Origin of the sequence: Shewanella sp. ISTPL2 (genome assembly GCF_013283205.1) — a bacterium.
Taxonomy (GTDB): Bacteria; Pseudomonadota; Gammaproteobacteria; order Enterobacterales; family Shewanellaceae; genus Shewanella; species Shewanella oncorhynchi.
Genome location: NZ_JAAPAV010000001.1, coordinates 1,441,790 through 1,499,460 on the forward strand (window position 1 = coordinate 1,441,790; position 57,671 = coordinate 1,499,460).

Annotated in this window: 53 protein-coding genes and 1 tRNA gene (2 of these 54 running past the window's edge); 29 read left to right on the forward strand and 25 right to left on the reverse strand. The window is 44.5% G+C overall.

Features of this window, described 5'->3' with window-relative positions:
* Positions 1–12 carry the final stretch of a BrxE family protein gene (locus tag HUB64_RS06490; RefSeq protein WP_173496632.1) on the forward strand. Its footprint begins 504 nt before the window's first position, so the window shows 12 of its 516 coding nt (coding positions 505–516); its start codon lies off the left edge, out of view; it ends in the stop codon at positions 10–12.
* Positions 1–790 carry the 3' portion of a DUF1819 family protein gene (locus HUB64_RS06495; protein ID WP_173496633.1) on the forward strand. Its footprint begins 2 nt before the window's first position, so the window shows 790 of its 792 coding nt (coding positions 3–792); only part of the start codon is in view: it crosses the left edge, with 1 base visible at position 1; its stop codon occupies positions 788–790. Before HUB64_RS06490 ends, HUB64_RS06495 begins: the two co-directional genes overlap by 14 nt.
* Entirely contained in the window at positions 771–1,352 is a 582-nt protein-coding gene (locus HUB64_RS06500) for a BREX protein BrxB domain-containing protein (RefSeq protein WP_173496634.1), read from the forward strand. Before HUB64_RS06495 ends, HUB64_RS06500 begins: the two co-directional genes overlap by 20 nt.
* Before the next feature lie 29 nt (positions 1,353–1,381).
* The gene (gene brxC / locus HUB64_RS06505; RefSeq protein ID WP_173496635.1) at positions 1,382–5,017 is read left to right on the forward strand and encodes a BREX system P-loop protein BrxC; all 3,636 of its coding nucleotides are present in this window, start codon (positions 1,382–1,384) and stop codon (positions 5,015–5,017) included.
* Between the two features lie 49 nt (positions 5,018–5,066).
* Positions 5,067–9,245: a BREX-1 system adenine-specific DNA-methyltransferase PglX gene (pglX, locus tag HUB64_RS06510; protein ID WP_173496636.1), complete on the forward strand. Its 4,179-nt coding sequence runs from the start codon at positions 5,067–5,069 to the stop codon at positions 9,243–9,245.
* Positions 9,242–11,764, forward strand: coding sequence for a PglZ domain-containing protein (locus HUB64_RS06515; protein ID WP_173496637.1), 2,523 nt, complete (start codon positions 9,242–9,244; stop codon positions 11,762–11,764). Before pglX ends, HUB64_RS06515 begins: the two co-directional genes overlap by 4 nt.
* A gap of 3 nt (positions 11,765–11,767) precedes the next feature.
* Positions 11,768–13,858 (forward strand): BREX system Lon protease-like protein BrxL, encoded by a 2,091-nt coding sequence (brxL, locus tag HUB64_RS06520; protein ID WP_173496638.1) that lies wholly within the window; start codon positions 11,768–11,770, stop codon positions 13,856–13,858.
* Between the two features lie 19 nt (positions 13,859–13,877).
* Here brxL and HUB64_RS06525 read toward each other — a convergent pair whose 3' ends face one another.
* A complete protein-coding gene (locus HUB64_RS06525) occupies positions 13,878–14,180 on the reverse strand; it encodes a hypothetical protein (RefSeq protein ID WP_173496639.1) in 303 nt (100 codons plus the stop codon).
* Between the two features lies 1 nt (position 14,181).
* On the opposite strand from HUB64_RS06525, the gene HUB64_RS06530 reads away from it, so the two are divergent.
* The 3 genes from HUB64_RS06530 to HUB64_RS06540 all read left to right on the forward strand — a co-directional run bounded on the left by HUB64_RS06530 (position 14,182) and on the right by HUB64_RS06540 (position 17,535).
* Entirely contained in the window at positions 14,182–14,481 is a 300-nt protein-coding gene (locus tag HUB64_RS06530) for a hypothetical protein (RefSeq protein ID WP_173496640.1), read from the forward strand.
* Between the two features lie 105 nt (positions 14,482–14,586).
* Entirely contained in the window at positions 14,587–17,310 is a 2,724-nt protein-coding gene (locus HUB64_RS06535; RefSeq protein ID WP_173496641.1) for an ankyrin repeat domain-containing protein, read from the forward strand.
* Between the two features lie 84 nt (positions 17,311–17,394).
* Positions 17,395–17,535: a hypothetical protein gene (locus tag HUB64_RS06540; RefSeq protein ID WP_173496642.1), complete on the forward strand. Its 141-nt coding sequence runs from the start codon at positions 17,395–17,397 to the stop codon at positions 17,533–17,535.
* Between the two features lie 368 nt (positions 17,536–17,903).
* Here HUB64_RS06540 and HUB64_RS06545 read toward each other — a convergent pair whose 3' ends face one another.
* Entirely contained in the window at positions 17,904–18,227 is a 324-nt protein-coding gene (locus HUB64_RS06545) for a hypothetical protein (RefSeq protein WP_173496643.1), read from the reverse strand.
* Positions 18,228–18,386: 159 nt separating this feature from the next.
* Positions 18,387–18,578 carry a hypothetical protein gene (locus HUB64_RS06550; RefSeq protein ID WP_173496644.1) on the reverse strand — a complete coding sequence of 64 codons (192 nt, stop codon included), beginning with the start codon at positions 18,576–18,578 and terminating at the stop codon, positions 18,387–18,389.
* Positions 18,579–18,701: 123 nt separating this feature from the next.
* On the opposite strand from HUB64_RS06550, the gene HUB64_RS06555 reads away from it, so the two are divergent.
* From HUB64_RS06555 to HUB64_RS06565, 3 genes are all read left to right on the forward strand, one after another.
* Positions 18,702–19,022: a helix-turn-helix domain-containing protein gene (locus tag HUB64_RS06555; protein WP_173496645.1), complete on the forward strand. Its 321-nt coding sequence runs from the start codon at positions 18,702–18,704 to the stop codon at positions 19,020–19,022.
* Between the two features lie 242 nt (positions 19,023–19,264).
* Positions 19,265–19,423, forward strand: coding sequence for a hypothetical protein (locus HUB64_RS06560; RefSeq protein WP_173496646.1), 159 nt, complete (start codon positions 19,265–19,267; stop codon positions 19,421–19,423).
* Between the two features lie 222 nt (positions 19,424–19,645).
* Positions 19,646–19,816 (forward strand): acetyltransferase, encoded by a 171-nt coding sequence (locus HUB64_RS06565; RefSeq protein WP_173497893.1) that lies wholly within the window; start codon positions 19,646–19,648, stop codon positions 19,814–19,816.
* A 555-nt stretch (positions 19,817–20,371) separates the two neighbouring features.
* On the opposite strand, the gene HUB64_RS06570 is transcribed toward HUB64_RS06565, so the two are convergent.
* The 3 genes from HUB64_RS06570 to HUB64_RS06580 all read right to left on the reverse strand — a co-directional run bounded on the left by HUB64_RS06570 (position 20,372) and on the right by HUB64_RS06580 (position 23,900).
* Positions 20,372–21,262, reverse strand: coding sequence for a DMT family transporter (locus HUB64_RS06570; RefSeq protein ID WP_254451399.1), 891 nt, complete (start codon positions 21,260–21,262; stop codon positions 20,372–20,374).
* Between the two features lie 672 nt (positions 21,263–21,934).
* Positions 21,935–22,435: a peptidylprolyl isomerase gene (locus HUB64_RS06575; RefSeq protein ID WP_105252328.1), complete on the reverse strand. Its 501-nt coding sequence runs from the start codon at positions 22,433–22,435 to the stop codon at positions 21,935–21,937.
* A gap of 61 nt (positions 22,436–22,496) precedes the next feature.
* Complete coding sequence (locus tag HUB64_RS06580; RefSeq protein WP_173245168.1) at positions 22,497–23,900, reverse strand: DEAD/DEAH box helicase; 1,404 nt, start codon at positions 23,898–23,900, stop codon at positions 22,497–22,499.
* A gap of 312 nt (positions 23,901–24,212) precedes the next feature.
* On the opposite strand from HUB64_RS06580, the gene HUB64_RS06585 reads away from it, so the two are divergent.
* Positions 24,213–25,985, forward strand: a complete 1,773-nt coding sequence (locus tag HUB64_RS06585) for a DUF885 domain-containing protein (RefSeq protein ID WP_173245165.1) — start codon at positions 24,213–24,215, stop codon at positions 25,983–25,985.
* 251 nt (positions 25,986–26,236) lie between these two features.
* Here HUB64_RS06585 and HUB64_RS06590 read toward each other — a convergent pair whose 3' ends face one another.
* A complete protein-coding gene (locus HUB64_RS06590; protein ID WP_028760093.1) occupies positions 26,237–26,557 on the reverse strand; it encodes a hypothetical protein in 321 nt (106 codons plus the stop codon).
* Between the two features lie 220 nt (positions 26,558–26,777).
* Between HUB64_RS06590 and HUB64_RS06595 the strand changes: the two genes are divergently transcribed.
* Genes HUB64_RS06595 through HUB64_RS06605 form a run of 3 tightly spaced genes read left to right on the forward strand, consistent with a single transcriptional unit; the run spans position 26,778 to position 29,776 of the window.
* A complete protein-coding gene (locus HUB64_RS06595; protein WP_028760092.1) occupies positions 26,778–27,272 on the forward strand; it encodes a putative 4-hydroxy-4-methyl-2-oxoglutarate aldolase in 495 nt (164 codons plus the stop codon).
* 57 nt (positions 27,273–27,329) lie between these two features.
* Positions 27,330–29,156, forward strand: coding sequence for an AsmA family protein (locus HUB64_RS06600; RefSeq protein WP_173496647.1), 1,827 nt, complete (start codon positions 27,330–27,332; stop codon positions 29,154–29,156).
* Entirely contained in the window at positions 29,156–29,776 is a 621-nt protein-coding gene (locus tag HUB64_RS06605; protein ID WP_173245159.1) for a BsuPI-related putative proteinase inhibitor, read from the forward strand. The genes HUB64_RS06600 and HUB64_RS06605 overlap by 1 nt, the downstream gene beginning before the upstream one ends.
* 140 nt (positions 29,777–29,916) lie before the next feature.
* On the opposite strand, the gene HUB64_RS06610 is transcribed toward HUB64_RS06605, so the two are convergent.
* Positions 29,917–31,464, reverse strand: coding sequence for a LysM peptidoglycan-binding domain-containing protein (locus HUB64_RS06610; protein WP_168827800.1), 1,548 nt, complete (start codon positions 31,462–31,464; stop codon positions 29,917–29,919).
* Between the two features lie 232 nt (positions 31,465–31,696).
* On the reverse strand, positions 31,697–32,488 hold the full coding sequence (gene gloB / locus HUB64_RS06615; protein WP_168827799.1) for a hydroxyacylglutathione hydrolase: 792 nt from the start codon (positions 32,486–32,488) through the stop codon (positions 31,697–31,699).
* A gap of 154 nt (positions 32,489–32,642) precedes the next feature.
* Between gloB and HUB64_RS06620 the strand changes: the two genes are divergently transcribed.
* Both HUB64_RS06620 and HUB64_RS06625 read left to right on the forward strand, forming a co-directional pair.
* Positions 32,643–33,380 (forward strand): class I SAM-dependent methyltransferase, encoded by a 738-nt coding sequence (locus tag HUB64_RS06620; RefSeq protein WP_028760087.1) that lies wholly within the window; start codon positions 32,643–32,645, stop codon positions 33,378–33,380.
* Between the two features lie 33 nt (positions 33,381–33,413).
* Positions 33,414–34,322 carry a LysR substrate-binding domain-containing protein gene (locus HUB64_RS06625; RefSeq protein ID WP_105252337.1) on the forward strand — a complete coding sequence of 303 codons (909 nt, stop codon included), beginning with the start codon at positions 33,414–33,416 and terminating at the stop codon, positions 34,320–34,322.
* Positions 34,323–34,512: 190 nt separating this feature from the next.
* Here the strand turns inward: HUB64_RS06625 and rnhA are convergent, their stop codons facing one another.
* Complete coding sequence (gene rnhA / locus HUB64_RS06630) at positions 34,513–34,983, reverse strand: ribonuclease HI (protein WP_006081489.1); 471 nt, start codon at positions 34,981–34,983, stop codon at positions 34,513–34,515.
* A 70-nt stretch (positions 34,984–35,053) separates the two neighbouring features.
* Between rnhA and dnaQ the strand changes: the two genes are divergently transcribed.
* The 3 genes from dnaQ to HUB64_RS06645 all read left to right on the forward strand — a co-directional run bounded on the left by dnaQ (position 35,054) and on the right by HUB64_RS06645 (position 37,633).
* Complete coding sequence (dnaQ, locus tag HUB64_RS06635) at positions 35,054–35,782, forward strand: DNA polymerase III subunit epsilon (protein ID WP_173496648.1); 729 nt, start codon at positions 35,054–35,056, stop codon at positions 35,780–35,782.
* A gap of 10 nt (positions 35,783–35,792) precedes the next feature.
* Positions 35,793–37,166: a TIGR03503 family protein gene (locus HUB64_RS06640; RefSeq protein ID WP_173496649.1), complete on the forward strand. Its 1,374-nt coding sequence runs from the start codon at positions 35,793–35,795 to the stop codon at positions 37,164–37,166.
* Positions 37,167–37,556: 390 nt separating this feature from the next.
* Positions 37,557–37,633: transfer RNA gene (locus HUB64_RS06645), tRNA-Asp, on the forward strand.
* A gap of 145 nt (positions 37,634–37,778) precedes the next feature.
* On the opposite strand, the gene HUB64_RS06650 is transcribed toward HUB64_RS06645, so the two are convergent.
* From HUB64_RS06650 to HUB64_RS06680, 7 genes are all read right to left on the reverse strand, one after another.
* Complete coding sequence (locus tag HUB64_RS06650; RefSeq protein WP_028760081.1) at positions 37,779–38,642, reverse strand: OmpA family protein; 864 nt, start codon at positions 38,640–38,642, stop codon at positions 37,779–37,781.
* Positions 38,642–39,064, reverse strand: coding sequence for a DUF4398 domain-containing protein (locus tag HUB64_RS06655; protein WP_028760080.1), 423 nt, complete (start codon positions 39,062–39,064; stop codon positions 38,642–38,644). The genes HUB64_RS06650 and HUB64_RS06655 overlap by 1 nt, the downstream gene beginning before the upstream one ends.
* Positions 39,065–39,408: 344 nt before the next feature.
* Positions 39,409–39,585, reverse strand: coding sequence for a hypothetical protein (locus tag HUB64_RS06660; protein WP_254451400.1), 177 nt, complete (start codon positions 39,583–39,585; stop codon positions 39,409–39,411).
* A 503-nt stretch (positions 39,586–40,088) separates the two neighbouring features.
* On the reverse strand, positions 40,089–40,856 hold the full coding sequence (locus tag HUB64_RS06665) for a Crp/Fnr family transcriptional regulator (protein ID WP_173496650.1): 768 nt from the start codon (positions 40,854–40,856) through the stop codon (positions 40,089–40,091).
* 122 nt (positions 40,857–40,978) lie between these two features.
* On the reverse strand, positions 40,979–41,677 hold the full coding sequence (locus HUB64_RS06670; RefSeq protein WP_173496651.1) for a Crp/Fnr family transcriptional regulator: 699 nt from the start codon (positions 41,675–41,677) through the stop codon (positions 40,979–40,981).
* 106 nt (positions 41,678–41,783) lie between these two features.
* Entirely contained in the window at positions 41,784–42,125 is a 342-nt protein-coding gene (locus HUB64_RS06675) for a BON domain-containing protein (protein ID WP_173496652.1), read from the reverse strand.
* Positions 42,126–42,163: 38 nt separating this feature from the next.
* A complete protein-coding gene (locus HUB64_RS06680) occupies positions 42,164–42,319 on the reverse strand; it encodes a DUF3309 family protein (RefSeq protein ID WP_197018079.1) in 156 nt (51 codons plus the stop codon).
* Between the two features lie 291 nt (positions 42,320–42,610).
* Here HUB64_RS06680 and HUB64_RS06685 point away from each other — a divergent pair, with 291 nt between their 5' ends.
* Both HUB64_RS06685 and HUB64_RS06690 read left to right on the forward strand, forming a co-directional pair.
* A complete protein-coding gene (locus HUB64_RS06685) occupies positions 42,611–43,030 on the forward strand; it encodes a PRC-barrel domain-containing protein (protein WP_028760076.1) in 420 nt (139 codons plus the stop codon).
* Positions 43,031–43,537: 507 nt separating this feature from the next.
* On the forward strand, positions 43,538–45,445 hold the full coding sequence (locus tag HUB64_RS06690) for a sodium:proton antiporter (RefSeq protein WP_173496653.1): 1,908 nt from the start codon (positions 43,538–43,540) through the stop codon (positions 45,443–45,445).
* A 208-nt stretch (positions 45,446–45,653) separates the two neighbouring features.
* On the opposite strand, the gene HUB64_RS06695 is transcribed toward HUB64_RS06690, so the two are convergent.
* Entirely contained in the window at positions 45,654–47,012 is a 1,359-nt protein-coding gene (locus HUB64_RS06695; protein ID WP_173496654.1) for a PLP-dependent aminotransferase family protein, read from the reverse strand.
* A 92-nt stretch (positions 47,013–47,104) separates the two neighbouring features.
* On the opposite strand from HUB64_RS06695, the gene HUB64_RS06700 reads away from it, so the two are divergent.
* Positions 47,105–47,731: a LysE family translocator gene (locus tag HUB64_RS06700; RefSeq protein WP_028760074.1), complete on the forward strand. Its 627-nt coding sequence runs from the start codon at positions 47,105–47,107 to the stop codon at positions 47,729–47,731.
* A 184-nt stretch (positions 47,732–47,915) separates the two neighbouring features.
* Entirely contained in the window at positions 47,916–49,673 is a 1,758-nt protein-coding gene (locus HUB64_RS06705; RefSeq protein WP_028760073.1) for a SulP family inorganic anion transporter, read from the forward strand.
* A gap of 131 nt (positions 49,674–49,804) precedes the next feature.
* Here the strand turns inward: HUB64_RS06705 and HUB64_RS23145 are convergent, their stop codons facing one another.
* Both HUB64_RS23145 and HUB64_RS06710 read right to left on the reverse strand, forming a co-directional pair.
* Positions 49,805–50,002, reverse strand: coding sequence for a hypothetical protein (locus tag HUB64_RS23145; protein WP_028760072.1), 198 nt, complete (start codon positions 50,000–50,002; stop codon positions 49,805–49,807).
* 187 nt (positions 50,003–50,189) lie between these two features.
* A complete protein-coding gene (locus HUB64_RS06710) occupies positions 50,190–50,846 on the reverse strand; it encodes a glutathione S-transferase (RefSeq protein WP_173496655.1) in 657 nt (218 codons plus the stop codon).
* 144 nt (positions 50,847–50,990) lie between these two features.
* On the opposite strand from HUB64_RS06710, the gene HUB64_RS06715 reads away from it, so the two are divergent.
* The 3 genes from HUB64_RS06715 (at position 50,991) to HUB64_RS06725 (ending at position 53,023) form a co-directional block, all read left to right on the forward strand.
* Complete coding sequence (locus HUB64_RS06715; protein WP_173496656.1) at positions 50,991–51,164, forward strand: hypothetical protein; 174 nt, start codon at positions 50,991–50,993, stop codon at positions 51,162–51,164.
* Positions 51,165–51,211: 47 nt separating this feature from the next.
* The gene (locus HUB64_RS06720) at positions 51,212–52,216 is read left to right on the forward strand and encodes a rhodanese-related sulfurtransferase (RefSeq protein ID WP_028760070.1); all 1,005 of its coding nucleotides are present in this window, start codon (positions 51,212–51,214) and stop codon (positions 52,214–52,216) included.
* A gap of 339 nt (positions 52,217–52,555) precedes the next feature.
* On the forward strand, positions 52,556–53,023 hold the full coding sequence (locus HUB64_RS06725) for a hypothetical protein (protein ID WP_131524476.1): 468 nt from the start codon (positions 52,556–52,558) through the stop codon (positions 53,021–53,023).
* 166 nt (positions 53,024–53,189) lie between these two features.
* Here the strand turns inward: HUB64_RS06725 and HUB64_RS06730 are convergent, their stop codons facing one another.
* The 5 genes from HUB64_RS06730 to can form a co-directional block, all read right to left on the reverse strand.
* Entirely contained in the window at positions 53,190–53,447 is a 258-nt protein-coding gene (locus HUB64_RS06730; RefSeq protein WP_173496657.1) for a DUF2897 family protein, read from the reverse strand.
* Between the two features lie 45 nt (positions 53,448–53,492).
* A complete protein-coding gene (kdsB, locus tag HUB64_RS06735; RefSeq protein ID WP_012197229.1) occupies positions 53,493–54,230 on the reverse strand; it encodes an 8-amino-3,8-dideoxy-manno-octulosonate cytidylyltransferase KdsB in 738 nt (245 codons plus the stop codon).
* Between the two features lie 97 nt (positions 54,231–54,327).
* Positions 54,328–55,398 (reverse strand): 3-deoxy-alpha-D-manno-octulosonate 8-oxidase KdnB, encoded by a 1,071-nt coding sequence (gene kdnB / locus HUB64_RS06740; RefSeq protein ID WP_113939602.1) that lies wholly within the window; start codon positions 55,396–55,398, stop codon positions 54,328–54,330.
* Positions 55,399–55,418: 20 nt separating this feature from the next.
* A complete protein-coding gene (gene kdnA, locus HUB64_RS06745) occupies positions 55,419–56,606 on the reverse strand; it encodes an 8-amino-3,8-dideoxy-alpha-D-manno-octulosonate transaminase KdnA (RefSeq protein ID WP_028760065.1) in 1,188 nt (395 codons plus the stop codon).
* A gap of 193 nt (positions 56,607–56,799) precedes the next feature.
* Positions 56,800–57,417, reverse strand: a complete 618-nt coding sequence (can, locus tag HUB64_RS06750) for a carbonate dehydratase (protein ID WP_028760064.1) — start codon at positions 57,415–57,417, stop codon at positions 56,800–56,802.
* Between the last annotated feature and the right edge of the window lie 254 nt (positions 57,418–57,671).

Here is a 57,671-nt window from a genome sequence, read left to right on the forward strand (position 1 = left end):
GTTGATAGTTAATCACGAACAATTTTACACAACGCAGTTAGGTGCAGGATTAGGATTGGTTGATGAGACCAAATTATTGCTCTGCCTATATGAATCAGGCATGACGACGAATGAACTTTATACAATAGCGTTAAATTCAGGGCTGTTCCCGATGGTTTCTGCGAGACGACTCAGAAATATCATCGCTGAATGTTTTTCACCTAGATATATTAAATCAGGTGTAGCAGATACCCTAAAAAAGCTAGAGCCATCAATAGTATCTAGCTCATTTAATCAACTGTTATTGATTCATACGGCTATTGCAAACAGAGTGTTGTTTGACTTCATTGTTGAAATATTCTGGTCAAAGTATTCAGGAGGTTACGACTCCATAGGCACTGATGATGCGCGAGAATTTGTCGTGAATGCCGTTCGAGAAGGTAAAACACAGAAACCGTGGTCTGATTCAGTCATAAAGCGAGTTTCTTCCTATGTCATAGGCTGTTGTGCTGATTATGGTCTTTTATCATCTGGTCGTGTATCCAAACGAATCATTCAGCCAATACGTATGCAACAAAGTACATCGTTATATCTTTCTCACTGGCTTCATTTTTCTGGTCTTGGAGATAACGCGGTAATTCACAATGAATGTTGGAAATTATTTGGTTTAGAGCCTTTGGATGTCAGAGATGAATTCAAACGGCTAGCAAAAAATGGCTGGATGATTGTGCAATCAGCGGGTGATGTCACCCGGATAAGCTGGCAGTTTAAAACAATGGAGGAGGTGGTTGATGTCATCGCTCAAAGCTGATTTCAATGAACTTATGGAAAGAGTTAAAGCCGGTCGTGAGTTTGCCCACGCCAGTTTTGAACCCATTTTCTACTTGGTATTTCGGACGGATCAAATTCTTGAAGTTAAGCGCCAAATGCCTGCCTGGGAAGCAAAGCTAAAAAATGATGGCTGGAATGTTCATCGTTTCTCAATTGCAACTGCGATTCAGGAAGTGTTTGATGAGATGCCGCCAATCATCAAAAATATCTGGGAAAAACAAGATGCAGCAGCTCCACTTCAGTGGCATAAGACCAATAACTCGCTTGCTGAAGCGTTAACCAAGAAAGGCGCTCTGCAAAACAAGTTGGAAGCAGTGCTGAGTGAGTTGGAAGGTAAACCTAACAACATTCTGTTGGTGACCGATATTGAAGCGCTACATCCATACCTTCGTATTGGTTCTGTTGAAAGCCAGCTGCAAGGGAAATTTCATGTACCAACAATTTTCTTTTACCCTGGGGAGCGTACAGGGAAGACCAGACTGAAGTTTCTTGGGTTTTATCCGGAAGATGGCAATTACCGCTCTGTGCACGTTGGCGGTTAATCAATAGCAAGGATATTTAGGACATAGTAATGGAAATCAAATCACTTTTTGACAACAACAAAGATATCTACCGCGCTATTGAGAAAGTCATTACCTACGGCGTATCGCAAGAAGCCAGGCTAAAAGCGGAAATTTCTGAGTATGTGGTAACCGAAAGCATTGAAGAGCAGTTCGAAAAGCTACTCTCCAAGATGCAAGCAGCAATGGAGGCTGGCGGGCAAAATGAAGTCGGCGTATGGGTTTCAGGCTTTTATGGCTCAGGTAAGAGCTCCTTTACCAAGTATCTGGGTCTTGCCTTTGATGACAACATCAAAATCGACGGCACACCCTTTATTCAGCATCTGCAAGACCGCTTAAAAAAATCAACGACAAAGGCACTGCTAACTTCTGTTGCCAAGCGTTTTCCTGCTGCTGTGTTGATGCTAGACCTTGCCAGTGAACAGGTTGCTGGTGCCACTATGGAAGAGGTGTCTACTGTACTGTACTACAAGGTTCTGCAGTGGGCAGGGTATTCGCGCAATCTTAAAGTGGCAGCGTTTGAGCGAAAACTGAAAAAAGACAATCGTCACGCCGAGTTCTTAACGCTGTTCAGCGATTACACCGAAGGCCTAGATTGGGAAGACTACCGCAATGACGAACTGGTAGTCGACAGCGTGATCCCCGAGCTGGCCCATCAGATGTACCCAACACTGTTTAAAACCTCATCCTCGTTCTCCACTGAAGCTAGTGAAGTCATTCGTTTTGAAAATGACCGAGTAGAAGAGATGATTGAAATTGCCCGTGAAGCATCAGGCAAAGAACACATCATTTTTATCATCGACGAAGTTGGCCAGTATGTTGGTTCTCGCCAGAACCTGATTCTTAACTTAGACGGATTGGCCAAAAACCTGAAGAACATTGGCGATGGTAAAGTCTGGGTGATCGGTACTGCCCAGCAAACCTTGACTGAGGATGATCCTAAAGCCTCGTTAAACTCGCCAGAGCTTTACAAATTGAAAGACCGCTTCCCGATCCAAATCGACCTTGAAGCCAATGACATCAAAGAAATCTGTTACAGCCGTCTGTTAGGTAAATCGCCAACAGGTGAAGCTGAGCTGGTTGGCTTGTTCGATAAACACGGGCAAGCGCTGCGCAACCACACCAAGTTGGTTGACGCCCGCGCCTATGGTGCAGATTTCGACAAGCAAACTTTTGTCAATTTGTATCCTTTTCTGCCTGCGCACTTTGATATTTTACTGCACTTACTTGGTGCCCTAGCCAAATCGACGGGCGGTATCGGTCTTCGATCTGCGATTAAAGTCATTCAAGACGTGTTGGTTGAAGGTGCGGATGGTACCAAGCCAATTGCTAACCAGCCAGTGGGCTGGCTTGCCAATACGGTTACGCTATTCGACGCACTTAAGAAAGACATCGAGAAAGGTTACCTTTCGCTCTATCAGTCTGTTGGTAAAGTCAAAATTCGCTTCCCTGATTCAGCATTACACCAGAACATCGCCAAAACCGTGTGTGTGCTGCAAATTCTGGGCAATTTGCCTATTTCACTGCAAAACGTCACCAGCCTTATGCATGCGGGTATTAGTGATGCCTCTAATGCAGATGCGGTTAAACAAGCGGTCGATGAACTCATTAATGATGCCATAGTCCCCTTCGGTGAGCAGGAGGGTAATCTCTGTTTCTTCAGTGAAAAGCTGAACGACATAGAGCAAGAACGCGCCAGTATTCCATTACGTGGCGTCGAATTACGGCGTATTCAAAATGAAGCCTTGCGTGAAGCATACGCGCCGCTCCCATCTACCCACTTAAATGGTACTTTGTCCGTACAAACAGGTTTGAAAGCACAAAGTGCGGGTGGTGTTCCTGCTTCATTATCGGGTGAACGCAATACTGTTCAAACCTTAGTTGAGCTGGTCGATGCTAAAGATTATGAAACAGCCAAAGCTCGCTTAACCGACGAGAGTCGGCATAAAACAGCGCAATATACCATTTCTATACTTGGGCGAACCTCATCTGGGATTGATGAGCTGGTCGGAGACATTTATCGCTGCAGAGAAATCGCCAATAAATACCGCAACGAACCAGACCAAGAAGTCAAAGAGTACTGCGCTAGCCAAAGTGATATCGCCAACCGCAAAATGGGTGAGCTTGAAGGCTTATTACGCCGTAGTCTGACTCAGGGATCTTTTATATTCCGGGGCGAAGTGACGGCCGTTGAAAGTCTTGATCTTAAATTGTTGGAAGCGGCGAAAAAACACTTAAGCAACGTGGCAGATCAGGTCTTCGAACGCTACAACGAAGCTCCGGTTCGTGCCAACACTAACCTGGCCGAGAAATTCCTCAGCACTAACAGCCTGGCGGGTATTACCAGCGATATTGATCCGCTCAGTTTAGTGCAACGCAGTGGTGGCCGCCCATCCATCAATACTGATCACAAAGCCATTACCAGCATTCGCGACATGATCGAGCGCCAGGGCACCATCGAGGGCAAGCGCCTCAGCGACATCTTTACCGATGCGCCTTACGGCTGGTCGCAAGATACCTTGCGCTATTTACTCGCTGCCATGCTGGTGGCGGGTGAAATTAAACTGAAAGTGGCGGGTCGTGAAGTTACCGTTAATGGCCAACAAGCCATTGATGCACTCAAGACCAATAACAGCTTCAAGTCTGTTGGCGTGGCATTGCGCGAAGAGCGCCCCACTATGGAGGTGATGGCCAGAGCCGCAGAACGTCTGACCGAGCTCAGTGGCGATATGGTAGTACCGCTGGAAGATGAAATCAGCAAAGCCACCACCAAGCTGTTTCCTCAGTTACAACATCAGTACGGTCCATTGGCAGAAAAGCTCAAACGCTTAGGTTTGCTCGGTAGCGATCGCATTAATGCCCTAAGCGGTGACATCAAAGATGTGCTCTTTACCGATGCCTCCGACGCCCCAGCACGTTTAGGGGGTGAGGAATCTGATCTGTACAGCAGCTTAAAATGGGCCGCAGAACTTAAGCGTAACTTGGAGCAAGGGCTGGAAGATACTCTTACCGAGCTCCAAACTTATCGCGCAGCACTGGATACCCTGCCAGCCAGCGGAACCCCAGGCGCACTAAAAACCGAGCTGGCCGATACCTTAAGCGATATTAATACCCGCTTAAGCCAAAGCGATTTCTTTAAATACCACACCGAGTTTGCCAGCCAGCTCACTCTTATCAAAAGCCGTGTGCGCGATACCGTCATCAGCTTGCAGGCCGAACAACGTCAGCGCATTAAAGAGGCCGAGCAAGATCTGCTGCGCATTGCCGAATGGAAAGAGCTCACCCAGCAAGAGCAAAACAATATTCTGGCTGATCTAGAAAAACTGGCGGTCACTGCAAGTGAAGACTTAGCTGGCCTGCGTACCTTGGTCAACCAGGAATACAGTATTCAAACCCAGCTGCAAGATCTGAAAAACCGCATCCAGCGCATTGGCCAGCAACGCTTGCAAGACAAACTGCGTGAAGAACAAGCAGAAGCGGTTAAAGAGGGTAAGAAGAAAATCACCCGCAGCTTACAGCCAAAAAAACGCATCACCAGCATGGCGGAGCTTAACCAGCTCATTAGCCAATTAGAGCAACTACGTGGCGAGCTGCAATACGCCCACGAATTTGAGCTGGAAATCAGCTTCAATGACAGCGCGGAATAAGCAATGGTTATGACGAATCGGGCGAAAAAGAACAACAGGAAGACAGTGAATGGCATTTGATCAAAGCACCCGTAATCGCCTGCAAAAATTTGTGAGTAACGCGCGGGCAATTTTGGGCGAGGAATTTACTCGCCAACTGCAGGCCACCTATGGCCTGGATCCAAAGCAAGGCACGGTGGCGGCTATCGACAGCCTCACCCACCTGGATAACCGCCAGCGCCAAACCGCCCATTTGTTACGGGAAACCCTGGCGCACTATTTGGCCACTACACCCGGCAAGGGTGAAAAAGACCGCACCAAACAAGTGTTGGATCGCATTGTGCGCGAACAGGCCTTCACCGTGCTCAACCGCTTGGCGGCCCTGCGCATGGCCGAAGCCCGTGGATTTTTGTTGGAATCCATTGCCAAAGCTCACAGCTCCAAAGGCTTTCAGCTCTATCGGCAACTTTCGGGCACCGCACATGGTGAAACCGGTGATGCCTACCGTAACTACCTGTTCAGTCTGTTTGATGAATTCAGTCTCGACTTAGCCGTACTGTTCGATCGCCACAGCACCCAAGGCCGTCTGTTCCCGCGTGAAACGGCTTTGTTGGAACTGCTGGACGAAATCAACCACTTTGATATCGTGCACCTGTGGGCGGAAGACGAAACCATCGGTTGGATTTACCAATATTTCAACTCGCAAGAAGAGCGCAAAAAAATGCGCGCCGAATCTCAGGCGCCGCGCAATAGCCGCGAGCTGGCGGTACGCAACCAGTTTTTCACCCCGCGCTATGTGGTGGAGTTTTTAACCGACAACACCCTTGGCCGCATTTGGTTCGAGATGACCCAAGGCAACACCGCCCTGGTGGAAATATGCCGTTACTTGGTGCGCCGCCCAACCGAGATTTTCTTAAAACCCGGTGAAACTGCGCCCGTCGCGGAAGCATCAGACGATGAAGCCCTGAGCCAAGAAGAACTGCTCAAACAACCGGTGTATATCCCTCATCGGCCACTGAAAGACCCCCGCAGCATTCGCATGCTCGACCCAGCCTGTGGCTCCATGCACTTTGGTTTGTACGCCTTTGACCTGTTCGAGCGTATATATCTTGAGGCCTGGCAGTTAGAACAGCAATTGGGTCCAGATGCCTTTACCCGTGAAGTTGGCCAGCAAGCTCTTCAAAGCACTTATGAATCGTTAGAGGCCTTTAAGCAGCAAATTCCCAAGCTGATTATCGAACACAATATCCATGGCGTGGATATTGACCCGCGTGCGGTACAAATCGCCGGTTTAAGTTTATGGCAGCGAGCCCAACGCGCCTGGCACCAGCAAGGCATTAAACCGCAACAGCGCCCAACCATTGTAAAATCCAATATTGTCTGCGCCGAACCGATGCCCGGCGAAAAGGCCCTGTTGCAGGAATTCACCAGTAAGCTTAACCCGCCCGTCTTAGGGCAATTGTTAGAAGTGATCTTCGACAAAATGCAGTTGGCTGGTGAGGCGGGTACCCTGCTAAGAATCGAAGAGGAAATTCAAACCGCCATTCATGAAGCCCGTGAGCAGTGGCTCAAACAATCAGGAAGTAATAGCGTTGGCGATCTATTCCAAGTCGAACTGGATGCTGCTACGCCACAAACCAAGCTTGGGTTTGATTTGCGTGGTATTGATGATGAAACGTTTTGGGATGATGCCGAGCAGCGTATTTTGCAGGCGCTAAGTGATTATGCCGAGCAGGCAGAATCCAATGCCGATCAAAAGCGACTGTTTGCTGATGATGCGGCGAAGGGATTTGCGTTTATAGATCTAAGTAGTAAACATTTTGATATCGCTTTGATGAATCCTCCATTTGGTGAGTTTTCAAAGCAGTGGAAATTGTCAGCAAAAGAAGCGTACCCAAACACTTATAACGATATCTTTGGCGCATTTACAGAACGAATGATTCAAAAAGTTGGAGGATCGGGTTTAGTTGGATCCATAACTTCAAGAACTTGCTTTTTTCTCTCCAGTTTTTCGGGTTGGCGGGAAGAAGTGATCATTTCCAACAGTGGACTAGCCCTGGCTGTTGATCTTGGTGAATCTGTAATGGATGACGCTATGGTTGAATCCGCTGCTTATGTCATTGGGAATAGGCCTATCTCCAATAGACCGATTGTGTTTAGAACTCTCACATCAAAAAATCGAAGTGCAATAATTGATAATGAACTAACTAAATTGTCATCTGGTATGGTAGGTGAGATGACTTTTATATGTAAGTTAGAAGATTTTTCTTTGCTCAATGGTTCTCCGTTTGCTTACTGGGTATTACCTTCGGCATTAAAAAAACTCCATGCCCTTAGTCTATTCAAAGACAAGGGTGGGGACGTCAAAGTCGGTCTTCAAACAGGGGATGACTTCCGTTTTTGTCGTTTAGAATGGGAATTTAAACAGACTTCAAAAAGTGGATATTATTTCCCATTGCACCAAAACTACTGTGAAATTGGTGACAATGTAGAAAAAAGATATCGCGAACACTTTTCAAAATGTGAGAATAAATGGTTTCCGTTTGTTAAGTCTGGCTCATCAAGACCATGGTATTCACCTATTACTTTGTATGTAAACTATAAGAATGACGGATATGAACTGAGAGCATTTAAAACGCCTGACGGAAAACCTAAAGCATTTATCAGGAATGAGAGTAATTATTTTTTTCCTGGTTTTAGTTGGACGCGTCGTGCTAACAGGTTTTATCCATATTACATAGAACCTGGTTGTATTCCCTCTGTAAGCCGTTACATGGCATATCCATTCAATGGAAACGAGTTTAGTTCTGTTGCTTTTGCAGCTAGTAACATTGCTTCCTCTATCATGAGGCTTTATGGCGAAAAGTTCGATAGACCAAATTTCTTGGTAGAAAACTTAAAAAATCTTCGAATACCTAAGCTGTCTCAAGAATTAAATGAACTGCTTGCGAGTCATGCAATTGATGGTTTTACAGAATCAAAATCAACTTTCTGCTCTGTTGAGCCTTTTCGAGATTTTATAGCACCAAATTTAAATGCTAATGAAAATGTAATTTTCGGAGTAAAAGATAAGTTTTCTTTACTGGGGCCAAGTATTGACGAGCGTGTTACTCGGTCATATATGTTAAATGATGATGAGTCTCAATCACTATTGAGAGACCTACTAGAAGCTCTATCTTGTGAATCATCGTCTACCGCAGAAGGTGGAGATGAAGATGAAGACGCACTTGAAAGTCGGTTGACTTTATTTGGTTCGCTATTGTCCTATGCACTAGGTGTCGTCTTTGGTAGATGGAATATTCTTTATTTTAAGCATGAAAATCGCAACCCAAACCAAGTCAATGGAATGCTCTTAGGGCAGGATGGACATCCAATGTCTGATGAGGAATTTGACGATGTTTGCAGTAATGAATATCCAATTACAATTATTTTTTCTGGTGTTTCAGATATTGATTCTCTTGTACGTCTAGTTAAAAGTGTTTTTAAGTGTATAGAAGAAAGTTCTTTGGCTAGTCAAATAGATTTTGACCAATTATTAGATGATGAGCTGATATTTAGAAACCTAGAAAATAAAAGTATTTTTTTTGATGCTCATATGGCCTGCTATTCAAAAAGCCGCCGTATAGCTCCAATCTACTGGCCGCTTCAAACGCCATCCAGCTCTTACACATTATGGGTTTATTACCATCGTCTAAACGAGCAAACCCTCTATACCTGCGTCAACGATTTTGTTGAGCCTAAGCTTGCGCAGGTCGAACAGGACTTGAATGGCTTGCGGAGCAAATCCGCCCGCAGCAACCAGGAAGAAAAAGAGCTGGAAAAACTCAGTGATTTGGTCAGCGAGCTGCGTGACTTCCGCGATGAATTACTGCGTCTGGCCAAATTCTGGAAGCCCAATTTAAACGACGGTGTGCAAATCACCGCTGCGCCTCTGTGGAAGTTATTCCAACACAAAGCCTGGCAGAAAAAACTCAAAGAAACTTGGGAAAGCCTGGAAAAAGGCGACTACGACTGGGCGCACCTCGCCTGTAGTATTTGGCCCGAGCGTGTACTGCGTAAATGCCACCAAGACCGCAGTCTCGCCATCGCCCACGATGTGGAAGAACATTTTTGGCAAGAAGTGGAAGTGCCCGTTAAACGCGGTAAAAAGTTTACCGGCGAAACCAAGCTGGAATGGCAGCCCAAGGCGCTTAATGAGCCGGCATTGCTGGCGTTGATAAAGCAGATTAAGGAGGAGCGCGGTCTATGAACATTCAACAATTCATTCAAGAACAGGTGCTCGCCCCGCGTTTGGCCAAACAGCAGGTATTGGTGGTGTATGATGCCGAGCAGCGCTACCGCGATGCCTGCTTGGCGATGGCCAATGACAAGCTTAAGGTGGTGGATGCCACCGAATCCAGTATTGTGGCGCGAAGCGCAGCCATTAAAGCGTTGAACGAACTGGGTGCTCACAGCATTGAACAGCTTTTGGTTTATGTACCCGCGCCAAAACCGCTGGAAGATGAAGACAAACAAAAAGACCCTTACGCGCTGTACGGTGCATGCGGTAGCGTGTTCCCCAATAGCGATGGCGATAACTATTTAAGTATTTGCCTTAAGGCCAAACCTGACCATGCCACCCAAGTGCGCGCCTTGTTTGAGCAAAACAGCAACCCAAGCTTTGCGGTGATTGACGCTATTGGTGGTGGGCTCAGCTGGCCAAACTTGCGCGCTACCCTAAAAGAGGAATCCACCCGCGACATCCTCTTCAGTTTGTTGGTGCCAAATGGCGTGCAGCAAGATGCCCTGAAAGCCAATGACAGTTGGATTGCAGAAGCGAAAGAGCTGCTCAAGGCAAGTATTGGCCTAACACTGAAAACCCGGGGCAAAACCTGGTCAGCCATGGCTGAAGAGCTTTGGCGCTTCGTACTGTTTAGCGAATTTGTGTTTGATTTACCAGCGGGCTTACCTGCGAAATTATTAGATGTGCCCAAAGCTGATGAAGCTGCTAAGCCATTGGTTGAAGATATGTGTGAGCGTTTGCGCAGTGACCGCCGTACTCAAGCTACCTTTATCGAGCGGGCTGAAACGGTGGAAGCTGAGCTGGATCTTAAAACCTTGTGTAGTGGCATTGTTGATTTAGGCGATAGGGATACTTTCCCGTTTGAAGAGCGTACCTTCTTACACCAAGCCATAGATGCCTTGCTGCGCGACGATACTGATAAGGTCAGGCATATTTTATCGCGCCACGCCCAGTCGGTGTGGACTGGCAAAGGTGAAAGCCAAGCCCAATGGGATTTATTGCGCGCAAGCCTTACCTTGGTAGAAGCCTGCCAAGATAACGAACGAGTACTGGCAGAACATACCCGTTCGATGGAGTCGCTGGTGGCGTTCTATATCGCCCAGTTCCGCGAAGTGGATCGCCTACACCGAGAGTTTGAGCAAGCGGTCAGTGACTATGACTGGCAAGACACCCAGAGCCTGATGCACCCACTACAGCTGCAGGTGCGCAAGCAATATGGGCGTTTAATTGAAAAGCTACAGCTGCTGTTTACTAAACACCTACAAAGCACCGGCTGGCCATTGCCTGGCCACCTGTCGAATACTGAAGTGTTCGATAAATTGGTGGCCCCTAAACTTGCGCAAAGTGGGCATAAGGTGGCTTACTTGATGGTGGATGCCCTGCGATATGAGTTGGGTGTGGCTTTAGAACAGCAATTGACCGAAGACGGTAAAGTTGAGCTCACCTCCGCGCTGGCGCAATTACCCAGCATTACCTTGGTGGGTATGGCAAGTTTATTACCCGATGCTGGCAAAAGCCTTGCTCTAAACAATGTAGACGGCAAGCTGGTGCCCTTTATTAACGGGCAAGAAGTCAAAACCGTGGCCCAGCGTATGGAGCTGATTCGCAAACGCTATGGTGCGCGTTTTCAAGAAGGTCGCTTAGAAGATTATGTGCGCAACCGCTTTAAGGTGGAAGATGGCACCGAGCTGTTGGTGTTGCGCAGCGTGGAAATTGACGGCCATTTTGAGAATCACCCAGACACGGCTCCCACGGAAATCATCAATGCGCTGAAGCGAATTCGTGTGGCTATTCATAAATTGAAAGATTCTGGCTTCCGCGATGTGGTAATTGCTACAGACCACGGCTTCTTTATGAATACCCACGCCCAGGCGGGTGATACGTGCAGCAAGCTATCTGGCGATTGGCTCAATATTCATGAGCGTTGTTTACTCGGAGATGGCGGTGCTGACCAACATCACTATGCAATTGCTGTAGAGAAACTAGGTATCCGTAGCGATATGCCAAAGCTTGCCGGGCCGCTTACTATGGCGTCCTATAAGGCTGGCATGCTCTATTACCATGGCGGAGCCTCGTTGCAGGAGTGCATAGTACCAGTAATTACCTTGCAACTCGATGCGCCAGATCAGGCTCCCATTGAACAAGCCAACGTGGTATTGATCTATAAAAATGGCGCTAAACGCATTACAACACGCTTACCTGTTGTTGATATTGCGGTTGAAACCCAGGACATGTTTTCTGTTGGTAGTGACTTTGAGATCTTGCTAGAAGCACACGATAAGAGTGGCAATGTGGTCGGAGAGGCTAAACATGGCGGGGTGGTTAATCCGGCCACGGGTACTATTATGCTTAAACCTGGCGATAAAATGCAGATCACTTTAAAAATGCAGATGGAGTTTGAAGGTAAATTTAAAGTGAAAGCGCTTAACCCATCTACTATGACTGCATACTGCCAAGTAGATTTAGAAACGGACTATACGGTATAAGCCATGGATATAATAGACCAAAAACTCAATATGTTATTTGATGGCAAGGTCGTTAGAAAAGATCTTGTCCACCGCATCAAGAAAGGCACTAACGTGCCTACCTTTGTGCTGGAATTCTTACTCGCTCGCTATTGCGCCAGCGACGATGAAGCGGAAATCCAAGCGGGAATGGAGGCTGTACTTGATACACTCCAAGATAACTATGTCCGCCCAAATGAGGCGAATAAAGCGCAATCCAAGGTGGCGACTAAAGGTAAGTATCGCTTTATCGACAAGGTGCATGTTAATTATGTTGAAAAAGACCGTCGTCACTGGGCCGCATTGGAAAACTTTGATTCGCGCAAAGTGGCCATTAGCGAAAAGTTTTATCGCGATCATGACCGCTTATTACAAGGCGGTCTGTGGGCTGAAGTTACCATCGCCTACAACGAAATAGAAGACGACGATTATGCGTTCTACATTGAAGATTTGCGTCCCATTCAATTAAGCCGCTTTAACTTTGAACAGTATTGCGAAGGCCGTCATGCCTGTTCACGCGATGAGTGGATGAGCTTTATTTTGCGCTCGGTGGGTTTGGAGCCTGCCAGGTTAACACCGCGCGTGAAGATGCATTTTCTGGCGCGCCTGCTGCCCTTAGTAGAGCCTAATTTTAACTTTATTGAACTTGGCCCACGTGGTACCGGTAAATCGTATTTCTTTAGTGAATTTTCACCTTACTCGACTTTGATCAGTGGCGGCCAAGCAACCAAGGCCACTCTTTTTTATAATAACCAACGTAAGAAAATTGGTTTAGTGGGTTTTTGGGATACGGTCGCTTTCGATGAAGTCGGTGGCATTAAAGTAAAAGATCAAGACACCATACAAATCATGAAAGATTTTATGGCCAACGGACGATTTTCACGCGGTGTAGAAGTTATTGCCGATGCTTCTATGGCTTTTGTCGGAAACCTGGATTTATCGGTTTCGCAGATTGTGAACTCCGAAGTTTATGATTTGTTCCAACCTCTTCCAAAAGAATTCGACCTTGCGGTAATGGACCGTTTCGCCTGCTACTTACCTGGATGGGAAATGCCCAAAAATAGTAGCGAATTTTTAACTAATAATTATGGATTTATTACTGATTACCTTGCAGAAGCGTTCCACTATCAGCTTAAGCAAACCAATCGATATGAAGAAGTCAGTAAACGAATTCGCTTGGGTAAATCTGTTGAAGGGCGGGATGAAAAAGGCATAAAGAAGACAGTAGCGGCCTTCTTAAAAATTTTGCATCCCGGTGGTTCGCCGACTGATGCCGAGTTCGAAGAATATGTGTCCTACGCAGTAGAAGCTCGCCGACGCGTAAAAGAACAGATGAATAAGCGCAAATCAGATGATGAATTTGCCAAGATTAATCTGTCTTATTTCAACTCAGATGGTAAGGAAATCGTTGTTTTCTGTCCTGAATCAAAGTCTGCTCCAGCAACACAAGACCCTGTACGTCGAGATATTCATGATGCGCCTGATGGTTCAGAGAACACTCAAAGTGATGATCTCAAAGCGGTAATACCAAAGCCTGTGGTTACTACCCGTAAGACTTCGGAACCGATGGCTGTGCCAGCAGAAAGTGCGGTTATCGTCGAACCGATGTTGCAAGAGCAGCATTATACCATTCACTACGGAGCGACAGGTTACAGTTACGAGTCTATTATTGGATCCTACCTTGAAGGTGCCAAATCTATTGAAATTGAAGACCCTTACGTTCGCGTGACGCACCAGATTCAAAATTTTGTACGTTTTTGTGAGGCTGTAATCAAGTCGCCGAATATTAAGAAAATTCGATTAATTACGAGTTACGATGGGGATACTGACTTGAAGGAAATGTCCGACCGATTGAGTGAACTTCAACAGAGCTTACTTGAGTTAGATATTGAGCTTGAGCTTAAGATCAATGAACATCTGCATGATAGGCAAATTAAAGTTGATAACGGATGGGTTATAAAGATTGGAAGAGGTTTGGACTTTTTCCAGAAACCAGACAGCTGGTTTACTATTGGGACCAATGATCTGTCGTTAAGAAAATGTCTGGAAACCAATGTTGATATATTTCGGGCCTGATTTGAGGATTGACCGTAAACTACATCCAATGCTCTGGAATCATTAATTCAAAATTTCCGGCAATATACTGAAGCATCGTGATTATCTCCCGGTGCTTTTTTTCATCATAAGCCTGGCCGTTTTGCCTTTGATTAACCAAAGCTTGCAGCTCAGGCAGTTGAAACATCCCTAACCGATAAAAGTTGCCCCAGCTTGGTTCACCAAACAGATTGTAAATGACCTGGGTATCATCCCGTTCACTGGCAAGCCGCTTTGGCCCTTGCACCTTAGTCAAGGCAACTTCGGCTTCGTCTTTGTCTTCGTAAGTGTTGAGGAGTTTCATAATGAGTTCGGTACTGGATTTTTGGGAAGCGGACATTGAACTTGATATGGCGAGTAATTGCAAATTCTGGTTTCGATTTTGCCTGATAGACTTGGCAGATATATATAGATGTATTTCTCAAATATCAGCGGATACCTTTAGTTTAAGTATTTTTAAAAATCCACTCTTAGAACCAGAGGTAATCGAACACGCGGTTTATATCGATTTGGATAGGTCTAGTAAAAAGGAAGAATTTGGGATTGTGGTTCAAGCAAACACTTCAACCACATTAGTTGAAAGCAATTCTAAAACAATTACATAATGCAGTTGCTCATTTGCTTTATAGGGGGGATACATCAGGTTTCAGTGAAAACAAGGAATGGAATTGCCAGAATGATCAGCAGTCGGTCAGCTAAAGGAACTAACGATGAGCAGTTTGCCACTAATTGAGTCTATTTTGCTTGAAATCCGCCAAAGTGCGGGGATTCAAGGTTACCCAACAAACAAAAAAGATAAGTTTGCCAAGGGCCAGTTGAGCCTGGATATGCACAGGGTGATGGGCGTAGAAACGTTAGAGGCTGTCTTTGACGCCTTTGACATGGATCCGCAAATGCAACTCGATGCAATGGATAACCTAATGGAGTTTGCTAATGCTTATAAGCAGATTGAGCTCAATACATGGACCTTTGCAGCAGACCAGCGGCAAATTGTCTGGGATATGTTGGGCTATTTTCTCGTGCCAGGTCTGGCACGTCGAGTTGCATTTTGGAACTTGCCTAAGCCGTTAGATGCGGGAATGCCGGGCGGTCGATTCTGGTATCTTCCTGAGATTATTGAACATAACGGAAATACCACTTTATATATGCCAGTTGCACAAGTGGTAGACTGGTTGCTTGACTTGCTCGGAATGCCACTAGAAGTGTTCTCTGATCAACGCAGTGATTCTACTGATGGCCTGTATGAGGGGCTGAGACGATCCCTATATAACTGGCGAGCTGCCACACCCATCAGCCCTGATTCTATCGAAAAGTATTTTGCAGATGATGCACAACTCAGTTTCGATGGTGCATTTCAATTTTACGATAGTCACACACCTGCCCAGCAGTTCAATACCGCATTAGCATTTGTTAAAGGTAAAAACCTTTCAGCTGAGCTGCTGAGTATGGAAATCCCGATGACTCAACCAGGGCTGTTGGACGCTATTTTAGCTGGCAGTGCCAGTGAGGAAGAGCAAGCCAGGTTTGTTATATGCATAGCGCAACGATATGCTGTGCCGTCAATGAAAACCATACGCCAACGCTTTCTACTTGCGCGTACTGTACAGGATGGATACTCGCGCTTATTGAAGTTTCTGTATCCTGATATTGATCGCCAGTGCGTTGATGAACAGCAAAACAAAGTACTGCAATTATTTGGTATTTATAAATTTGTTTATAACACCACTATTTCAGCCTGGCGTAATTGTGGCGATCAAGGTGAAGCTGCTGAAAATCGTTGGTTTGAAAAACAGCTACCAGAGTGGGATAAGTTCGGTATTTTCCTATCAATTCTCCCGTCATGTCACACAACGGCAAACCAGCAACTTGCACAATTGCTGACGCGGCGTTTTTATAACATTACACCTGACGATGCGCTGGAAGATCACATCGGTTTCAGTCCTGAGTCAGCTGCGTTAATTATTCAGCGTAATATCGAAAGAGCTAAATCGTTTTATTCTGAAATGGAAAGAGCTGAGCAACTGCTATCCAGAATGCAAGTAGCCTCTCTCTGGAGAGCGCTTCAGAATGAACAAAGTTACTGGGTGGTAAGTCAGGTTGCTGCGCATCCCCGGCTTTCCACCAATGCGAGAAGCCTTGCTGTAAATCGTTTGCGTGAGTTAGCTGTTTCGCCTGCTGAAACTGTTCAAGCCATTCTTTTAGAATTGGGTGGTTTTTTGAATGGTGAGCGTAAGCAAAGACCAAAAGACACTGCCGCACAAGTTGCTTTGCTTCTTGCCGAGGTAGAGGAAAACAAAGGCAGTGAACTCTGGAAAGCGCCTATTCTCCAGTATAAAGCTAAGCATTTGCTGGCTTGCAACCAATTTGAAGATGCAGCGAAATGCTTTAGGGAAGCTCTAGATGCTGTAAATGATCGCAACTACGGTCCGGTGCGTGGCGAGATTGCCAGAGATGCTTTTGCTTTATCGGTCGCCAATCAAAAACTAATTCATAACAACCATGAAAAGTTCTATCGTGAGATGCTTGCTGGTGGAATGATGAGTGAGTGTGATCAAATACCTTCAATTGAAGATACAGCGCGGTGGGTATCTGATTATTTTTGGGAAACACTCTATAAACCTTATCCGGGTGTGCCGGCAATTGTCAGAGGTAACAGCAAGCAATTTGATCAGGCTTTTAAAGATCTGGTGAAACTGCTTGAAGCGGGTACAGAAAGCGAGCTGTCCCAGTGGATTAAATCTAACCGGCAGCTACTCAATTCAAACATACCGGAAGTGGATGGTAACTCTGTCTTAATGCAACTTGTTAAAATGAGAAGTAGCTTTATAGAACGGTTACCAATTATAAAGCAAATGGCACCTTTTGAGTTACAGGGTGATGTGGACAGGTTTAACTTGTTGCTTAACAAGTGGCGAAACTTCATCGCTCAACTTGCTAATGAGCACCCCAAACAACTAAATATTGTTGATATTAAGGGACAAACACCATTAATGTTGGCGGCTCAGGCCGGTGATGCTGAATTAGTCAAAATCATGCTTGAGGCGGGTGCCAATCCAGATTTACAAGACATAAAAGGTATGACAGCTCTGCATTCAGCAGCTAAATCACACAGCGTTGATTGTGTGAACTACCTATTAAGCCTGCCATGTCGTTTAGATTTGGTCACCGTCGATGGGAGAACTCCGCTTCACACCGCAACCTGGATGGGTAACCTGCATGCTGTGCGGCAGCTAATAGCGAGCGCACCTAAAATGGCCTGGCATCGTGATGCCGACAAACAGACGCCATTAGAGTTAGCAGAGCATTTGATTGAAAATCCAGACGAGTTTGAGCGACTGTCAAAAGAGAGGGCGAAATTTGGGTCACGATGTGCAACGCCTGAAGAATTAGAGCAAGTAGCAAAGGCATTAGAAAATGTTGCTGCTGTCTGTTAAAGGGCCGAGCTATTTCGCCCGAACATTAGGCTCTCACATAGCAATTGTTCAAACACTTAAATTTAAACTCCGAGGAAAACCATCATGAGCAGAACACCAAACGATGATCGTAGTGACAGCATGAATCCGAATAATAACGCTTACTGGGATAGCCTAGACAACCATGCTAATCAGTTAAATCCTAATCATGATGAATACCAAGGTTATGATGAGGAAGAGGATTAGAATTAGAAGAAGGTCACGTCACCATCACAAGCAATTCCTTAGCTTGTGATGGTGACATCTCAGTGTTGAGTTTGTAGTGGCATTATTGAAGATGTCGGTATATTCGGCGACAAGGCTATATTGTACGGGGCCTTGACGGCCGAGAGTGAATTGTCTCCGAGGATAACTCACCTCCGCAGAGCAGTACGTGCAAAGGCTGGCTAGAGTTAAAAGCACAAGTCTAACGATTTTTAGTTGGCGTTACCCAATAAGCCTCTTTGTTGAGGTTTTTATGCGTTTTTCAGGATAGGGTTCTAAGATGGCTTGTACAAAGGATTTCGTTAGGTAGCACAGGAGGTTAGCACCTCCTGTATCAGATTAAGGCGAACTCAGTAGGTAACTGTCCAGTTCCCATTATTGGTCACTACGTCAACTTGCGTTAAATCACACGAGCCTCCATAAGAGACAGAAATAGATTGACCAAATTTAAGCTGTTTGGGAAAGCCTTTTTTCTCGAAAAGACTTTCACAGTTGCCTCTGTTTACAATGATGTCGTTAACGATGACATCATCTTCAATAGCCTTGACCTTCACTTCGATTGATTTCATATACAAGCCCGCTCTGTCGTAGACTTCAATTTCAACATTCGGTTTAGAATCACTGCAAGCACTAGTCATTCCTAGCAATGCAAAAGCAATAAGCAATTTGCTCATATTAAATACACCTTATTTTTGTGATAAACCGCAACGATGATGGGCATTCACATTTATAGATCTAATCGTCGTTATGGGACGGTATTTCACTGTGCTACTAGCTGATTGGTAATCAGTAGATTGAGGGCCCCTATCCACACAAGGGGCATAATTGAATGTTTAATTTGCGCTATTAGCTGCATTTTTAGTTTTAACAAAAACGGTTATAGAATAACCAATCCCATAAATGGCGGCAAATATCCCCCATCCAGCTGAAGCTTCTAGATCGATTTCTGCAAATGCAGAAGCAAGAATGAGGCATAAAGGGAAAAACACCATTCCTATGATTGACATGGTTTTAACTACTGACATGTGTAACTCCTTTTAATTAGCGTGTTTAAACGTACTATTTGGTCTGAAAGAGGATGTTTACTTCCTTTTGGTGTGTATTCTGAATGTAAAATGGCAAATGACCATTATACAGGTCTAAATGTAATGTTTATAGCGTGGTTTGTCTATCATGTGTCCGTGAGAATTATCCAGTATTCAATATCCTGGGGTTCTCAAGTGAATGATGATGAAGTGTCAAAAATGGGGATGGCGTTCGGCCGAGCAGTTAAGTTGCGTCGTGTTGAGGTGGGGTTTAACCAAGAGGAGCTAGCTGATAAGGCCGAACTTGCTCGTTCGTTTGTATCAAGCGTTGAACGCGGTGTGGCTAAGGCATCTATCGCTTCAGTGTGGAAACTGGCCCAAGCGCTAAATTGCAATCCATCGGATTTATGGATAACGGCAGAGAGGCTTTATGATGTGCGTTGAGGTCCGTGTAAGCCTTGAGAATTATGCTTAGTAACGCAATCTATCACTTTATAATTCAAAGTTTAACCAAAGCTGACACCACTTATAGGTAGCTGTACAAAGATAATAGCTGTGAATATTAATGATTAATTTATAGTTTTAAGAAATAATTATTTAAATTATTATTTAATTACAGTTATTTAATAATTGATTTTTTTCACATTGTATTGTTTTGCAGCTTGCTGCAGGTTTGGGAGGTATAAATGATTACCAAGCGTCGCAAGGTCAAATCGACCGCTTTCTCCGATTTTGTGCGGAACGCATCATCCAGGGAGAAAATTGATTTTTTCGAAAAAGTTATCGAAGAGGCAATTCAAAAACAAAAAGAGGTGATAGCTAAAGCGAATGAGAACGATGGTTAGGTATATGGCTTGCGATATGGCGGTACAAAAACAGCTTTAGTTAAAAGAGACTTAACGGCTGGTAGCATAAGTTGATGCCGCCAAACACAAGTCTTTGTTTAGTTGTGCGCAAGGAAATACTGCCGGATTTGGGCGTTTGATTGACGTCCTATCAATTCGCATTTTTAGCTTGATGGGGTATGTACATTGTTAGCAAGTCGAAGCACATGAAGCTATAGAGTGATGAATAGAAAATTAGAAATTTACGGTGTTCAAGTGGTTACAAGGCCGAAGATCAAAGCGACCAAGCAACTTGATTTATCAGGTGACTTTGGGCGTCAAATCGTGAAGTCAGAAACAAAACGAGTATTAAGAACCCATCCTAAAACTTTCCAAAAACTGGCTGATATGTAATTTGTGGAAGAGTATACTTGTTGTGGTCCACTAAAACTTACAGACCCTGCAAGCGGTAACTCGCGCTTACTGTTAGTGATAAAGTCGTTACTTAAACAATGTTAGATCTCGGCATTGAGCCATCAAAATAAGTCACGGATGTGTGAAAAACAGTTGAATATGGCGACTAGTGCTAGTAATAGCTAAATTTTTATTGATATTTTTATTTTTTAATAAAAGTCATTGGATACAATAACTTATGCTGTTATTTTGAACTGAAATTGAGGAGTAGGATTCCCAAGGTAAGTCATTGGTCTAATTGAAGAAATTATCAAAAATCAGAAGTAATGCAAAAAGTAATGCAGCCCTATTGTGTTTCTTTATTAGTTATATTTTTCAATTTGTTACAGCCACAGTTCGACTCCCTCTCTCTTCAAGCAAAGGGAATCAGTATCTTACTGGTTCCCTTTGTTGCTTTGGGGCAAAAGCTGGGCAAAATTGCCGTTTTATTCTCCTTCTGTGTCCTTGGTGAAACCAAGCATTTCTGACACTCGATTAGCTATTTTTTGCGAGTCCTTAGGTTTTTTCAGCATTAGGTATGTTATTCGTTGTCATTCTTTTACGCGCTTGAACTAAGGTATAGCCGCCACTTAATACTATGAGTAGGCTTCCAAGAATAGTCAGCAAATCTGGGGATTCTCCAAATATAAATATTCCTAAAGCTAAGGCAAAGAGTAAACGTGTATAACGAAAGGGGCTTACTACCGATACATCTCCAGTGCGCATAGCGATTGTCAGCGCATTATAAGCCATTACACCAAAGACGATTGCTCCAATTATCTGTATTGCTGCGGTAGCACTAAACTGTATTGCTTCATTTTGGTAAATCAGTATCGCTAAGCCTGTAGGAATCAACACAAAAAAACCATACACTCCAAGCTGCATATTAGATAACACGGGAGAAGCTGCGCGTGTTGCTAAATCGCGTCCTGCAAAACCTAAGGTAGCGATAACGGCGAATAAAGATGTGGCCTCAAAACCATCAAGTCCTGGACGAATGATCATCAGCACGCCCATAAAACCAATCAATACTGCAAGCCATCTCTTATGACCCACTTGTTCACCGAACAACAATGCCGCGCCAAGCATGGCGATTAAAGGTGTGGCTTGCAAAATAGCGGATGCACTTGAGAGTGGTGTTAATGTGATGGCTAAAGCAAAACAGAATCTGCCGACGATTTCACATAGTGCACGTACTAATATGGGGGTAGACAAGACTGCAGGATGAAGGACCGTTTCACCCTTTCGCCAGGTTAACAGTATAAAAATCAACATTCCACCTAGGCCAAATAACGCTAAAATGAGGCCGATAGAGGTGGTTTCTGCTGCGGATTTGATCAGCATGTCTTCAATAGAAAATGCTGCCATCGCAGCAACCATAAACAGACTACCTTTTCTATTATTCAAAATAAATTCCCTAAATGCTTAGACGTTATCTCTAGTCAAAAAGTTTTGTCATGAGAGTTCTGGTTTCATCAACAAAGGCACAGAAGTTACGATATAGCTTATTAGAATCCAATAGAAACATCATTTTCTGATCACTATAGCAAGCTTTCTCTGCTTATCTGAATAGGATTCGCTGCTTAAGGTAATAATGATTCTGGCTTAAAAATAAATAGGGATAATAAGCATTAGCAAGAAATGATAATAGATACAGATATGGTTTCTTTATCTATATCAGATGGCAAGTTAAGCCTCTTTTTACCATAAGGATTATGGTTGGTGTATTGTTTTAATATTATCAACTTGTGCAGCTAGTCTAAGATATTGATGTCAGGTATGTGCTGCTGTTTTTCAGCTTTTATGATGAATAACATTGTTTGAAAGAGGTTTATATTGTGAGGTTAATTTTATATGTAGTAGTCTTAAGTCAATAATGGGAACGCTTAAATAATCCATCAGTTGATTTTACACTAAGTGATTTTGTATTGGGGATTTAGTGTTTTTAGGTTTATATAAAATGAAATTGCGTTGAATCGTACAGAAAAGTTAACTAAATAACTTTGGGAAAATGATTAATCGCTCAATTAAAACTGCGCGATTAATCATATTAACGAAAAAGTATTATTGTTTTAAAAATTAACTTTGGATATTAATCGTTACTTTCTCGATGACGATAGGTTCACGGGGCACGTCTTCGTGGCCAGCGACCGTGGTGGTTTTGACTTTCTCAATCTGCTGGATAATGTCCATTCCCGCCGTAACCTTACCAAATACCGCGTAGCCCCAACCGTTATTGGTGGTGGCAGTATGGTCTAAAAAGTCATTATTGGCTGTGTTGATGAAGAATTGCGCGGTGGCCGAGTGAGGCGCATCGGTGCGAGCCATAGCGATTGTGCCTATGGTGTTACTTAGGCCTTTGTTGGCTTCGTTAACGATAGGCTCGTGGGTCGGTTTTTCCTTCATTTTTGCGGTAAACCCGCCGCCTTGGATCATAAAGCCTTTGATCACTCGGTGAAAAATCGTGTGTTCAAAGAAGCCTTCTTCACAATAGCGGACAAAGTTTTTTGAACTGACAGGCGCATGTTCAAAATCGAGTTCTATAGTGATGTCGCCTAGATTGGTGCTAAATGTAATCATGCTAATATCTTCTATCTTAATGAGTTTTTATATCTAATAAGTCACGACTTGTACTGAGTCATTACTTAGTTTTAGGGCCGCTATTCCACGGATTAAAGGGCGCGCTGCGACCCGTTGTATCGTTATCATTGTCAGTCTGAATAGATTGCGGCCGTGTTACATTGGCTTTAACCTCTGGCTTTGATTTCGCGCTGCGATGCTTTTTCGCATGGGCGGTTTCAAAGGAGCCTTCTTTCGCGGGGCGCGAGTATCTGGCCTCAGGTGCCCGGGCTTTAAAGGTTTTTGGCGTAGTATTTTTGGGCACAAAATCGAGAATAGACACAGGCACTTCTTTGTTCGGCACAAAGCCTTCAATTTCTTTACGCACTATGAGGTGACCTAGACGGCGCTCGATAGCACATAGATTCCTAAAATCATCTTTAGAAACAAAGGAGATGGCTTCGCCGCAGGCGCCAGCACGACCGGTTCGGCCAATACGGTGAATATAATCATCGGCTTCATCGGGCAAATCATAATTGACCACACGGGTGAGGGCGTCGATATCGATACCGCGGGAAGCAACGCCAGTCGCGACTAAAAAGCGTAGTTTGCCAGATTTGAAATCCACTAATAATTGCTCGCGTACCGCTTGGCTGCGACCGCTGTGAATGGCTTCGGCGGCAATGCCACGTTTTTCGAGTTGGCTAACCAGTTTGGCGGCGCCTTGTTTCGTCTGGATAAAGATCAGTGCCTGTTCCCACGCTTGTTCAGTGATGAGTTTGCTTAACAGGGCCGACTTTTTATCTTTATCGACAGTGATCAACCATTGGTCGATTTGCGGTGCATTTGCGCTGTCGCGGGCAATTTCAATTTCGACAGGGTTTTCAACCGCTGTTTTCGCTAAAAAGCGCACTTGCTTAGATAAGGTTGCAGAAAACAACAGATTTTGGCGTTCTGTTGGCAGACGTTCGATGATCTTATTGATGTCTTCGATAAATCCCATATCGAGCATTCTATCGGCTTCATCTAGGACTAATACCGAGATTTCATCGAAATGAATCGCTCTTTGGGTGTACATATCGAGTAATCTACCGGGTGTTGCCACTAGAATATCGACGCCTTCAATAAGACGTTGTTTCTGCGGTGCGGCATCCACGCCACCATACATGGCCATAGACGTCAGCGGCAGGTATTTTGCGTACTTGGCAATATTGTCTTCTACCTGAACGGCCAATTCGCGGGTTGGCGTTAAGATTAATGCACGAACGCGTTTAGCACGGATTTTCGGCATCTCGGCGAACATTTGCAGTATTGGCAACACAAAACTGGCGGTTTTACCTGTACCTGTTTGCGCGCCAGCAAGCAGGTTTTTGCCTTTCAAGACCACCGGAATGGCTTTTTCTTGGATCGGAGTAGGTTGTGAATAGCCGAGCTCAGTGATGGCTCTTAAAATCGGATCGCTTAATCCAAGTTTGGAAAATGGCATTGAATGTCTCAGGTAAAGGGTCAGGTCAATAATGTATAAGCAAACTGTTACGCTAAAGCATGAACAGTGGAGCAGGGCGATATTATAGCAGGAGGTGAAACAGAATAGGCGATTATCATTATTTGTGTGTGTGTTTGGTAAAGAGGGGCTTATACGTCGAATAGGCGAATGATAGGCGGTAAAATATTGAGAACTTACAATTTTGTAACCGCGCATGTATTCATGGCTAACATAGCTGCAATTATTGGGGCAATATGATTAACTGAGGTAATTTTTGTATGCCTGATAAATCTTAACAAAGGACCCATAATAATGAAAAAAAACGCTATTTCCCTTGCGATAGTGCTATCGCTGGCCAGCCTTGCTGGTTGTCAATCCCATACGAGTCAAACCGCGCCCGTAGTCGCACCTGAAGTTAAAGCCCACTCATTTGAGCAATTTTCAGCATCCTTTATTGATTCATTGTGGGAATTATCACCGACTTGGGCCTTATACAGTGGCAAGCATGTTAACGATGGTTACCTTGAAATCCCCGATGCAGCAGGTCGAGCAAAAACCTTAGCGTTTGTGAAAGCTCAGCAAGCGCAATTGACTCAGTTCGAGCAAAAGTCGCTAACGCCGAATGAACTGATTGATTACCATCTGATCGACAATTTACTCGGTAGCATGGCATGGGAAATTGACAGTTTTAAATCTTGGCAGTGGGATCCTTCAAGTTACAACGTATCGGGTGGTTTTGCCCAAATCATCAATGAAAATTTCGCTCCATTAGATGACAGATTACGTTCGGTATTAGCGCGTTTAGAAAATGTGCCAGCTTATTATGCTGCTGCGCAGGCGAACATTAGCAAACCAACATTGGAGCACACTGAGTTAGCAGTGTTGCAGAATCAAGGTGCATTTTCGGTTTTTTCCGATGACTTATTAAAACAGGTCGCCGACTCTGGTCTGACTGATGCGGAAAAAGCGTTATTTAAAACGCGTTTTGATGCAGCAAATGCCGCGATTAACGGCCATATCGCTTGGTTAGACAAATTAGTGGTTCAACTTAAAAAAGATGGAGCACGTAGTTTTAGAATTGGCGAGGCGTTATATGAGCAAAAATTTGCCTTTGATATCCAAGCGGGAATGACGGCGAAACAGCTATATCAAAAAGCCGTAGCCGATAAAGAGCGTGTTCAAGGAGAAATGGCCAAAATTACCGATAAGTTATGGCCTAAATATTTTACTACGCCAAAGCCTGCTGACAGTAAGCTCGCCATTCGCCAATTAATCGATAAATTATCGACTCAGCATGTTCAGCGCGATGAATTCGTGAATGAAGTGCGTAAGCAAATTCCAGAGCTGATTGAATTTGTAAATAAGAAAAAACTAGTCACATTAGATCCTAAAAAGCCACTCGTTGTCCGTGAAACGCCCGAATATATGCGTGGTTATGCCGGAGCGTCAATTAGTGCGCCTGGACCCTATGAGAAGTCAGGTAATACTTATTATAACGTGACGCCGCTCGATGGCATGAGTGATGAGTCTGCCGAGAGTTACTTACGTGAATATAATCACTGGATCCTGCAAATCCTCAATATTCATGAAGCCATCCCAGGGCACTACACTCAACTCGTTTATTCTAATCAATCTCCGAGTTTAGTGAAAAGTTTATTTGGCAATGGCGCGATGGTCGAAGGTTGGGCGGTTTATACCGAGCGTATGATGTTAGAAGAAGGCTATGGAAATTTTGAGCCTGAAATGTGGTTGATGTACTACAAGTGGAATTTACGTGTTATATGTAACACGATTTTGGATTATAGCATTCATGTGAAAGGCATGACCGAAGATCAAGCTATTGCCCTGATGATGAATGAAGCCTTCCAACAGCAAGCTGAAGCCGAAGGCAAGTGGCGCCGTGCGACACTTAGTCAAGTGCAACTGACGAGTTACTATTCCGGTTATCGAGAAATCTATGATTTCCGTGAAGAATACAAAAAATCGCAAGGTAAAGATTTTGACCTTAAAACCTTCCACGAAACATTCTTGAGTTATGGTAGTGCACCAGTGAAATATATTCGCCAATTAATGCAGAGCAAATAAGTTCGCATATTGATATAAATCAGCAGAGCTTAGGCTCTGTTTTTTTATACCAAATCGCTAGACAGGTATAGTGTGAGCTTAACATAAGTTGGCATTGTTACTTATGAAATGAAATCGTTAACACTGTGCGAATAATGAAAAGCCGAAAATTCTGCCATATAACCGAAAAAGTATATATTTCGTTATATGGCATATGCAGATGTTAATCAAACAATTTAACTGCGTGGTGATAGAGCACAATGGCGATAAACTTACTTCTTAGATTTAGATGATGCCATCAGCGCTAATACTTCATCGTAAGAAATGTTAAATTCTCTCGACAAGTTAATGATTTTTGTTTTGTAGGTTTGAATATTCTCTTGCTGAGCTAATTGATGTTTCTTTTCTTCAACTAACTCATTAACGGTTTCTTGTAATATCAATAGTCGACGTAAACTATAGTCGAGAGATTTAATATATTTACCCATTTGTTGCTTGTTACGTGCTTGCTCAAGATCCGTTGAGACTTTCTTATCATATCCATACTCATCAAGAGCTGCGATTGCGCTCTGTAAATCAAGATCAGTTGTCATTTGGTTTTCGCTTTATAACAAAGAGGTGTGGGAACAAATGTATGAAACTTTAAAGAGTGTCATAGGACGTTAACTATCGCAGATTATAATGCTTATGCCAATATACACCAAGCCTTTGCACGTTAAAATGAAATAAAAAATTCCGCTGATTTTTGCTTTGACCTTGTCGGGGTCTACAATTATGAGTAGTCTAAAGTTATAGACTATCATGGAGATTCAAATGCTTGATCTACTACCAGATTTATTCGACCACTATCCGTCTAAATTACAGTTACTTCCCCTTGCATTTAAACCCTTTGGTGGTAAACGGCTCTTCTGGGGCGAGATAGTCACAGTAAAGTGCTTTGAGGATAATTCAAAGGTAAAAGAGATACTTGCACAGGATGGGCATGGAAAAGTGCTCGTTGTCGATGGCGGCGGTTCTCTGCGCCGCGCACTATTAGGTGACCTCATAGCGCAGAGCGCCTTAGATAATGGTTGGCAAGGGATAGTGATTAATGGTTGTGTTCGCGATGTGGCGAGATTAAATACTTTCAGCTTAGGTGTCTTTGCCTTAGGGGCTATGCCGATAAAAACCGAAAAGTTAGGTCAAGGCCAAATTAATGTGGCTGTCGATATGGGGGGCGTGACGGTTAAGCCCGGTATGATGCTCTATGCCGATGAAAATGGTATTGCAGTAAGTGATGAAATGTTGAACTTTGCATTTTTAAATTAACATTTCTAAATGCATTAGTTGCTATAAATTCAAGTTGTTTTTGATAAGGATATTTATATGAAATTCATTAAGTGGCTCTTAGCCTTAATGGTGACGCTCATTCTTTTAGTCACCGTTTATCTCACTGTCTTTTTCGACCCTAATGATTTTAAACCTGAAATAGTCGATGCCGTAAAAAAACAAACGGGTCGTGAATTAGTCATTACTGACGATTTATCTTGGACATTTTTCCCTGTCATAGGTATTAATTTAGGGGGGGTGTCTTTATCTAACCCTGAAGGTTTTACGCCTAAGGCTATGTTAGAAGTCAAAAAAGCCGTTGCTGAAGTGGCGCTCATGCCGTTGTTTAGTCAGAAAATTGAAATTGCAGAATTGAGTCTTGATGGCGCAACGATCAATTTAGTCACCCGTAAAAATGGCACTAACAGTTTCGATGGGTTGAGCGGCGATAATAGCCCAAAAACAGCGTCTCAAGCTGCCGCCGAATCCTCATCGAATGCCAAACCTAACGACATTAATATTGGTGGCATTTCTATCACCAATACCCAAATTAATATGATTGACGAAGCTAATAAGCAGACTCAAGTCTTTACCTTAAGTAGCTTCACCTTAGGTGAGTTCTCCTTAGATAAATTTGCGCCTATCGCCTTTGAATTCAGTGCAACTATGCCGGATATGACGGTAAGTAGCGAAGCTAAAGGTGAACTAAAACTCAGTAGAGACTTTAAACAACTCGTTATCAATGGGCTGAAAATTGATACTGTGGTGGAAGGTGAGAGTATTCCGAACAAGAAACTCGAAACATCTGTCAGCTTAGTAACTCAAATCGCCCTTGATAAACAGCAATTGTCCGTCGATATTGCGCAGCTTACCGCGGCGAGCATTACCGCTGCGGGTAAAGTGGGTGTGAATTATGGTACGAAAATTCCACAAATTAATGCTGATTTTCAAGTCGGCGATATTGATTTAGATACACTGTTACCTAAAACAGAGGCCACCGCCACCGCTGAACAAGCGCCAGCAGCAAACTCTCAGGCAGTTGAGCCTGATCTCTCTGCCCTTAAGCAGCTTGATGTAAAACTCAAGTTGACTGTTAAGTCTATTAAGGTCGCGAATCTGTCGACTCAAAATTGGTTAATGGATGTGGGCATTAAAAATGGTGTGTTAGATCTGACGAAATTGAATGCGGATTTATATCAAGGTCAGTTGCTGGTGAGCGCTCAGGTTGATGCTCGTCAAGCAGTGGCGAGTTATCAATTTGATAAAAAAGTGACGGGCGTACAAATTCGTCCTTTGCTGAAAGATGCGGCGGATGTGGATTTATTGGCTGGTACAGCCAACTTTGATGTGAAGGGGAAAGGTAAGAGTTTGATCCCTGAGCAGTTAAAGAAAAACCTGTTAGCGAATGGTCATTTTGATATTAATGACGGTGCTCTGTACGGGGTAAATATTCCACAGATGATCCGCAGCGCACAAGCTAAGTTAAAGGGCGACTTATCGCCAGAAACGAAGGCGGAGCGCAAAACTGACTTCTCGAGTCTGACGGGCAGTTTCTCGTTGGATAATGGCGTTGCCACGAATCCAGATCTTGCCTTGTCTTCGCCTTTACTGCGTTTGGATGGTAAAGGCACTGCGAATTTATTGACTGAAGCCTTGGACTACAGACTAACCGCTAGCCTAGTGAATTCATTGAAGGGTCAGGGTGGTAGCGACAAAGATGCGCTGGCTGGAGTTGACATTCCGTTGGCGATTACAGGCACTTTCCAAAAACCTGAATATGCTTTGGATACTAAAGCCTTACTGAATAATCAGCTTAAGGAAGAAACCGACAAAGCTAAGGAAAAATTAAAAGACTCCTTATTGAAAAAACTAGGCGGTTTTTAATGGTTGCTTCAACGCGTTACGCATTACTTGTTTGCGCGAGTGCTTTTGTCGGTGGGCAACTTGTTGGGTGCTCGGCGCCCGAAGCCGCTGACACGAGTCAGTCAACCAAGGGTGAGACTACAACAGCCGCGGCCGTTCAGCCTGAAATTATTCGCGCTGCCGATCTGGCGCTCGATGTTTCTGGGCTTAAAAGCACTCCGACATTAAAGGCTGAACCTGTGATGGCAGAAAAGGCACAAGGCTTGCTTCGCGGCGAATTAACTCTAGAACCTTTTATCGATTTTAAGCAGTCGGTTAAGGCGACATTGACTGTGACAAATCCACAAACCTATGCTGTCGGCCTACGTTATAACTCTGGGATGACGGCGGATTTGTGGTTGGTAACGCAAGAGGGCAAACGTCTGTGGGCTTGGTCGGATGATATGATGTTTACCCAAGCATTACGTGATAGCCAATTGGCGGCAGGGAAAGTGATCACGACTTCATTTAGTATTCCGCCCAAAGCATTTGCAGGAATACCTGCAAATGGTGCTCGCTTAGAAGCGCATTTTGCTGCTAAAGCGTTAGAGTCTGATGCCGTTGTTATGGCGCCCGTTGTCTTATTACTGACGATGGAATAACGTCGCCTCTCATAATAGAGAAAGCCCGTAATAGAAAAAGGCAGCAATCCGATAAGGTTGCTGCCTTTTTGTTATCTATGGCTCAATTTTGCTTAGGATTTATAGCACTAATCCGTTCGAACTATGTGCCAGTTTAGTCCCTACGCACTCAACTTAGTTTCATCAACCACTAATTTGATCACTTGGCCTGGTTGTAAATACTGTGATTGCGCTAGGCTATTCCACTCGAGTAGCTCGGCAACAGTTACGTTAAATTTATTGGCGATACGGGCAAGTGAATCACCGGATTTTACCTTGTAACTAACAGTACGAATTTGTGCGGTTTGCTCAAGCTCCTTTGGTGCTAAGATCACTAACTGCTGACCGTTTTGTAGCTTGCTATTCTTAGCCAATTTGTTCCAAGTGCTGAGTTGTTTCACCGTCACTTTATGGGCTTGGGCTATTTCTGAGAGTGTGTCTCCTGACTTAACCTGATAAGCAATTTTTGTTGATTCAACTGCAGCATGTGATTTTTTCGGCAATTGCTGCTTAGTTGACAGGGCATAAAGCTGCTTGTCTTGCGCATCGACAGGAATAATCAAATGCTTGCCTGCGACGATCGTGTTGCTTTTCATGCCGTTGGCGGCGCGAATAGCGGCAACGGTCGTATGGTGCTGCGTAGCAATCTTGCCAATGCTATCGCCAGATTTGATCGTGTAACGTAACCAGCTGATCCTATCTTCGGTTTCTGTTTCAGCGAGCGCTTTTTTAAATTCTTCCGATTTATCAATTGGTAGCACTAAGGTGTGCGGACCAAGTGGCGATGTAGCCCAGCGGTTATAACCTGGGTTGAGTTTTTGTAACTCAAGCGTGGTCATATTGGCAAAACCTGCCGCCATGGCTAAATCAATTTGGCTATCAATATCAACCACTTCAATTGTCGGATTGTTGTCAATTGGCGCTAAAGAAATACCATATTCATCAGCGTGTTTAATGACTTCTGCCAGTGCGAGCAGTTGCGGCACATAGCGTTCTGTCTCTCTGGGCAAATCCAATGACCAAAAATCCGTTTTTAAGCCTTTTTTCTCGTTACGTTTGATTGCATTGAGCACCCGTGATTCACCCGAGTTATAGGCAGCAATAGCATAAAGCCAATTGTTATTGGTTTTATCGTAGAGGTATTCCAGCATATCGAGCGCCGCAGTCGTTGATGCGGGGACATCACGACGACCGTCATACCACCAGTTCATTTCTAAACCGAAATGACTGGCCATAGGTGTGGTAAATTGCCACAGACCCGATGCCGCGCCAGTCGATGATGCGGAAGGATCAAAGGCGCTTTCAATTATGGGTAACAAAGCTATCTCTATAGGAAGATGACGCTTTTCAAGTTCTTCTACAATCATGTACATATAAGGTGCAGCACGTTCCGAGATGATCGCCAGATGCTGTGGATTTTTGATGTACCAATCACGGTATTGATTCACCAATTTTTGATCTGGAACCGGTAACTGCATGCCTTGACGAATTCGCTCCCACACATCGGTAATTTGCGCCGATGGAGCCTCGGTTGCGAGGTAATATTCTGGGACTGTATTTTCGGTTGTGACGGCTTCAACTTCTGTTTGGTTAACGCCATGGTTGTCTAATGTTTGACAGCCTGTGAGTAGGGCAAATCCCCCTACAACAACATAAAGTGATACTCTCATTGAAAACGGTAGTCCTCTGTTAGTGCATCGCTTTTCTTTATAGTAACAGTATGTTTTATATGAAGATAAAGACGACACAGCGCGCAAAGTTTTCACGCAAAACGAGCCATTCTATGGGATCTTTTCGATCTTGTCCCTTAATTATCGTACATAATGTAAGGCCATTTTTGACTTACATCATCAAAAATGAGAAAAACTGTTTGAATTTCAATCTATAATATTGCTTTTGTGATCAAAAATTATCTTTCCACTGTCTGAGTAAGGTAAAACCGCTGAGTTCGTCTAAATTTGCGTGATTTAGACCGCTAAAATGCTGTTTTATGTTATCGACAATTTCAGTGTCGCTAGGGCGTAAAAAGGGATTGATGGCACGCTCTAAAGCGATGGTGGAGGGAACAGTCGCTTTGTCTTGGCGACGTAACTGCATCGCGCGTTCGTTATAGTCTTGGAGCTCGCGATTGTTGGGATTGACCGCGAGGGCAAATTTGAGGTTTGAAAGTGTGTATTCATGGGCACAATAAACCCGAGTGTCGGCGGGAAGCTGGGCAAGTTGCTGTAGTGAGTTGAGCATTTGCGCTGGCGTGCCTTCAAATAAGCGTCCGCAGCCGCCGCTAAACAGGGTGTCACCGCAAAATAAGGCATCTTCAACAACGTAGGCTATATGTCCTGCTGTGTGGCCTGGTACATCTAAGACTTGCAGCTCAGCGCTGAGATACTCCAGTGTGAATCTGGGCTTGGCTTTTGCGTGCAGTGGATGTGTGATGCCTTCGATCTTCTCATTATCTGGGCCATAAACTGTGAGTCGGTCTTGACTGTAGGCTTGAAGTTCAGCGACGCCACCCGTATGGTCATTGTGGTGGTGGGTCAGTAAAATGCCCGCTAGCGTGAGTTGATTGACCTCTAGATAGTCAATAACCACACTCGCATCGCCGGGATCGACGACATAAACCTGTGTATGCGGTTGTTGTTGTAACACCCAGATATAATTGTCATTAAAGGCTTTGATCGCTGTTATAGTGAGCATAGAACCGCCTATGTCTGTATTTCAATTCGAAGATAAAGGTATTATCCATGAGTGAACGGCCCTTGGCGACCTTTGCCGCTTTTGTCCTGTGGCAAAATGGCAGCAATCTTTGACCCAATTGGATACTTGTCTACCCAACTAACGGAGGAACTCTGTGTCGCATTTTAGTACTGAGCTCAAACCCGAACAATGGAGCGACTTACCCAATGGTGAGGCGTTGCAACAAGCTGTTGCTAAACAACTTGAAGATTGGTGGCCAAGAGTCTTTGGTTATCATTTATTAAAGTTAGGGCCTTTGAGTGCCGAATTGTCGAGCATGGCATCGCCAGTCGCCCATCATTTTTCACTCTCGCCATCCAAAGGCGCCTCGATTGAAGGCGATTTTTGTCATTTACCCCTGCAGAATGCGGCGATAGATGCGGTGGTGATGAGTCTATTGCTCGAATTTGAACCCGATCCTTACCGTATTCTTCGTGAAACCGATCGGGTACTCATCGCCGGAGGCTATCTTTTTATCGTCGGTTTTAATCCCTTGAGTCCAGTATTTTTGGGTAAGTTATGGCCTAAGTATCAGGATTGTCTCCCATGGAATGGCCGCTTTTTTATGCCATCAAGGGTGCGAGATTGGTTAGGTTTATTAGGTTATCAAGTGGTGGGCGATGAGCGTTTGGTCTATCACCCCTTAATGGGTGATTTCACCCAAGGTAAATTTTTTCAACAGAGTTTAGCGTCATGGCTTCCTAGCGCGGGCAGTTTGTATTTGATTGTGGCGCGTAAACTCGAGTCGCCACTCACGCCTATTCGCGATAAACGTAAGGTGCGGCAAACGAATTGGACCACGGCGCCGACCGCGGGACGTTCAGGGCATTTATCAGAGCATTCGGAAAACTGATAAGCCATTTCCTTTTTAAGTACAGGTTTTAATATGCGGATCACCTTAAGACAATTGGCGGTATTTGAAGCTGTGGCACGTAGCGGCCAAGTCGCAAAGGCGGCTGAACAAGTGAATTTATCACCACCGGCGACATCTATGGCCTTAGCTGAATTAGAAAAGCAGCTAAATGCCCGCCTATTTGAACGTATTGGCAATCGATTACAGCTTAACTCCCAGGGTAATTTACTGCTGCCATTGGCAACGGATCTATTACACCGTGTTGAACAAATTGAGCAGGCATTTACTTATCATGGTGGTGATCTGGTTGGGCGTTTAAGCATCAGTGCCAGTTCGACAATCGGCAATTATCTAATGGCGAAAGCCGCAGTGGCATTTTGTCAGCAACATACTCAAACCCATGTGGATGTGGCGATCACTAATACTCAAGATGTGATCCAAGCGGTTGCTCAGTTCCGCTCTGAAATGGGCTTTATTGAAGGCCATTGCACTGACAATCGTTTGAGTGTCGAAGCATGGCATAAGGATAGGCTGCTGGTGTTTTGTCATCCGGCGCATCCTCTGGCGGGGAAAGTGGTTAAACCTGCGGCGGTTAAAGGGCTGTCTTGGGTGCTACGTGAGGAAGGATCGGGCACTCGCGAATATTTTGTAAATGCCGCCAATGAGTTGGATATGCAGCCAGAGGCTAAATTCTGCTTTACTACGCCGGATGCGATTAAATTGGCCGTGAAACAAGGTGCTGGGCTTGGGGTGTTATCTGAGTTGGCGCTAGAGAAAGAAATCAGTCGTAAAGAGTTAGCGTTAGTCACGATTGAGGGACTCGTACTCGAGCGGCAGTTTTATCGCATCACCCATAAGAGCCGTCAGGCGACATCCCTAGGTCAAGCTTTTGTGCTGTTTTGTGAGAATTTTTTTAATATTGCAGGTGTGGAACTGAAATAAACCGTTTGATAGCAATGGCCCTCGTAAACAGTGAGCTTAAGCGATTTATTTGAAAGGTTAATTTTGACGGTAAGCTTAAACTGTGAGATGAATCGCGAATTAAATCATCACGCCCAAGTACTTAACTTAGGCGTGATTGCATCGAACTTACTTTTTCGCACTTAGCGAGTTTACACTGAGTGGCACTGGGTTAAGGCTGATAACCTAAATCGGGTTGGGTTGGTTTAGATTCTGCCGCGGTGCGAGCTAACACATCGCAACGTTCGTTTTCGGCGTGGCCTGCATGACCTTTAACCCATTGCCAGTCGATAGTGTGCATCTGTGAGGCTTTATCTAATCGTTTCCATAGGTCAACGTTTTTGACTGGGGTACGGTTTGATGTCATCCAACCTTTTTTCTTCCAGCCATGGATCCATGTCATTATGCCTTGGCGCATATATTGGCTGTCGCTGGTGAGCACGACTTGGCAAGGTTCTTTCAAGCTTTCTAACGCTATGATTGGGGCTAACAATTCCATGCGATTATTGGTCGTGAGCGCAAAACCGTCGGACATCTCCTTTGTATGGCCTTTATAATTCATTACAATGCCATAGCCGCCAGGACCGGGATTGCCTAAGCAAGAGCCGTCGGTGAAGATGTGGATCAGTTTTAGTTCAGTCATCAAATTGTTACCATAGCCGGGAATTTCGGCCGAGTATAACTAAAAATTGTCATAAGAAGCGCATAAAAACATGAATATTATCTCTAATGCTAGCCGTCAGGTTATTTTAGATACCGAAACCACAGGTATGAACCAGGGCAGCGGCGCCATCTATTTAGGCCATCGGATCATCGAGATTGGTTGTGTGGAAGTGGTAAACCGTCGTTTGACGGGGCGTTATTACCACCAATATATCAATCCTGGTCAAGCAATTGATCCCGAAGCTATCGCTGTTCACGGTATTACCGATGAGCGCGTGGCTAAAGAGCCGCGTTTCCATCAAATTGCTCAAGAGTTTATCAACTTTATCGACGGCGCTGAAATCGTCGCACATAACGCGAACTTCGACGTGAACTTCATGGATCATGAGTTTTCACTGCTGCAGCCGCGTGGTCCGAAAACCGCTGATATTTGTCAGATCCTCGATACCTTAGAGATTGCTAAGTTTTTACATCCCGGCCAGAAAAACAATCTCGACGCGCTCTGTAAGCGTTACGGCGTCGATACTTCTCGCCGCGAGTACCACGGCGCATTACTCGATGCCGAGATCCTCGCTGATGTTTATCTGATCATGACTGGCGGACAGACAAAGTTTAATTTGTCTAACGAAGAAGCGGGGCAGGAAGCGGGGGGGATTCAACGTTTTGATCCGCAATCACTTAATCTTAAAGTGATTGGCGCATCGGCCGATGAACTGACAATGCATGAACAACGCCTTGATTTAGTCGCAAAATCAGGTAAATGCCTCTGGAGAGGATAGAAGAATTACTATGCCGATGTCGCGCCATAAACCCATTTTAGCTTTTTGCCTGCTTGCCACTACGCTGTTATGTAGTGTGGCGAGTGTATTGGCCGCTGACCTAGATCCCGCCAAAAAAGTCGTCAAGCCACCTAAGGCAGCACCGATTGTAGGATTGGAAACGGCTTCCGAGCTTAAAAACCGTTTTCGTATTGATCATATGGTCGATAACATGACCTTATTAGTGGAGCGTGAATATGGCTCTGCGCCTGTGGTCATAGTGTTACCCGATGGCAGTAAATGGTACGCCAATCGTCATCCAGCAACCGTTAAGTGGGTTGATGGTATAACGGGCGATATTATTTACATTGAGTCACCACAGCCCGGACCTTGGCAGTTGGTGGGCAAGGTCGTCTCTGGTTCAACCCTTAAGAAGCTCTCAAAACTCGAAATCGAAGTCCAGCCTTTACCACAGCCAATCTTCCAAGGTGAACAAGTTAAAATTGTCGCGCAGTTAATGGGTGACGAGCAGCGTGTGCGTATGCCTGGGTTAGATTATTTAGTCGAATGGACTGCACATTTTGTGAGTAAACATAAGGCGGGCGATGAAAATTTTGCCGCGGGTGACATTATTGTTGGTTCCTATAAAGACAATGGTGAAGATTACGATGAAAAACCCGACGATGGTGTATTTACCAGCAATATCAATATAAAGCAGCCTTGGGGTGATTATGAGTTTGTCGTGCAGGCACGTAATAATGTGTTTGAACGGCAGGTTTCATTCCCGTTTAAATTGTCACCTCGGCCAATTAATCTAGAAGTTATTACCCCTGACGATCCGCTAACAGGGCAATGGAAAGTCATGTTACACGTGGATAAGACAGTGTTGCAGCTGGCTGAGACGCATTTTTCCTTTGAGTTAGTCGGCCCTGCTGGCTTGCAACTGCCTTTGGTTGTAAATGGTCTCACTGAGCCTGACTCTGAATTAGATTTACCTACAGTGACAGAGTTTGGTAGTTATCGAATTAAAGGTTTTGTGGCTACGACGACTGTCACTGGTCGTGAAATCGTGCTGGATTTACCTGAGCTTTTCTTTAACTTAATTGAACCACCAGAACCACCACCAAGTGCCGAAGAGTTGGCTGCTGTTGCTGCACAAAAAGCGGCAGAGGAAGAAGAGCTTGCGAAGAAAGATGCAATGTTCTGGATCATTACAGTCAACGCTATCTTATTAGTCTTAGGCGTGGTGGGATTAATTGTGTGGCGTAAGCGCCAAAGTTTGGCGCAGGCCTTAGCTGCCGCGGAGTTACGTTTATTGAATGAAGCATCTGCAAATCCACCCGCAGCGCCTTCATTAGATGAAATCGATCTCACTATGCCAGATGAGGCAGATAAAGACCGTTAGCCAAACGTTGCTTAATGTGTTTGATTTATGACTTTGAACTGGAACGTTGAGCGATATTTGGGATATAAATCAAGGTCTGCAATTGATTTGGCTTTTTTTTAATCAAATGATAAATCGAAGTAAAAAAACGGTTGACGCCTGCAGGGCTCAACCGTATTATTCTTCGCATCTTAAGCAGAGCCTTGATAAGTGTGTTGAATTATCGTTCTGTTTTAACATCGGCGGCCTGTCACGCTGGAGTTAGCGGGTTTGATGCCCGTAAGATACTTGGATAAGGAAAAATTTGGAGCGGTAGTTCAGTTGGTTAGAGTATCGTTTTGACATCAGCGGCCTGTCACGCTGGGGTTAGTGGGTTTAATACCCGTCAAATATTGGGATATGGAAGAATTTGGAGCGGTAGTTCAGTTGGTTAGAATACCGGCCTGTCACGCCGGGGGTCGCGGGTTCGAGTCCCGTCCGCTCCGCCAAATTGCAAAAAGCCCCATCGAAAGATGGGGCTTTTTGCTTTTTACTGATCTCCTTAATTTCTGCGCTGTTCATCTTATTAGCGATGAGACTCGATTCAAATGTCAGCAAGGATCACGCTGAAATCTTAATATGATTAAGTGATCGCTACTGTGGAGCCTGTGCTGTGTCGGTGAGGATGACTTCAACCCGACGATTTTGCTGGCGGCCACTGGCGGACTCATTGTTGGCAACAGGTGAGCTTTCACCTTTACCTAGGCTACTGAGCCGATTGGATTGGATCCCTTTTCCCTGTAAAAAATGGCTAACACTATCAGCTCTTTGCTGCGATAAACCCAGATTGTATTGCTCACTGCCTACGCTATCTGTATACCCTTCAATCATGGCACCACGCGCGGGATACTTGTTCAGAAAGTTCGCTAGGTTGGTTAGATGTTGACTGGTCGATGACTTAAGATCCGCTTTGGCAGTATCAAATAAAACATCACCTAAGGTTACGACCCAACCACGTTCTGACTGACGGGCATTCAGCAATGTGAGCTGGGCTTGCAGTTCGGTCGTTTCCTGACGCGCATCTGCAGCATCAGCACGGGCTAGGCGCGCATCTTGATGGGCTTGATTGGCCTCTGTGGTTCGAGCATCTAATCTGGCGTCATCGCGTTTTTTGGCGAGGACTTTATGTTGATCCTCGGCAAAGCGGCTCTGCGCTTGAGCTAAGGCAATATTGACTTTCTTATCAGCAACAAACACTAGGTGCTGTGATTGTTGCTCATCTTTTACCGGTTGTTCAGCAGCGCGAACGGCTTCTTCAGCTTGTTTAATGGCAGCAGGGGCTAAAATTGCCAGTTCATTATTCGCTTGCAGTTTATTAAGTTCTGTACGGATATCACCGATGCCTTCAGCTATTTTGGGCGTACTGCTACAAGCTGCTACAGTGGTTAGGAGTAGGCTATATGCCAGTATTTGGCTAAAACGTAAAGGCAGACCCGACGAAGCGATAAGTTTTTTCATTACTGAATTCCTCCTGAACGGCGCAACATTTCTTGCTGCAGTATGCTGATATTGTTTTTCATTTCATTATTGACGCTATTGGCTTGTGCCAGCTCAGCGCGAGCTTGTGCCAGTTCGGCCTCAAGGCTCGCCTCTATGGCGTAACGATCGGCGCTGACAGTGTCCATATTGAGTAATGCGCTGCTTGCAGATTGAAGTTTAAGTCTGGCCTGTGCCAGTTCATTTGAGGCATATTGGCCGACTCTTGCTTGCTCTGCGCGGGCAATGGTGTGTTCAGCCCGTTCCATTTCTGCGGTCTTAGTCAATGGCGTTGAACTGCAGCCCACGAGCGCTGTTGCAATACAACCTGCCAATAAGAAGTGCTTGGCTCGCTGTAGACCGATTGAATATTGCTGTGGTTGTTGATTTTTATTGATGTTCATTTGAAATTCCTTTCTCGGAAACAGTGCGCCGAGTGTGGTCTTTAGGTTTGTTATTCCACCATGCACAGTCAATATGCTGGTGAATAGCCCCATTTTTGAGTCAGTTGGTATGAGTGAGTAATTTGACGCCACGGAAATTCATGATCTACTCCTCTGAGTAAAGAGGGCCGGTACACTAAGGGTTGCATCGGCTTGAGCTAAACGCAGTGTGTTACTGCATGGTTTAGTTTTTGCACTTAATCAATGAAACTTTTCCCTGTTTGTTCGTCACGTCCTAGTCTAACGAGTGATGATTTGGCTCTTTTTCAGTCCAGTTATCTTCCTTGTCGTTTGATTTAAGTTCTTCAACCTCGCTTATTGTGTGTGCTTTTACTGGTATCCACGTCTTGTTTAGCTTTATCTGCAACTGTGGTTTTGATCATCTGACGGTTGCGGGCTACGACGGGAGGATTGGCCTTGTTGGTGTTGGAATTCTGTGCATCGTTATCGACGGATTTATGTTGTTCTTTGAATTTTTTCATATAAACCTCAAGTAACCCGGTGTAGTGCAAGAGTGCATGAACCGTACATTCAGCATGACCTGTTAACTATTAAACGTCTGTGCGTTAGCGCGCATGGGATCCGTGGTGGCAGTATTGGCTGCTCGGCACGTTTTTTGTTTGCTGGGTGGGCTAAAAAATGAGTAACCATAATGCTTTGATTACAAAGGTAATATGGTGGATATTAGGCAGCATCAGTTTTCGCCATGTTGGCGTGTCGGGTTGATGACTGCCTGTTCTTATTTATGGTTTGCAGTACCAGTGTGGGTTTAGTACTGAAGTGGCATATGGGATAACGATAGAATGGCTGTTGTACGAGTGGTCTAGCCATCCGCTATGTGTATTTTTATTTGAAGTACCGGTTAGGATACAAGAATTGAAATGTGAGTCTTTATGGCTGATGTACTAAAGTATCGGTTGTTTTTAAAACACTTCCTTTTTAACGCACTTCCTATTGTTACTGTATTCTTATATTCACTGTAGGTTTATGTTTGCTGCGCTTGTTGAGGTGGCATCAGCCGTTCTGATTCCTGCTTAACGACTGAGTAACATTCACAACAGGTTTGTTCTAGTAACGCGCGATCGACCACTTCAATATTCCCACGACTGTAATTGATAATTCCCATGCGCTGCAGTTTGCCTGCCGCATCGGTGACACCTTCACGGCGTACGCCGAGCATATTAGCAATCAATTCCTGTGTCATCAGCACGCGATCATCGGGCAGCCTATCTATCGAAAGCAGTAACCAACGACACAGTTGCTGTTCAATACTATGGTGGCGATTGCAAACCGCGGTCTGGGCCATTTGGGTCAGTAGCACCTGACTGTAACGCAGTAACAGATGGAGCAGGGCGCCATGACGGTTAAATTCGTCTTTAAGCCGCTGACCAAACAATCGATAGGCAACGCCAGCACTTTGCACTACAGCGCGACTCGTCGTGCTTTCTCCTCCCATAAACAGTGCAACGCCGACCATACCATCATTGCCAACGACGGCAATTTCAGCGGATGCCCCATTTTCCATCACATACAGCAGCGAAATAATGGAGTCCAACGGAAAATACACATAACGCTGCTTTGAGCCTGCTTCACAGACCACTTGTCCGAGTTCTAATGGAACCAGCTCCAGATGCGGGAAAATACGTTGTTTGACTTCCTCTGGCAATTCACATAACAACCGATTGGATTCTGGCGGGAAGTGAGTTTCCGGTGGCGCGCGCTCTGATACAGATTTCAGTTCTAGTGTGTCCATTATGATAGCGTGTCCTTGTATGGTGATATAGCTAACTCAGGTTACAGCGAGAAACACCTATGCTATGTACGGTAGCGAACATAATGGCAGATTATTTGAATTGTTGAGCGGAAAATATGCACTTAAGTGCGCATTGAGTGATAGCAACTACAGCAACGGGCAAGTAGAGCTTGCCGATCAAGAATATGTAACCGCCCACGATTATATGAAATGCTGCCGCGGATCTGTAAATTGCCTGCGGCCTCGGTAATACTGCTTCGCCTAACACCTAGCATGTCGGCTAAAAATTGATGGGTTAGATATAACTCATCAGTCTGAATTCGGTCGTGACTCATTAGCAACCAACGTGCTAGACGAGATTCAATGGAGTGAAAATGGGCACAGACTGCATTTTGTGATAATTGGCATAGCAAAGTGTATAGATAAGTCTCTACTATTTGCTTCAGATTGGTATTTTGAGCGAGTAAGCCTTCAAAGGATTCAATGGGGAGTCGCCAAGCTTGACCAGAACCTTGGATGATCGCCTCGGAAGGCACTTGCCGAGTGCCCAGCAAAGTCGTCGCTCCAAGCATACCTTCGTAACCAATCAAACCCATTTCCAATGCCGGATGTTTGGGGAGTTTAGCAATCAAAGAAATAAAAGCCGTTAAGGGAAAATAGACATATTGATATGACTCGCCAGGCTTGCACAGTAAGTCGGCAAACTTAAGTTGGACTAACTCAGCTTGCGATAATAAATCCGCTTGTTCCACCACTGGCAGATGACGGATTAATCGGTTCTGAATTTGTGGGGCTAATGTGTCTTGGTGTTGAGTGGGCATAGCGGTTCAACCTGTGGTGGCATTGACTTGGCACCAGAAAATCTGCTGCAAAAAAGAAGGGCCGCAGCCCCTGAACGGGGGCTACGGAATGATGGAGATTAAATGACTAGTTTTTTAGTTGCGATGAAGGTGCGCCAGATTTTAGTTGCATATCGTTTTTGACTGAAATGACGCCGGGTACTTTGCTTGTTAGTTTTACCGCAGTATTGATATCTTCACGCGATTTAACAAACCCGCTGAGCTGGACCACGCCTTTAAAAGTTTCAACATTAATCTCGGCCACACTTAAGTTTTTATCACTTAAAATGGCAGCTTTCACTTTGGTGGTGACCACACTGTCATCTAAATACTCGCCAGTACCTTCTTTGTTGTATGCAGAACTGCAACTGGCTACGGCGACTAAGCCTAGAGCCAGCAGGAAGATACTTAACATTTTAATTGTTCTCATCAGATTATCCTTTTTAATAAAGAGTAAAAATGGGGGCATTAGCTAACGCGTCCCGTTAACAGCAATATAATCAGCACCAGTAGCACTATGCCTATAAGGCCACCTGGACGATAACCCCAGTTTCGGCTATGGGGCCAAGTGGGGAGCATGCCGAGAAATAACAAAATTAAAATAATCAATAAAATAGTCGCAATAGACATGGCTAATCTTCCTGATACCGGGGCAATTTTGCACTGGGTAACATGAGTCTGTGCCGTAGCAAATGGGATGTCGGTACGCTGGCGCACTTACAGGGATCTGACGAGTCGATGTGTTTATATTCGCATTACCTGATAAGCGGTATGCCGAACAGAGCGAGTGATTGTAGAGATGCATACTCTAACTTATGTCCAATGACGGACATGTTCAATTCGAAACCAACGTTTGGTATTTCACTTATTCCGTTGTCCAGTTTCATGGGCTGCGCTAATAAAGAGGTCAACAAAATGAATTATCATGATCGCGATGTTTACGGCATTTACAACAATCCACAGTTCGCTTCTCCATCATTGGCACAAGGACCCGGCCCATATCTGATGGGCGCTGAAACACTGATCGGCAATAATGTTGTTAATAATTCTGGTGAAACCTTAGGGGATATCAAAGAAATTATGCTTGAAGTGGAAACGGGCCACGTCGGGTATGCGGTACTGTCGTTCAGTACTTATTTTGGTTTTGGAGAAAAGCTGTTTGCAGTGCCTTGGAAGATGCTGACACTTAATCATGAGCAAAAATGTTTTGTCATGGACATCTCATTAGAGCGACTCAAAACGGCGCCAGGTTTTGACAAAGGCCATTGGCCCAATATGAAAGATGTTGAATGGGAAAACGAACTGCACGATTACTACGGTAGCCGTAGGGATTAATGGTGTTAAGCAGGGGATTTATCCCCTGTGTTATTATTTGGATTCGGTAAATATGTATAAATGTGGTTGTGTCTATCAAGTGAGTAGGGCCACACGCATTTTAGTTGTTAGACATTAGCTCATCGTTATAGTTGACACCTAATAACGATAAAAGTTTGAGCTAGCGTATTATCGAAAGTCACCAGCGTGTATTGCTGATCAATGTCTTCGCTTCATCAAATGATTAAAGCCTTGTCGAAAGATAAGGCTTTTTTGTTTTTCTATTTTAAGTTTAAATCCCTATTTAAGGTAAATCTGATGTTTTCGGATTTGTACTACAGCTTATTTTACTTGATGTCGCTAGATTGCTCCGTTTTCTTGATTTTTCTCCATAGATGATGAGGGAAGAGTCATATTTAACAGTGGATATATCGAATAGATAATTTCAGCTTACTGTTCATGCTGTTGTCATCTGCGTCATTAAAGCTAAGCTCATTAGTATTTAGCTCAGTTATCTAAAGGATTTATATGGTTGAACACATTACTGGCATGCTAGCGCTAATTGGAGTGCTATCGTTATTTTGTCAATGGCTTGGCTGGAAACTGCGGTTACCAGCGATTTTACCCTTGTTGCTATGTGGGCTCACTTTAGGCCCTGGGCTTGGATTCCTCAATCCTGATGCGATTTTTGGTGATTTGCTTTTTCCGATAATTTCCCTCGGGGTCGCCGTGATTTTATTTGAAGGGGCTTTGACTCTTAACTTCAAAGAAATCAAAGATCATGGTCGTATGGTGACGCATCTTGTGACTATCGGTACCGTGATCACTTGGGCCTGTATCAGTACGGCCACCTTTTATTTACTGGATTTTAGTTGGGAAATTGCATTGCTCTTTGGGGCGTTAGTGGTAGTGACTGGGCCTACGGTTATCGTGCCAATGCTCAGAAGTGTGCGTCCTAAATCCCAGCTAGCGAGTATTTTGCGTTGGGAAGGCATAGTGATTGATCCAATAGGCGCGCTGCTCGCAGTGTTAGTCTTTGAATACATAACCGTTGCCAGCGATCAAACGACACATGTGCTTTATGCCTTAGGCTCTATGTTGTCCCTCGGATTAGGACTTGGCGCAGTGGCGGGTTATCTAACGGGACAAATCTTAAGACACAACCTATTGCCACACTATCTGCGTAATACCGCCGTTTTGACCTTAATGCTGGGTATATTTGTCGGCTCGAACCTATTACAAGAAGAATCGGGCTTATTGACTGTGACGGTTATGGGCATTTGGCTTGCGAATATGCGTGGTGTGGATATTGCTGAAATCCTTGAATTTAAAGAAACATTAACTGTACTGTTGATTTCTGCACTGTTTATTTTACTGGCGGCGCGATTAGATTCTAACGCCATGCTCGGCTTAGGTTGGGGTGGACTGGGTGTTTTAGCGGTGACCATGTTATTGGCACGACCGCTGAGTATTTGGGCTTCTGGTATCGGCACATCTCTGTCGAAAGCGGATAAGTGGTTTTTATGCTGGATTGCCCCTCGAGGTATTGTGGCCGCGGCGGTATCTTCGTTATTTGCAATCAAGTTAGAAGCCAACAATGTGCAGGGCGCAGATGCAATTGTGCCCTTAGTGTTCTTAATTATTATCGGCACTGTGGTGGTCCAAAGTTTAACAGCGGGACGTTGGGCACGATTTCTTGGGGTTAAAGCCGATTCTGCCCAAGGTTTATTGATCTTTGGTGCCTCAAAATTTTCCAGAGAGTTAGCGAAAATTTTAAAAGCCAAAGATGTCAAAGTGCTACTGGCTGATAATAACTGGGACAACATTAGGCTCGCGCGTATGGATAATATCCCAGTGTATTTTGGTAATCCCGTATCGGAACATGCTGAAACCTATATGGATTTAACTGGAATTGGCCGCGTGTTGATTATTTCACCTTACCGACAGTTAAACCCGTTAGTGAGCTTTCATTTCCAAGACTTTTTTGGTGCTAAAAAAGTTTTTGGTCTTAATAATACCGAAGTAGGCAGTGCGCGCCACCAGCTCTCTGAAAGTTATAAGCAACGTTTATGTTTGTTTGGTGATGCAGTGTCTTATGCCAAGATAGCCAGCCTAATGGCGAAAGGCGCTCAACTGAAAGTAACGAATTTAACCGAAAACTTCAGCTTTGAACATTTTCGTAAGCGTTACGGTGAGACGGCAATACCACTGGTTTACCTGACGAAAGAAGGTAAGGTCGTCGTTGTTTCGGGTAATGATACCGTATTTCCGAATGGCATTGAGCTTATCAGTCTATTGCCAATTGAAGCCTTAGAAGAAGCCAAAGTGCAGCAAGCAATTGCAGAGCGGGAAGCCCAAGAAAAAGCAGCAGAATCTGCTTTAGCAAAGGTAAAAGCGGAAGAGCATGAAAGCGAAGGTGATGACGCTGTTGGATAAGTTAAAGTTACCAAAAGATTTATTATCGAAATATTTTTTGACTAGCTGAAGAATATTTCTCAAATAGCACATTCAAGGCATCATAGCTGCGTGAGTTTTATGGCCAATCTTACTGCAGCTATAGATTACAGCCCAAAAAAGAGTATTAAAAATAACTTGGCTAGAAAGCCATGTTTATGCAGAAAGTTAGCTCTTATACAAGCAGTCATTACACTACTGAATAAGCATTTTGCACTAAGGAACGTATGGTCGATTCTATGCATTCAACCGCGAGATTGAATTGAGTGTCATTTTCGGCGCCACCAAGGCTCAAGCGGATAAAATTATCATGGCAATTAAAGTCATCACCATTACGGACTAATATGCCTTTTGCGGCCAGTGCGGTAACGAGGTGATGGGCTTTGATATCTTCTGGCAGTTGTATCCAACCGTTTAACCCTCGCCAAGTTTGGGTTAATCCCAGTCGTTCGCCCATGGCGATACAGTGACGTTGGCGTTGACGTACGAGCGTATCTCGTTCTGCAGTGATATGACCTTTCTTTATCAACTGACAGGCAATTTCAATATTCAGCGGCGACACCATCCAGCATTGGCTATGAATAGCGAGTCGCACTTGGGCGATAAGGGGGTCAGGAACCAGAATAAAACCTTGCCTTAAGCCGCCAGAAAACAATTTTGACAGGCTGGAAATATAAATCACCCTTGGGATCGCCAGCTGTTTTGCTAATTGCCACAGGGGCGAATGCCATTCTTCAGGTAAACAATAATTCACGTCATCTTCAATGATATAGAATTGATATTGCTCTGATAATTCAAGGATTTTCTGCCGCTGTGATTCACTGTACTGAATGCAAGTGGGGTTTTGATTATTCAGTGTGAGATAGACTAATTTAGGGTTGTGGATCTGTAATAGGGCTTCAAAGCGCGGCAGATCTAATCCTTCGTGGATAAGGGGCACTCCAACGCTAGTGACACCAAGCTGTTTAGCACAAATTCTCACGCCTGGATAACTGTATTGCTCGTGTAACAGTACATCGCCTGTTGATAAAAATGCGCTCAAACAGGCAAAAATGGCTTGCTGGCCGCCATGGGTAAAGACCAGTTGCTCGGGCGTTTGCTGTATGCCGCGTTGGTTTAACCATTGGTGGAACACTTGTTGGTGTTGATCTAATGGACTGGCGCGATAACCGAGTAACTGACTCAATTTAGTGGGGTCTTTCGCTAATTGGCTGAGGCAATCGCTTAGGGTGCTGATTTGATCTGTGAGTGGCTGCTGACAGGTCGCCATATTCAATTGTACGTTACCCATTTCAGGTACAGGGGAGGCATTGACATAGGTGCCATCTCCCACACGCGCTTCGACGTAACCCCTTTGTTCCGCCAATGCATAGGCGCGGGTCACGGTGCCAATAGTGATGCCTAAGGCATCGGCTAAACGGCGCTGTGGTGGCAGTTTACTACCTTGGGTTAACACCTTCTGCAAAATGCCTTGTTCTATGGCACTGACTAAGCGCTGATATTTCGGGCCTGAAAAAGTCGTTAGGTCTGGTGTCCAGATTGTACCCATGACAATAAATCCATTGATCTCTAATATTCTCCGTATATTATTTATTGCATCTTTTTATGTCAACAAATGTATGCATACAATTTAAGGCGAATATGAATACTGCACTGCTTTATGATCCACAATTATGGACTTTAATGGCCTCGACCGCGCTGTTTTGCGCGACTATGACAATGACTCCCGGACCGAACAATATTCTCTTAGCTAGCTCTGGAGCACATTTTGGTGTGCTGCGTACCGTGCCACATATTGCAGGGATCCGCTTGGGTTCGACCTCTTTACATCTTGCGGTATTATTCGGCCTCGGTACCTTGTTTGAAGCATTACCGGTCTTGCACCAAGTATTGAAATATTTCGCTTTAGCATATTTGCTGTATCTCGCGTACAAATTAGTGACGTCGCCAGTGCAGAGCACGCATTTGGATGATGGACGAAAACCTATGACGCTCATTGAAGCTGCATTATTTCAATGGATTAACCCTAAATCTTGGATGTCGACGATTACCCTGTGTAGCGCTTTTACATTAAGTGGCGATGGCTTTTGGTTGAGTGCGTTTCTTGGCGTATTAATGTTCAACATAGTGGGATTTCCTGCATCATTTACTTGGGTATTTGTCGGTGCCGCTATCAGTAAGAAACTCAATACCGATAGACGTAAGCGCCATTTTAATTGGTTTATGGGCAGCTTGCTCTTAGTGTCATTACCTATGATATTACGCTAGCTTGGCTTGAATTAAGTGCCTAAGCCTATAAATATTCTGAGGAAGACACTCGCGTAATGATTGGCTTTATGCCATAACCAACATACTATTGATGGCTTTTTAGGTAATGACCTTTTAGCTGAACATTTTCAGTCTCAGTTATACTTGTTGCTTATCTTGATAGTGTGTATATGGAGGTTGCCGAGTGAAGTTCCCTAGTTTGATTTCGTTTATGCCGGGATTGGCGCAATTATTACAATATGAAAAGCAATGGCTTAGGGATGATGTGCGCGCAGGCTTATCCGTTGCCGCTGTGGCATTACCCGTAGCGATTGCTTATGCCCAGCTCACTGGTGTGAATGCTGCCGTGGGTTTGTATTCCTGCGTATTACCAATGTTGGTATACGCACTATTTGGCACCTCAAAACAATTAATCGTGGGTCCAGATGCGGCGACTTGTGCTGTTATCGCCGCGGTTGTCACGCCCCTAGCTGCAGGGGATAGCATGAAGCACTGGCAGTTAGTGATGACCATGACGGCCATGACAGGCTTTTGGTGCTTGATTGCGAGTCGTTTTAGGCTGGGGGTGCTCGCCGATTTTCTATCAAAGCCGATTTTGATGGGGTTGCTTAATGGCGTTGCAATTACCATTATCGTGGGACAGTTTTCAAAAATCTTCGGTTTTACCTTCGATGAGCGTTATCTAATCGAACGCCTCAGCGGTGCGCCTTCCTACTTATCCAAAACCCATTGGCCGACATTGACTATGGGGATTGTGACGCTAGCGACTTATGCCTTAGTGAAACGGTTTCGTCCCCAATGGCCAGCTTCTATGTGCGCAATGGCGATGGCAGCTTTCCTTGTTTGGGTGTTTAACCTGACGAGCTTTGATATTAGCGTCGTCGGAGAAGTGACCTCTGGATTACCTTCATTCCAAGCGCCTGTATTTGATTTAGGTATTGCCCGTGAGCTTGTGGTACCGGCGCTTAACTTAGCCATGGTGAGCTTTGTGAGCATGATGTTGACGGCTCGAAGCTTTGCGGCAAAAAACGGTTACGATATAGATGCCGATAAAGAGTTCAGGGCGTTAGGAATAGCCAATATAGCGTCTGCCATATCTCAAGGTTTTGCGGTGAGCGGCGCGGATTCCCGCACTGCGGTTAATGATGCCAATGGTGGTAAGAGCCAGTTAGTGTCTATCATTGCGGCGGTATTGATTGGTGTTGTGGCGCTATTTTTCACTGCGCCTTTGAAGTTCATCCCCAGTGCCGCCTTAGGTGTGGTGCTGGTGATTGCCTCAATCTCGCTTATCGATTTAAAGTCACTGTGGAATCTACGAGTGCGGGATAGGTCTGCTTTTTTACTTGCCTGTATCACTTTGTTCTCTGTGTTGTTTATTGGGGTTATCCCTGGGATAACCTTGGCTGTATTACTGGGTTTATTCCAGTTCCTCGCTACTGTGATGCGGCCTACGGATCAAGTGCTTGGTTTAGATCATAAGGGCGTTATCCGTAGTGTCGATGAATCGGGTAAAGCTAAATCGGTTCCAGGAGTATTTATATATCGCTTTAATTCGCCGTTAACTTACTTTAATGCGACGTATTTTAAGCGTCGTTTACTGGAAAAGTTTATTCGGGAATTTGAGCCTGTCGATTGCATCATTATTGATGCAGTGCCTTGTTTTACCCATTTGGATTTAAGCGTGATGGCCATGTTGGCTGATTTACATCAATTGCTTAAAAAACGTGGCGTTCGTTTAGTGCTTGCGGGACGTAAACGGCAGATGCTGAGTTGGTTTGAGCAAGCGGGCATGCAGACAGGGGAGGGGGGTATTTTGATCCGGCCAGATTTGTATCTCGCCCTTAAAATGAATCAAAGCTATAAACAAGCCTTGGCTGAAGGGCAAGCGCCTGTGATCCAAAAAGTTCCTGATGACTCGGTATTGTTGCACAGTCATTTGTAGTTAACTGTCATGCCTTGTTTGATTAAACTGGGTCGTATAAATAGCGCAGCTTAAGGTTGCGCTATTTTTTCTTAATTTGATAATTAAATCAATGGTATGACTGGCTTTTTGAAGGTATTCAGTTTTACCGTTTAGTCTTTGAGAATTCTATCTAGGGGAATAAAACCGTGAAAACCATAATAACCCATAGGGCCGAGTATCAGACTCAGTAGGCACCATAAGCACTTTTTGTTGGTGCTGAGATCCACTTTACTCTTGAAAGCCCGAAGGGCAAATAGACAATGCAATAGCACCAGGCCCCCAAGCATAATAACGATATTAATATCCATATTTTCCAACTGTCTTATCCTTGTGTTCTATCATTCACGTCCTTGAGTCTTTAGGCGTGGTTACTTTTCTTGAGAAGATTGTCTAGCTACGATTAGCTAAATTAGTTACCTAGTAGCAAATACCTTACTTGAATATTTTACCGATGGCTATAACATAAAATAAAAATAATCTTTAAATCTTATTGGCTTACACGTCTCCTAACAAGCAAGTTGGAGAATGGCTAGCGTCCCAGATCACATATTTTTCCATCGCACGAATAAATATTTCACTCGAAATAAGTCGATTCAGCCAAGCGGCGACTCGCGGAAAATCATCACTAAGCGCACGTTTAAGATCCACTGCGGCAAACTGGCGTACAAAAGGTATGATTGCGTAGTCGGCAAGGCGAGGTGTATCGGCGACTAAAAAGGGGTGTTGCCCTAAGCATGTTTCAAGTTGCAGGAGGAAATGACTCGCCTGCTGATAATAATAAGCTTGCGTTTGCTCAGGGTAACGGTCGGCATATTTATAGCGGTCAAGGCATGGTTTAAATTGCTGATCATTTTTCGCGATAAGCTGTGCCATTTTATCTTCAATAGCAGGATTTTGCTGACACAATAGATCTAAGGGATCTGCTTGCGTGAGTGCCCAGCGCATGATCTCAAGACTTTCGGCAATCACCTCGCCGTTTGCTAGTACTAATACTGGCAAAGTACCCTTAGATGAGGCCGCTAGCATTTGTGGTGGTTTGGCTTTAAGGGTGATTTCACGGACTTCAACATTGCATTGGGCTAATAAGAGTCCCAAACGTGCTCGCATGGCATAGGGGCAACGGCGGAAGGTGTATAAGACGGCTAGAGTCATTCGGATTTCCTCTACTGTGCGGCGCCATGCGTGGAAGTTGATGCGACTAAAGCTGATGTCAGCGTGTTCATACTTGCTTATTGACGACGCGAGCATGCCAATGCGAATGTTGCGTGCCAATCATGCAATATTCAAAGGGCGCAGATGGTAACGCTTTCATACTGGGATTTCTGCTTAAATTACCATCATAGAATGATTTTTCTCACCACTGTGCGTAAAGAATTAAAGACCCTGTATTTTATCTGTGTTTATCTTGCTGTGACTCAGGTAGAATTCCGCGCTATTTTTGGGATCTGCAGCAAGGCTGCAGATGATTGATTTGTTTATGCACTGGAAATTAAGTTCCAGCCAGCAAAGAGGGTGTTATGGCTAAAGTTGTCGTATGTGCGTTATATAAATTCGTGTCGTTACCGCATTTTGAATCTATCCGAGCGCCATTGCTCGCTATGATGGAACAGGCCGAGATCAAAGGCACTCTGCTCCTCGCAAGTGAAGGGATCAATGGCACAGTTGCTGGCACTCAAGAAGCGATTGAAGCGTTATTAGTGTGGCTTAATAGCCAAAATGGCCTAGACAATATCGTTCACAAGTTATCATTTGACGATGAAATGCCGTTCTACCGCACTAAAGTCAAGCTGAAAAACGAAATCGTGACTATGGGCGTTGAAGGTATTGACCCACTTAAAGTGGTTGGCACCTATGTGAAGCCTCAAGATTGGAATGCGCTGATTTCTGATCCGGACGTGATTTTAGTCGACACCCGTAACGACTATGAAGTGCAAATCGGCACTTTCAAAAATGCCATTAATCCTGTGACTGAAACCTTCAGAGAATTCCCTGAATATGTGAAGCAGAATCTTGATCCTGCTAAACATAAGAAGGTCGCCATGTTCTGTACTGGCGGTATTCGCTGTGAGAAATCAACTGCTTATTTAAAAGAGCAAGGCTTTGATGAGGTCTATCATCTCGAAGGCGGTATTCTTAAATACCTTGAAGAAGTCAAAGCGGAAGAAAGCCTGTGGGAAGGCGAGTGCTTTGTATTTGATAACCGCGTTGCGGTAAATCATGACTTGAAGAAAGGCCAATACGATCAATGTAATGCTTGCCGTATGCCAATCACTGAAGCTGAAAAACAGAGCCCTGCCTATGTGCAAGGTGTCAGTTGCCCACATTGTATCGATAAAATTTCTGACGAGCAGCGTAAACGTTTCGTTGAGCGTGAACGTCAAGTGAATCTGGCTAAAGCCCGTAATGAAGCGCATATCGGTAGCGATGTAAATCAAGTGATTGAAGCGCGCCGTGAGAAAAAAGAAGCGCAGCGTCGACTCGCCGCCGAGAAAAATAACGCGAAAAAATCGCAAGCGCTTTAACTTTATATGCCATTAGATGAGTAGTGAGTTAGTCATGAGTTTGCACTGAGCTTGTTTGTCACTCAGGCAGTTTTCACATGGCTCTCACAGTGAATATGGCTTGCACTCTGGCCCGACTCGTTCGGGCCATTTTTTTATATAGATTTTAGTTTTAGCGTGAATGTGCTTTTAGGCCATTATTTAACTTATTATTTATCATAGCGCTATGCCGAAAACCTTAAATTTATGATAACTTTCAGTCGCTAGTATTAAAAACGTTAGTATTAACAACGCTAGCATTTCAAAAAAGTCGAGTGCTATATACGAAGGGAGCGATTCAGTGCAAGGTAGGCAAAGCGCATGAGCATTTGGAAAGAACTATACGATATTTTCGATAAGGAACGCAGTCGCTGGCAGCAATCGAGCGCCAGTAAGCAGGCGATTGCCTTCGAGTTAAAAGCCAATTTGGGTTTTCTGGCCGATGCCTTAAGCAGCGGTTTGTCGCAAAGTGCGATCGCCAGCGGTTTAGAATGCAGTATTTTTGAGGCAAAACTGAAAGAGGGCGCAGCACTCACTGCGTTAAATCACCGTAAAGTGACACTGAAATTTATTGGTGAATTTGCCGAGTTTAATAAATATGTCGGTAAAGAGAACGACGCTTTAGTCGAGAATGCTTACGCTAGAATCAAATCGCTGCAGAAGTTAGTCGCGGCTGAGCCCAATAAAAATCATGATCTTAAGATTAAATCCCTGTTTCGCTTTTTAGTCTTTTTAGTGGCGCACCTTGAGGAGCAGCCATTGAGTCGCACATCAGCGAAAAAAGCCTAAGGCGGATGAGTGGCATTGGCTAGCTTGTTATTTGAGAGACAAAAAAGGCGCCTGTGGCGCCTTTTCTATGTTTGCGAACGTCATTGCTCAGTGTTTATAGCACAGTCTTTAAAAGGCATGTTTAAGAGCCATCTTTAGACTCACTCTTTAAAAGCCGCCATTGAGCTTAGCTCCTAGGTGGTTCAGTTTTGCTTTGATCTGCTTTATTGGGTTCGGAGTCCGCAGAACCTGGCTTGTTTGAAGCCGCATCGGCGTCATTGTCTGCTGCCGAAGCCTTCGTAGTACCTGGCTTTATCTGCTTATCTTTACCATGTTGACCGAACTGCGGCAGTTTGAACTTAGCACTGTACTTCAACGCAGCAAGATTGCTGGCGATGACACCGACGATCAAAATAATAATGATCCAGACTTCTAAGGTCGACATACTCAGCTCCTGTTTCGAATTGACTCGCGCACACCTAACGGGCGATTAATCAACCGCTAAACGTTGCTCACATTTACGAATGTCTTCTGGCGTATCAACTTCAATAGAATCAAAGGCGCTAATGGCGATTTTGATTTTATGGCCGTACTCTAATGCACGTAATTGCTCGAGTTTTTCCAGATCTTCTAGACGACCTAATGGTAGGGCGGCGAAGGCCTGTACGAATTTGCGTGTATAAGCATACACACCTAAGTGCTTATAAACGGGGTAATCTTGAGTATCGCGGCCAAAAGGAATACGCGAACGAGAGAAATACAAGGCGTAGTTGTTGTTATCGAACACCATCTTCACATGCATAGGATCGTCAAGCTCGGCTTTATTGACGATTTCAAAGCCTAAGGTGGCCATTTCAAACTCACCAGGGTGACGCTCGAAGAGGCTGATGACTTGCTCGATAGAGGTTGGGTCAATTAGAGGTTGATCGCCCTGTAGGTTGATCACTAAGTCGTCATCTTTCAGTCCCAGTTGGTTTATTGCATCATTGATACGATCTGTACCCGAGGCAGCATCTGGGCTGGTCATGACTACTTTGCCGCCAAAACCTTCAACGGCCGCTTTAATGCGATCATCATCGGTAGCGACGTAAATATTGGTGAGGCCTTTGGCTAACGACGCGCGTTCATACACGTGTTGGATCATTGGCTTGCCGTTAATCGGGGCTAAGGGTTTGCCCGGGAAGCGGCTTGAACCGTAACGAGCCGGGATTAACAGAGTCACATTCATCAAATTATCCTACTTTTATCAAAGATATACAGTGTAGATATACAATGCATATAGACAAAAGGGCTCACAATTGAGCCCTTTTAACATGTGTTAGAGCTTAGATACGACGGAACAGGGCAGTCAACATTTCATCTGTGACTTTCTCTTCCCAACCCGCGCCGTAAACGTTAGCCCATAGTGGACCCATGCTCTTAGTCACGGCAACCATTTTCGCTATGGTTTCGTCTGGCAGATCTTTACAGATGTTCTTCGGTAGCGTGATGTTATGTTTCTTCATCATCAGACGGAACTCTTCAACGCCTTCTGGATAGAATTCTTCTAACACATCAAAGGCGATACAGTTGCCGATACCGTGGTGGTAACCCAGGATGTAAGACAGACCGTAAGATACCGCATGACAGGCACCCACTTGGCTATACGCTATGCTCATTCCGCCCATGAAAGACGCCATCATTAGCTTGTCGTCTTTTTCTACATGGTCGTCTAAGTACACTTGGCGACATAAATCCATCGCTTTTTCAGCGTAGGATTTAGAGAACTCGTTTAAGAAGGTACCTTGTAAAGATTCAACACAGTGGATATAGCAATCCATACCTGTGTAGAACCATTGGTCCGTTTCCACGCCTTCGATTAACTCAGAATCCATGATGATTTGATCGAATACTGTGTAATCTGAGTTCAGGCCTAGCTTACGTACTGGACCACATAATACTGCGGTGCGTGACGCTTCTGCACCAGTACCAGAAATCGTTGGGATACCAATGTGGTGTACCGCTGGGTTCTTGATTAAGTCCCAACCTTGGTACATGGCAGAGCCACCTGGGTTTGTCAGCATCAGCGATACCGCTTTAGCCACGTCCATGGTTGAACCGCCACCTAAACCGACGACGCTCACTGGCAGTTTGCTATTGAAAGCTTGAACTTGTTCAGTCAGGGCATCGATTTGAATTGTGCTTGGCTCTTCATCAACGTTAACCCAAATTACCATGTCTTGTGCTTTAGCTGGAATGCGGCCCTCAAGGGCTTTGCCTTGATGCACGTCATCGACTAAAAACACCACGAAGTCGTCGGCGGTTTTACGTTCAGCAGCTAACACTTCATCCAATTGGACGAATGAGCCACGGCCGAAGATCATTTTTTCAACTACTTTAAAATTCTTAAAACTCATTGCAACAAACTCCCGTAGAATTATTGGGCAAATGCTTTCTTGATGTTTTCGATACGCTCGGCGATCTGAGCATCGGTCCAAGACAACTTGATGAGCATAGAAATCGTGCGGCTCATAATGGCATCGGATTTAGGCACAGAAACTTGAGTATAGTCAGGTCTGTCGGCGATTAATGTGATTGGCAACGCAGCAGATGCCTTAAGCTCCTGAATGTGTTTCCAGTTTTTCAAATAATGCCAGTTGTTTACATACCAGTAGAAGCAGCCATCAACGCCGTTTTCAGCCAGTTTTTTGCTGATTTCTTGCGTGCGCGCTTCGGTTGGCAACATAAAGGTTAAGAAGCCAGCCGAGTCGCCTTCTGGATCTGGGATCTGGCGGAAGGTGACTTCTGGGATAGCGGCCATTGCATCTTTAATGGTCTTTTTGTTTTTACGTTGAATATCGATAATGGTATCGAGTTTACGTAACTGCGCTAATCCTAAGGCGGCATTCATTTCCGAAATACGGAAGTTCAAGCCAATGATAGGGTGTGACTCTGCACCGCGGTCTTTACCAATATGGTCATGGCCGTGATCTGAGAACATGTGCGCATTGTTGTAGATTTCTGTGTTGTTAGTGATCACAGCGCCACCTTCACCACAGGTGATGGTTTTGACAGAATCGAATGAGTAACAACCTACATCCCCGATAGTACCTAGGGCTTGGCCCTTGTAGCTACCACCGATGGCTTGGCAAGCATCTTCTAAAATCAGTAAGTTATGTTTTTTACAGACGGCTTTGATCTCGTCCATCTTCGCCATAGAACCGCACATGTGCACTAAGTTGATGGCTTTAGTGCGTGGGGTAATCGCGGCTTCGATTCCTTCTGGAGATAAACACAATGTCTCATCGATTTCGGCAAAAATCGGAATAGCGCCTGCCATAAAAATCGCTTCAACTGAGGCTACAAAGGTAAAAGGTGGCACGATAACTTCATCGCCAGCACCAATGCCTGCAGCCATCATGGCCGTTTGCAGCGCAGCAGTACCGCTTGATAAAAGGTGAGCATGCTTCACGTTCATCTTCTCGCACAGTAGTTGCTCCATATCGCGCGTCTTCCAGCGATCATTACGCATATGGTCGAAGTTGTAACGGAAGGTAAAACCGTTTTCCATAACGTCAGCGACTTCCTGCTTCTCTTCAGGACCAAATAATTCAAAACCGGGCATGGAAGGTATCTCCTTAGAATTTGTGGCGCATAGGTCGCCTGCAATTAACTGGCGGATTATAACTGGCGTAATAGACCCTTGCGATGTTTTATTGCTGAAAATTGTCATGGAAAAAGAAAAACCTGCACAGGGGCAGGTTTTATCTGAGTATAGATGACACTCAGCTAAGGGTTAAAAGCCTATATTCAGGCTGTTAGCGTGGATTGGCTAAACCATGTTCACGGTCAACCGTGACATCTAAATCTGTCAGTAAACCGTTATCAATGCCGTAAATCCAGCCGTGTACCGCCACTTCTTGGCCGCGATCCCAGGCTTCTTGCACTATGGTTGAACTGGTCACATTAGCAACCTGCTCAATCACGTTTAGCTCGCACAGACGATCAAAACGTTTGGCTTCGTCCATCTGTTGTAATTCTTCCTGATAAATACGATAGATATCACGTAAATGCCCGAGCCAGTTATCGATGAGTCCTAAGCGTTGCTGACCCATGGCCGCGCGCACACCACCGCAGCCGTAGTGACCCACCACCATAATATGCTTCACCTTGAGCACATCGACGGCGTATTGCAGTACAGATAAGCAGTTAAGATCGGTATGGATCACCATGTTGGCGATATTACGGTGAACAAAGACTTCACCGGGCATAAGATCAATGATTTGGTTTGAGGGAACGCGACTATCTGAGCAGCCAATCCACAGGTATTCAGGATGTTGCTGTTTCGCTAATTGTTCAAAAAAATCAGGATTTTCTTGGCGTATACGTCCGGCCCAGCGGCGGTTATTGTCGAATAAAGGTTTGAGTAGTTTCATTTTAACCTATTGTTTTATTGACATATAAAATGTCTTCTCATGCTCTAATTCATGCAAGCAGCACATTTTGAGCAAGAGTATACCAGCAAATTTGGCTCTGCTGGTCTATCCAATTAAGGTTTGAATCAGGATATTGAAAAATCGAGATTATTTTTTCTTAATAGTACTGCAAATGGATAAGCCCTCTCTGAGGGTTCAAGCACCATTTGATTTTGATAGTGTGTTTGTTGTTTATATCGCACAAATGCTGAGTG

Bases quoted from the DNA above. Each gene is read 5' to 3' on its own strand.
- HUB64_RS06690 (WP_173496653.1), top strand. From the start codon at position 43,538: ATGGTTGAACACATTACTGGCATGCTAGCGCTAATTGGAGTGCTATCG.
- HUB64_RS06695 (WP_173496654.1), bottom strand. From the start codon at position 47,012: ATGGGTACAATCTGGACACCAGACCTAACGACTTTTTCAGGCCCGAAA.
- kdsB (WP_012197229.1), bottom strand. From the start codon at position 54,230: ATGAATGTGACTCTGTTAATCCCGGCTCGTTACGGTTCAAGCCGCTTC.
- HUB64_RS06665 (WP_173496650.1), bottom strand. From the start codon at position 40,856: ATGGACACACTAGAACTGAAATCTGTATCAGAGCGCGCGCCACCGGAA.
- HUB64_RS06565 (WP_173497893.1), top strand. From the start codon at position 19,646: ATGAATAGAAAATTAGAAATTTACGGTGTTCAAGTGGTTACAAGGCCG.
- HUB64_RS06675 (WP_173496652.1), bottom strand. From the start codon at position 42,125: ATGAGAACAATTAAAATGTTAAGTATCTTCCTGCTGGCTCTAGGCTTA.
- HUB64_RS06560 (WP_173496646.1), top strand. From the start codon at position 19,265: ATGATTACCAAGCGTCGCAAGGTCAAATCGACCGCTTTCTCCGATTTT.
- gloB (WP_168827799.1), bottom strand. From the start codon at position 32,488: ATGCTCACTATAACAGCGATCAAAGCCTTTAATGACAATTATATCTGG.
- HUB64_RS06685 (WP_028760076.1), top strand. From the start codon at position 42,611: ATGAATTATCATGATCGCGATGTTTACGGCATTTACAACAATCCACAG.
- brxL (WP_173496638.1), top strand. From the start codon at position 11,768: ATGGATATAATAGACCAAAAACTCAATATGTTATTTGATGGCAAGGTC.
- HUB64_RS06660 (WP_254451400.1), bottom strand. From the start codon at position 39,585: ATGAAAAAATTCAAAGAACAACATAAATCCGTCGATAACGATGCACAG.
- HUB64_RS06590 (WP_028760093.1), bottom strand. From the start codon at position 26,557: ATGACAACTGATCTTGATTTACAGAGCGCAATCGCAGCTCTTGATGAG.
- HUB64_RS06670 (WP_173496651.1), bottom strand. From the start codon at position 41,677: ATGCCCACTCAACACCAAGACACATTAGCCCCACAAATTCAGAACCGA.
- HUB64_RS06500 (WP_173496634.1), top strand. From the start codon at position 771: ATGTCATCGCTCAAAGCTGATTTCAATGAACTTATGGAAAGAGTTAAA.
- HUB64_RS06535 (WP_173496641.1), top strand. From the start codon at position 14,587: ATGAGCAGTTTGCCACTAATTGAGTCTATTTTGCTTGAAATCCGCCAA.
- can (WP_028760064.1), bottom strand. From the start codon at position 57,417: ATGAAACTACTCAAACCTTTATTCGACAATAACCGCCGCTGGGCCGGA.
- pglX (WP_173496636.1), top strand. From the start codon at position 5,067: ATGGCATTTGATCAAAGCACCCGTAATCGCCTGCAAAAATTTGTGAGT.
- HUB64_RS06595 (WP_028760092.1), top strand. From the start codon at position 26,778: ATGCTTGATCTACTACCAGATTTATTCGACCACTATCCGTCTAAATTA.
- HUB64_RS06720 (WP_028760070.1), top strand. From the start codon at position 51,212: ATGGCTAAAGTTGTCGTATGTGCGTTATATAAATTCGTGTCGTTACCG.
- HUB64_RS06540 (WP_173496642.1), top strand. From the start codon at position 17,395: ATGAGCAGAACACCAAACGATGATCGTAGTGACAGCATGAATCCGAAT.
- HUB64_RS23145 (WP_028760072.1), bottom strand. From the start codon at position 50,002: ATGGATATTAATATCGTTATTATGCTTGGGGGCCTGGTGCTATTGCAT.
- HUB64_RS06575 (WP_105252328.1), bottom strand. From the start codon at position 22,435: ATGATTACATTTAGCACCAATCTAGGCGACATCACTATAGAACTCGAT.
- HUB64_RS06600 (WP_173496647.1), top strand. From the start codon at position 27,330: ATGAAATTCATTAAGTGGCTCTTAGCCTTAATGGTGACGCTCATTCTT.
- HUB64_RS06580 (WP_173245168.1), bottom strand. From the start codon at position 23,900: ATGCCATTTTCCAAACTTGGATTAAGCGATCCGATTTTAAGAGCCATC.
- HUB64_RS06515 (WP_173496637.1), top strand. From the start codon at position 9,242: ATGAACATTCAACAATTCATTCAAGAACAGGTGCTCGCCCCGCGTTTG.
- HUB64_RS06605 (WP_173245159.1), top strand. From the start codon at position 29,156: ATGGTTGCTTCAACGCGTTACGCATTACTTGTTTGCGCGAGTGCTTTT.
- kdnA (WP_028760065.1), bottom strand. From the start codon at position 56,606: ATGCCCGGTTTTGAATTATTTGGTCCTGAAGAGAAGCAGGAAGTCGCT.
- HUB64_RS06585 (WP_173245165.1), top strand. From the start codon at position 24,213: ATGAAAAAAAACGCTATTTCCCTTGCGATAGTGCTATCGCTGGCCAGC.
- dnaQ (WP_173496648.1), top strand. From the start codon at position 35,054: ATGAATATTATCTCTAATGCTAGCCGTCAGGTTATTTTAGATACCGAA.
- HUB64_RS06700 (WP_028760074.1), top strand. From the start codon at position 47,105: ATGAATACTGCACTGCTTTATGATCCACAATTATGGACTTTAATGGCC.
- HUB64_RS06640 (WP_173496649.1), top strand. From the start codon at position 35,793: ATGCCGATGTCGCGCCATAAACCCATTTTAGCTTTTTGCCTGCTTGCC.
- rnhA (WP_006081489.1), bottom strand. From the start codon at position 34,983: ATGACTGAACTAAAACTGATCCACATCTTCACCGACGGCTCTTGCTTA.
- HUB64_RS06610 (WP_168827800.1), bottom strand. From the start codon at position 31,464: ATGAGAGTATCACTTTATGTTGTTGTAGGGGGATTTGCCCTACTCACA.
- HUB64_RS06530 (WP_173496640.1), top strand. From the start codon at position 14,182: ATGAGTTCGGTACTGGATTTTTGGGAAGCGGACATTGAACTTGATATG.
- HUB64_RS06730 (WP_173496657.1), bottom strand. From the start codon at position 53,447: ATGTCGACCTTAGAAGTCTGGATCATTATTATTTTGATCGTCGGTGTC.
- HUB64_RS06715 (WP_173496656.1), top strand. From the start codon at position 50,991: ATGGTAACGCTTTCATACTGGGATTTCTGCTTAAATTACCATCATAGA.
- brxC (WP_173496635.1), top strand. From the start codon at position 1,382: ATGGAAATCAAATCACTTTTTGACAACAACAAAGATATCTACCGCGCT.
- HUB64_RS06525 (WP_173496639.1), bottom strand. From the start codon at position 14,180: ATGAAACTCCTCAACACTTACGAAGACAAAGACGAAGCCGAAGTTGCC.
- HUB64_RS06545 (WP_173496643.1), bottom strand. From the start codon at position 18,227: ATGAGCAAATTGCTTATTGCTTTTGCATTGCTAGGAATGACTAGTGCT.
- HUB64_RS06725 (WP_131524476.1), top strand. From the start codon at position 52,556: ATGAGCATTTGGAAAGAACTATACGATATTTTCGATAAGGAACGCAGT.
- HUB64_RS06625 (WP_105252337.1), top strand. From the start codon at position 33,414: ATGCGGATCACCTTAAGACAATTGGCGGTATTTGAAGCTGTGGCACGT.
- HUB64_RS06650 (WP_028760081.1), bottom strand. From the start codon at position 38,642: ATGAAAAAACTTATCGCTTCGTCGGGTCTGCCTTTACGTTTTAGCCAA.
- kdnB (WP_113939602.1), bottom strand. From the start codon at position 55,398: ATGAGTTTTAAGAATTTTAAAGTAGTTGAAAAAATGATCTTCGGCCGT.
- HUB64_RS06710 (WP_173496655.1), bottom strand. From the start codon at position 50,846: ATGACTCTAGCCGTCTTATACACCTTCCGCCGTTGCCCCTATGCCATG.
- HUB64_RS06555 (WP_173496645.1), top strand. From the start codon at position 18,702: ATGTTTATAGCGTGGTTTGTCTATCATGTGTCCGTGAGAATTATCCAG.
- HUB64_RS06550 (WP_173496644.1), bottom strand. From the start codon at position 18,578: ATGTCAGTAGTTAAAACCATGTCAATCATAGGAATGGTGTTTTTCCCT.
- HUB64_RS06655 (WP_028760080.1), bottom strand. From the start codon at position 39,064: ATGAACATCAATAAAAATCAACAACCACAGCAATATTCAATCGGTCTA.